A 55,977-nucleotide genomic window follows, 5' to 3' on the forward strand; every position below is an offset into this window, starting at 1 on the left:
AGAAAGCCATCCTTGGCCGCTGGTTGTCGATGCCGATGAAGGTCCTGCTGCTGGACGAACCCACCCGGGGTATCGACATCGGCGCCAAGTCGGAGATCTACCAGATCATCCATAACCTGGCGGCCAGCGGCATAGCGGTGATCGTGGTGTCCAGCGACCTGATGGAGGTGATGGGCATCTCCGACCGCATACTGGTGATGAGTGAGGGCGCCTTGACCGGTGAGTTGCCCCGCGCCCAAGCGGATGAAGCGCGCCTGCTGCAACTGGCGCTACCACAGTCGCGGGCTTGAACAAGAACAAGAGGGTTTGGCTATGTCTGAGGTAAAAACTGCAAAGGGTTTCTGGCCGGGTTTCAATCAGCGCAAATTTCTCGATGACTGGGTGATGCTGCTGGCGGCACTGGGCATTTTTGTGCTCAGCGCGGTGTTCATCGATAACTTCCTCTCGCCGCTGAACATGCGCGGTCTGGGCCTGGCGATTTCGACTGTCGGTATTGCTGCGTGCACCATGTTGTTCTGCCTGGCCTCAGGGCACTTCGACTTGTCGGTAGGCTCGGTGATCGCCTGCGCCGGGGTGGTGGCGGGCATCGTGATGCGCGACACCGACAGCGTGGTACTCGGCGTGTCGGCGGCCTTGGCCATGGGCCTGGTGGTAGGGCTGATCAACGGCATCGTGATCGCCAAGCTGCGCATCAATGCGTTGATTGCCACCCTGGCGACCATGCAGATCGTGCGCGGCCTGGCCTACATCTTCTCCAACGGTAAGGCGGTGGGGGTGATGAATGAAGGGTTCTTCGTGTTCGGCAACGGCCAACTGCTGGGCGTGCCGGTGCCGATCATCATCACCGTCCTGTGCTTTGTGTTCTTTGGCTGGCTGCTCAATTACACCACCTATGGGCGCAACACCATGGCCATTGGCGGCAACCAGGAAGCCGCGTTGCTCGCCGGGGTCAATGTCGATCGCACCAAGATCATCATCTTTGCCGTGCACGGTTTGATCGGCGCCTTGGCCGGGGTGATCCTCGCGTCACGCATGACCTCGGGCCAGCCGATGATTGGCCAGGGTTTCGAGCTGACGGTGATTTCGGCGTGCGTGCTGGGCGGGGTGTCGTTGAGCGGCGGTATCGGCATGATCCGCCATGTGATTGCCGGGGTGTTGATTCTGGCGATCATCGAGAATGCGATGAACCTGAAGAACATCGATACCTTTTACCAATATGTGATTCGTGGCTCGATCCTGTTGCTGGCGGTGATAATCGACCGCATGAAACAACGCTAATGGTCGCCCTGTGAAGATCAAACTGTGGGAGCTGGCTTGCTGTGGCGAGCAAGCTTGCTTGCGCTGGGGTGCGAAGCGCCCCCAAAAGCCGGCTCCAGCTGCGCTGTCGAACGGGAGCAAGCTCCCTCGCCACAGCAAGCCAGCTCCCACTTTGGATCTCCTGTGTTCAGGAGGGCGGTATTTGCCATAATGCCCCCGCTTTCATACTTATAGGCCCGATATGCAGGAAAACGCCCACACCCCCGTCAAAGACGCCGCCCCCACCGGCACCCAGACCCTGTTGCGCGGCCTGGGCGTGGTGCAAGCGGTGGCGGCTGGTGCGCGGGATCTCAAGGAGATCGCCCGGCGCATCGGCACCACGCGCAGCACAACGCACCGCCTGGCCAGTTGCCTGGTGGACGAGCGTTACCTGCGCGTGGTGCCCCAGGTCGGTTATCTGCTGGGGCCCAAGCTGATCGAGTTGGGGTTCCAGGCCCGTGAAGAGTTGCCCTTGGTGAACCTGGCGGTGCCGTACCTGGATGAGTTGTCGGCGCTGACCGGCGACACCATTCACCTGGCGATTCGTGAGTACGACGAGGTGCTTTACCTGCACAAGAACCCCGGCCGCAATGGGCCGGAAATGCGCTCGCGGGTCGGCCATCGCATGCCGCTGGCGCGCACCGGTATCGGCAAGGCGTTGATGCTGGATGATTCGCCGCAGGAGTGGCAGCGCTTGTATGAGGCGAGCTTGCCGGCGGTGGGCAAGAGCCTGCAATGGCCGCAGCACCCGGAGCAATCCTGGGCGCAGTTCGAACAGCGCATGCATGAGTATGTCGAGGGTGGCTACGCGTTTGACCTCGAAGACAACGAGCCTTCGATCCGCTGCGTGGCCGCACCGGTGCGCGATGCCAGCGGGCGCATTGTCGCCGGCATCAGCATTGCCAGTACGGTGCCCTACATGCCGCTGGAGAAAATGGCCGAACTGATCCCTGTGATCAAACAGGTCGCAGCCCGGCTGTCAGCGGAGTTGGGCGCCAAGGCCTGATCAGGCTTTCAGGCTCGCCATGTCGATGACAAAGCGGTACTTCACATCACCGGCAATCATGCGCGCAAAAGCTTCGTTGATCTGGCGAATGTCGAGCATCTCGATGTCGCAGGTAATGCCATGCTCGGCGCAGAAATCCAGGACTTCCTGGGTTTCGGCAATGCCGCCGATCAGCGAGCCGGCCAAGACTTTACGCCCCAGCACCAGCTTGGCAGCGTTGACGGGTGGGTCCACCGGCTCGATCAGGCCTACCAGGATATGCACGCCGTCAAAGCGCAGCACATCGAGGTAGGGGTTCAGGTCGTGCTGCACCGGGATGGTGTCCAGCAGGAAATCGAAGTGCCCGGCAGCAGCTTTCATTTGCTCGGCATCAGTGGACACGATCACATGGTCGGCGCCCTGGCGACGGCCTTCCTCGGCCTTGCTGGCCGAGCGCGTGAACAACGTGACTTCGGCGCCCATGGCTTTGGCGAATTTGATGCCCATGTGGCCCAGGCCACCCATGCCGAGGATCCCGACTTTATCGCCGGCTTTCACGCCGTAGTGCTTGAGGGGCGAGTAGGTGGTGATGCCTGCGCACAGGATCGGCGCAGCGCTGGCCAGGTCGAGTTTGGCCGGGATCTTCACCACAAAGTGTTCACTGACCACGATGCTGTCGGAGTAGCCACCCATGGTGTTGCTGCCATCCACGCGGTCTGGCGTGGCATAGGTCATGGTCGGGCCTTCGAGGCAGTATTGCTCAAGGTCTGATTGGCAGGCTTCGCAGTGACGGCACGAGTCGACCATGCAGCCTACGCCCACCAGGTCACCGACTTTATGCGCAGTGACGTTGGCGCCGACGGCGGTGACTTTGCCGACAATTTCGTGGCCCGGCATCAGCGGGTACACGGCGATGCCCCATTCGTTGCGAGCCTGGTGGATATCGGAGTGGCACACGCCGCAGTAAAGGATCTCGATGGCCACGTCATCGACGCGCGGGCTGCGGCGTTCAAATGACATCGGGGCGAGGGGCGTGGTGGCCGACTGGGCGGCGTAACCGATGGCGGTGTACATAGTAAACCTCACAAAAGCTTGGACTGCAGAGGCGGCGAATTCTGCGCGCAGGCCTTTGGCGCGAACATGGCAAATGCTCCGAGTCTCATGCCTATTCGTCCGGCAGTGCCAGAGCTTTGGATATATTGGCCGCCAGACCTGCGATGATGGTGTCATCCCTCATCCGCGAAGTTTTTTGCCATGCTGTTGACCCGCCATTTGGACGCCAATGCCACGCTGGTTTCCTTGATCGAAGGGCTCACGCCCCGCGATGGTTTTTCCCCGACTCACCTGCCGGGCGTGCAGGTGCTGCGCGCCAGTTGCGATGTGGCGCGTGGGCCGCAGATCTATGAGCCAAGCCTGATGTTCGTGGCCCAGGGCAGCAAGGTCGCCTACCTCGGCCCGCGCACGTTGGAGTATGGCGCCGGGCATTACCTGATCCAGGCGATGCCGGTGCCGTTCGAATGCGAGACCTTTGCCATGGCCCCCGAGGCGCCGTTGTATGGCGTGACGGTGGGCATCGATCGGGTGGTATTGGGCGAGTTGGTGATTGCCATGGGCATGCAAGCCGGGCCGCCGCCGACCGCGCAGACTTTGGAGTCGATGAGTTCGGTGGTGCTGGACGATACGATGCGCGGCTGCGTCGAGCGGTTGTTGCAATGCCTGCACGATCCGCTGGAAAGCCGGATCATGGGGCCTGCGCGGGTGCGCGAATTGTTGTTCACCGCCTTGCGTGGGCCTCAGGCCGATGTGCTGCGTGCGCTGGTGGAACAACAGGGGCAGTTTTCGCGCATCGCCACCTCATTGAATCACCTGCATGCCCATTACGCCGAGCCGCTGAATATCGAGACGTTGGCCGGGTATGCGCACATGAGTGCGTCGACCTTTCATGAGCATTTCAAACGCTGCACCTTGTTATCGCCGGTGCAGTACCTCAAGCGCCTGCGGCTATTGAAGGCCCAGCAGTTGCTGCTGGTGGAAGGCATGAGCGTGGCGCAGGCGGCGCACAAGGTGGGGTACCAGAGCACGTCGCAGTTCAGTCGGGAGTACAAGCGCTATTTCCTGCGCAACCCGGGGGAAGAGCGGGCCGCCTGACACTACGAGGTTATTGTGGGAGCTGGCTTGCCTGCGATAACGGTGGGTCAGCTATACATTTGGCACCTGAAGACCGCCATCGCAGGCAAGCCAGCTCCCACATATTGATCGATGTCGCCCACAAAAAAGGCTCCCATTTCGGGTAATGCCAGTCAGTTAAGAGCTAGAGCAGACAACCAGTGACTTGTGGCGAGGGAGCTTGCTCCCGCTGGACTGCGTAGCAGTCCCATTTTTGGGGCCGCTTCGCGCCCCAGCGGGAGCAAGCTCCCTCGCCACAGTTACCGATTCTGTCTTAACTGACTGGCATTACCCATTTCGGGAGCCTTTTCTGGTTAAGCGAACGACTTACATATTCGGGTAAGTCGGCCCGCCCGCGCCTTCCGGCGTCACCCAGGTGATGTTCTGCGAGGGGTCCTTGATGTCACAGGTCTTGCAGTGCACGCAGTTCTGGGCGTTGATCTGGAAGCGTTTCTCGCCGTCTTCCTTGGTCACCACTTCATACACGCCTGCCGGGCAGTAGCGCTGCGCCGGTTCATCATAGAGCGGCAGGTTGGTGCCGATCGGGATGCTTGGGTCTTTGAGCTTCAAGTGGCACGGCTGCTCTTCTTCATGGTTGGTGCCGGAGATGAACACCGAGCTCAGTTTGTCGAAGCTCAGCTTGCCGTCGGGTTTGGGGTAGTCGATCTTCTGGCTGTCTTTGGCCAGCTTCAGGCAGGCGTAGTCCGGCTTGGTGTCGTGCAGGGTGAAAGGGATCTTGCCGCCGAAAATGTTCTGGTCGAGCCAGTTGAAACCGCCGCCGATGATTGCGCCGAACTTGTGCACGGCCGGGCCGAAATTACGGCTGGCGAACAGTTCTTCATACAGCCAGCTGGCTTTGAAGCTGTCGACATATGTGGTCAGCTCATCACCGCCCTCGGATTCGGCAAACAGGCGGTCAGCCACGGCGTCGGCGGCGAGCATGCCGGACTTCATCGCGGTGTGACTGCCTTTGATCTTGGCGAAGTTCAGGGTGCCCAGATCGCAACCGATCAGCGCGCCGCCCTTGAAGACCATCTTCGGCAGCGAATTCAGGCCACCTTTGCAGATCGCGCGGGCGCCGTAGCTGACCCGCTTGCCGCCTTCCAGGTACTGGGCCAGCACCGGGTGGTGCTTGAGGCGCTGGAATTCATCGAACGGCGACAGGAAGGTATTGCTGTAGGACAGGTCGACGATCAGCCCGACCACGACTTGATTGTTTTCCAGGTGATAAAGGAACGAGCCACCGGTGTTCTCTTTACCCATGATGTCCAGCGGCCAACCGGCGGTGTGCACCACCAGGCCCGGCTGGTGCTTGGCTGGGTCGATTTCCCAGATTTCCTTCAGGCCAATGCCGTAGTGCTGGGCGTCGGCGTCGCTGTCCAGGTTGAAGCGCTGGATCAGTTGCTTGCCGATGTGGCCACGGCAACCTTCGGCGAACAGCGTGTACTTGCCACGCAGCTCCATGCCCGGGGTGTACAGGCCGTCTTTTGGCTTGCCTTCACGGTCGACGCCGAGGTCGCCGGTGATGATGCCGCGTACCACGCCGTTCTCGTCGAACAGCGCTTCCTGGGCGGCGAAGCCTGGGTAGATTTCCACGCCGAGGTTCTCGGCCTGCTGGGCCAGCCAGCGGCACAGGTTGCCCAGGGAAATGATGTAGTTGCCTTCGTTGTGCATGGTCTTGGGCACAAAGAAGTCGGGCACCTTGGTGGAGGCTTCCGGGCTGCGCAGTACATAGATGTCATCGCGCACCACGGGCGTGTTGAGCGGAGCGCCGAGTGCTTTCCAGTCCGGGAACAGCTCGTTCAGGGCACGTGGTTCAAACACGGCACCGGAGAGGATATGGGCGCCGACTTCGGAGCCTTTCTCGACCACGCAGACGCTGATTTCCTTACCGGCTTCGGCGGCCTTCTGCTTCAGTCGGCAGGCGGCAGACAGGCCAGCCGGGCCAGCGCCGACGATGACCACGTCGAATTCCATGTATTCGCGTTCCACAGGCTATCTCCTACTCAAGGCTCAACAGGCTTTTTTTTCTAATGGGTGGAGGTTCGGTGTGGTTCTGCGCGAAGGCAGCACCCACCTGTCTCTCTAGGTGGCGCATTATATATAGACCACTGACAGCGTCCAATACAAACGTTTGTTTGAATCGCCTGCAGCCTAGATAAATCAAAGCAACGGGGCTTATGACTGACCATTTTGCCGTATTGACCAGAATAGGCGTTCCGGTCAAGATACGGTCGGTTTTGCGCTTCCCGTAGGCAGACTGCAGGTTTCAAGAGCACGTCCAAAGACAGGCCGAAGGCAATGAAGGTGATGCGCACCCAAACGTTGGAGCGCAGTTTACACGCCACGATAAAGAATGACCTCTCAGTCACCACTGACGAACGGTCGTCATTTCCCGTGTGCAAGGCCACTGCCGAGGTCTTTGGAGGTGCCCTTGTGTGCCGATGAGCATCAACCGCCAGGTTCGCCTAGGCGACTTTCTTTTCACCGGAGAGTAACGAGGAATCCATGAAGGTTCTTGTAGCTGTCAAACGCGTTGTCGATTACAACGTGAAAGTTCGCGTCAAGGCGGACAATTCCGGCGTCGACCTTGCTAACGTCAAGATGTCGATGAACCCTTTCTGCGAAATCGCTGTGGAAGAAGCCGTACGCCTGAAAGAGAAAGGCGTGGCGACGGAAATCGTCGTGGTGTCCATCGGGCCGACCACTGCCCAAGAGCAGTTGCGTACCGCTTTGGCCCTGGGCGCCGACCGCGCCATTCTGGTGGAGTCCGCTGAAGAGCTGACCTCCCTGGCCGTTGCCAAGCTGCTCAAGGCCGTTGTCGACAAGGAGCAGCCACAACTGGTGATCCTGGGCAAACAAGCCATCGACAGCGACAACAACCAGACTGGCCAGATGTTGGCTGCACTGACCGGTTACGGCCAGGGCACCTTCGCTTCGAAAGTCGAAGTGAGCGGCGACAGCGTTGCGGTCACCCGTGAAATCGACGGCGGCGCGCAGACGGTTTCCCTGAAACTGCCGGCCATCGTCACCACCGACCTGCGTTTGAACGAGCCGCGTTATGCGTCCCTGCCAAACATCATGAAAGCCAAGAAGAAGCCTCTGGAGACGCTGACTCCGGACGCTTTGGGCGTTTCCACCGCCTCTACCAACAAGACCGTCAAAGTCGAAGCGCCGGCTGCACGCAGCGCGGGCATCAAGGTCAAGTCGGTGGCTGAACTGGTCGAGAAACTGAAAAACGAAGCGAAGGTGATCTGATCATGACTATCCTCGTAATCGCCGAACACGATAACAAGGTGCTGGCCCCGGCCACCCTGAACACCGTGGCCGCTGCCGCCAAAATCGGTGGTGACATCCACGTCCTGGTAGCAGGGCAGGGCGCCGGCGCTGTGGCTGAAGCCGCTGCGAAAATCGCGGGCGTGAGCAAAGTCCTGAACGCTGACAATGCCGCTTACGCGCATCAGCTGCCGGAAAACGTTGCACCGCTGGTCGCCGAGCTTGGCGCTGGCTACAGCCACATCCTGGCCGCCGCTACCTCCAACGGCAAAAACATCCTGCCACGCGTTGCCGCGCAGCTGGATGTTGACCAGATCTCCGAGATCATCTCGGTAGAAAGCGCCGACACCTTCAAGCGCCCGATCTACGCCGGTAACGCCATCGCTACCGTGCAGTCCAACGCCTCGGTCAAGGTCATCACCGTACGCGCCACGGGTTTCGACCCGGTTGCTGCCGAAGGTGGCTCGGCTGCCGTTGAAGCCGTCTCCGCTGCCCACGACGCTGGCACTTCCAGCTTCGTCGGCGAAGAGCTGGCCAAGTCGGACCGTCCTGAACTGACTGCTGCCAAAATCGTCGTTTCCGGCGGGCGTGGCATGCAGAACGGTGACAACTTCAAACACCTGTACGCCCTGGCCGACAAGCTGGGCGCTGCGGTCGGCGCTTCCCGCGCAGCCGTTGACGCAGGTTTCGTACCCAACGACATGCAGGTCGGCCAGACCGGCAAGATCGTTGCGCCACAGCTGTACATCGCCGTCGGTATCTCCGGCGCGATCCAGCACTTGGCCGGTATGAAAGACTCCAAAGTGATCGTTGCGATCAACAAGGACGAAGAAGCTCCGATCTTCCAGGTTGCCGATTATGGCCTGGTGGCGGACTTGTTCGAAGCCGTACCTGAATTGGAGAAGCTGGTCTAATCCAGCCGCTTCACTTATAAAGAGCCCGGTCTTATGACCGGGCTTTTTTATTCCCTGTAGGAGCGAGCTCGCTCGCGAAAAAACCACAGGCGCCGCATTTATTCAGAACGCACGCGTTATCGTTGACGTTTTTCGCGAGCACTTTAGGAAGGAACATGCCATGGCGCTGCGCCCCTGGACTGTACTGTTGGGCCTTACGCTGCTGCCGAGCCTGACGCTCGCCGCCGGCAAGTGCGAGCGCCTGGTGATCACCGGCAGCCCGGACGCACCGCCTTTACTCTGGCGCGACCCCCAGGACCCTACGCACCTGATCGGCGCGACCGCTGACGTGCTGCAACAAGTGGGCAAGGAGCTCGGGCTGAAAATCGACCTGCTCTACGGCGGCAAACGCTCCCTGGCCCTTGATGAAGCACGCAGCGGGCGCATGGACATTCTCGCCGACGCACCGCTGAACCTGGGTGAACTGGACCACTTCGACTACATCCATCCGGCGCTGATGCAGACCGACTACCTGGTATGGACGCGCAAGGATTCAGCCGTGGTCTATTCCACCGCCGCCGATTTGCACGGCCACAAAGGCGCAGTCTCGGAACGTGCGCGTTTGAGCGCGGAGTTCGAAACCTTCGCCAGCCAGCAACTCAACCTGCAACGCCTGCCCAATTTGACGCCGGCTTTGCAGAAACTGTTGCTCGGTGAGGTGGACTACGTGCTGGCTGGGCGCTATTCCGGCATGGCCATGGCCCAGACCCTGGGCATGAGTAATGACCTGGTGGCCCATGAGGTGCCTGTCGATCAGCCTGGCCTGTACCTGGCGATTTCCCACAACTCGGCCTGCAATGATCCTTGGCTTCGCGGACAGCTGACGAAAAAGATGACAGAATTGCCCGCCTCCGGTGCCGCTCAAGCCGCGCTGCAGCGCAATCTGGAGCGTTGGAAAGCGCAACTGCAACAACCTGTCGGCACCCCAACAAAGTAGGGATTTACAGTGATTTTTCGAGCTCTTTTCGCGGCCCTTGCCGTTGTCGCGCTGGCGGGATGCGCAACCGATCCTGCGCCGATCGAACAAATGCGCCTGACCCAGCAAGCCTTGGAACAAGCCACCGCGGTCGGGGCCAACACCGATGAATCCCCCGAACTGAAGCTGGCCGAAGAAAAATTCGCCCGGGCCAAGGGCAACATGGCCGACCAATCTTACAAGCGAGCGCGGATGCGCGCCGAGCAGGCTGAGCTGGACGCACGCCTGGCCGAAGCCAAAGTGCTGACCGGCAAGAGCCAGGAACAATTGAACGTGCTCAATACCCGTATCACTCGCCTGCGTAAGCAGCTGCAGTTGGGAGAAGCACAATGAGCCCGATGATCCGTGGCCTGAGCTGTGTACTGCTGCTGGGCAGCGTGGCCTTGGGCGGCTGTGCGAGCCAACCCACGAGCGAGCAGGCGTTGCAGCAGGCCGGCGATGACTTTCAAAAGGTCAAGGAAGACGCCAACGTGCTGCGCTTCGCGCCCAAGGACGTGATCCGCGCCGGAGAGTCCCTGGCCCGCGCCGATCGCCTGTCCAGCTACTGGGGCAGCGGCTCCGATGTGGTGCATTACGCCTACCTGAGCCAGCGGTACAGCGCCATCGCCCGAGAGCACACCCAGCAGGGCCTGAATGCCGAGCGCGGCACCCAACTGGAGTTGGAACGTCAGCGCCTGCAACTGGCCTTGCGCGAAAACAAGCTGGCCAGCGTGCAACAGCAGGGCAAGTGGGTTGAAGCGCAAATCGCCAGCCTCACCACCCAGACCGACCGTGGCCTGGTGATGACCCTGGGCGACGTACTGTTCGACACCGGCGAAGCGGAGCTGCAGAACTCGGCCAACCGCACGGTGCTCAAGATCGTGCAATTCCTGCAACTGAACCCCAAGCGTCGGGTGCGCATCGAGGGTTACACCGACAACACCGGTGGCGAGCAGGAAAACCTGAAACTGTCCCGCGACCGGGCTCAATCGGTGGCCGACCTGTTGATGGACCTGGGTATCGATGACAAGCGCATCGAAGTCGAAGGTTATGGCGACCAATACCCGGTGGAAGCCAATGCCTCCGAGCGTGGCCGCGCGCAGAACCGTCGGGTGGAAATTGTGTTCTCTGACGAGAAGGGCCAATTGGGCGCAGCGCGCTAATAGCTGACGCAGATCCAAATTGTGGGAGCGGGCTTGCTCGCGAATGCGGTGGCTCAGTACTGGATGTGCTGACTGACACACTGCCTTCGCGATCAAGCCCGCTCCCACATTTCGTTTCGGCGATGCCCACCCCAGCTCCCCCGGCAGTTTTTACTGTCACTCCTGCCCACGCTCGACTATTGTGGCAACTGTCCCCGTACACTTCTAAACTGTGCCGGTATGTATGTTTCACACAAAAATAAAATGCCCGTGAAATCGAGTGCTGCGTCATGACCAATCTGTTGCTTTACCAACGTATTGCCCAGCAACTGGCTGAGGACATCCGCCGCGGTGTCTACCAACCGGGGGAGCGCGTGCCGTCGGTACGCAAGATGAGTTCCCAGCTCAATGTGAGCCATGCCACGGTGCTGCAGGCCTACGCCAACCTGGAAGACCAGGGGCTGATTCGGGCGCGGCCGCAGTCGGGCTACTACGTGCACCAGACGCCAGCACTCACGGCGCCTACGCCTGATATCGCACGGGTCGAGCGCCCAGGTTTGGTCACCCGTAGCAGTATCATCCAGCAGGTGCTGGTCGAGTCGCGCCGTGAAGGGGTTTTTCCCCTGGGGGCGGCGGTGCCGAGTGTCGACTACCTGCCGGTGCGGGCATTGCATCAGCAATTGGCCAAGGTCACGCGTTTCCAGAGCCCACGGGCGTTCAGCTACATGTTCAGCCCTGGCTTTGAACCCCTGCGGCGCCAGGTGGCGATCCGCATGCGCGATGCCGGGGTGGTAGTGGACCCTTCCGAAGTGGTGATCACCCACGGCTGTGTCGATGCCTTGCAAATGTCGTTGCGCGTGCTGACGCGCCCTGGCGACCTGATCGCGGCTGAATCACCGACCTATTACGGCTTGCTGCAATTGGCTGATCTGCTGGGCCTCAAGGTGATCGAGATCCCCAGTGACCCTGCCACGGGCATGAGCCTGGAAGCCCTGCAACTGGCCGCCAACCAATGGTCGATCAAAGCGCTGGTGCTGACCACGCGCTTGAGTAACCCGCTGGGCGGCACCATGCCAGAGGAGCGGCAGAAACAGTTGCTGCGCCTGGCGTCGGACTTCGATATCCAGATTGTCGAAGATGATATTTACGGCGAGTTGATGTTCGAACTCGGCCGCACCAAAGCCCTCAAGGCTTACGACCGCCTCGACCGGGTGATCTATTGCTCAAGCTTTTCCAAGACCTTGTCCCCAGGCGTGCGCATTGGCTGGATGATTGCCGGCAAATACCAGCAGGAAATCCAGCGCCTGCAGATGTTCAGCACGCACTCGGCATGCAGCGTCACCCAGATGGGCGTCGCGGCTTATCTGGAAAACGGTGGCTACGACCGTCATTTGCGCTACATCCGCCAGGAATACCGCAAGAACCTCAGCGCCTTCCAATTGGCGGTGCAGCAGTATTTCCCCGAGGGCACCCAGATGACCCGCCCGACCGGCGGCTTTATCCTGTGGGTCAGTTTGCCGGGGCGGGTCAATACTCAGGAACTGCATGTGCGTGCCCTGCAACAAGGCATCAGCATTGCGCCAGGGCTGATTTTCAGTAATACCGAACAGTTCAACCACTGTATTCGCCTCAATTGCGGCACGCCGTGGAACCGCGAGGCGGAGAGGGCGTTGATGACCCTGGGAATGCTTGCCAGCCAGCTGTGCCAAGAGGCCGCAGCGGGTTTTTGAGGCGAGCAAAGGGGACAAGACTGATCTGTGCCCTTGTCATGCCGCGCACAACAAGCGAGCATATGGCCTTCTGCCGTTAATGCTGTTGGCGATATGACTTCTATTTTTCGCGTTACGTTGATGCTTGGTCTGCTGAGCCTGTGCAATGCCGGTAGCGTGCTGGCTGCAGCACCGGTGGCTGAAGGCAAGCCTGTTGTCGGTGCCGAGCAAAAGACCTCAGCCAAGCAGCCAACGCCTGCGAAAAAATCCCCTGCCGCGCAAAAGAAAGCCGCTTCGACCAAAAAGCGTGCACCCGTGGCGAGCAAGTCCAAGTCGGCCCATGAGGTCGCCCAGACCAAACTGCCACCGGCACAGTTGGACCTGTCCCTGCCTTCCGACATGGTCAGGCACTTGCAACCCATCGGCACCATGCCCAAGCCCAAGAGCGTGCCTCTATTGCCGCCGATGTTTGGTGAAAAGCCCACCGACAACAGTGCGTTCCAGATCAACGGCCGCTTGCTCAGCAATGAGATGAAGCTGCAACTGCGTAACGAAGAGCGCCGTGATGTAGAAGGCGCTGCGCTGGATTTCGAATTCAAGCAATAAACTTTCGGGCCACAGGTGACCCAGGTTGCCGACCATCTGTCGCAGACTGGTCGGTCATTTTTGTTTTGTGCGAAAAACCCCTGTTGAGCCATTTTAAAACGGCTGTTTAAGGGCGTACTCTAGCCCGGCCATCCCTATTGAGTCGTCGAGGACCTGCTGGTCATGAAATGCCGTGAAGGCTGTGGCGCCTGCTGCATTGCCCCCTCCATCAGTTCGCCACTACCCGGAATGCCCCAGGGCAAACCCGCTGGCGTCCGTTGCGTGCACCTGTCGGTGGAACAATTGTGCCAGTTGTTCGGTCAACCGCAGCGGCCCGCCGTGTGCAGTGATTTCAAGGCCGATATTGAGGTGTGCGGCAACGACCAGGCCGATGCCATCCGGCTGATCGGCTGGTGGGAGCAGATGACGGCGGCTTGATGGGCTTTACTATCGGAACTTCAACAATAAGGAATACAACGATGGGTTCGCTGAAACGAGTGGCTGTGCTGTGCGGTTTTACGCTGTTGTTTGCGGCCACCGCCCAGGCTGAGGATTGGCAAGTCGCCAAGGACGAAGACGGTATCAAGGTGTCCCTGAGCGAGATTGCCGGTTCCAAGTACAAGGCCTATCGCGGCGTGACCGTGATCAAGGCGCCTTTGGCCAAGGTCCAGGCGCTGCAGGAAGATGTGGTCGGTGCTTGCGCATGGATCCATGAATGCAAATCCCAGAAACTCGTCGACAAGAAAGGCGACGAGGCCTGGACCTACACCCAGTTCAAGGCCCCGTTCCCTGTGACGGACCGCGACTCGTACATCCACGTCACCACCACCAAAGCCGCTGACGGCACCGTCACGCGCAAGCTGGAAGGCGTGCCGACCTACAAGCCTGAAGCAAAAGGCTACGTGCGGGTCGCCCAGGTGGAGGGTTTCTGGAAACTGGTGCCAAAGGGCGATAACCAGACCGAAGTCACCTACCAGGTACACACCGAGCCAGGCGGCAGCGTGCCGTCGTGGCTGGCCAACAAGTTTGTGGTGGACGCGCCGTTTAACACCTTGAAAGCCTTGAAAGAACACGCTGAAAAATAAGTGCAGTTGATCCGGTGCCTCCGGCCTTGAGTGGAACGTTTGGCGAGCCCTCACGGTCCAGATAGAAGTAAGCCCACCTATGGGTTTTATCGAGGAGGCACCGATGCCGAAGTGGAATGTTTCTTTCATCAACGACCGCGGCGAGCCGGTAGTCGAGCAATTCGACTGCGAGCATGAGCCGACGCTGGAAGAAGCCGCACAAATGGTGCGCGTGCGTGTGTCGCCGGTGTTGGAGAAGCTGGACCTTAACGATCTTGCCGACCGTGTCCCCGACCCCACGGTCAAGAGCCTGCATGATCAGAATGGTATCAAGGACCTCAAGGTCGAACCCGCGGCCTGAACATTTTCTATAGACCCTTCAAGCCCCTCTGGTGGCGGTGACAGCTTCACGCTACTCTGCAATCGAGATCAGCGAATGAATCGCTAAGGTCTGGTCTTGTCAGCTACATGCTTGTTTTCCTGCGGTGATGTTATGCCGTGGTGCCCGCGCCAGCAGGGCGCGGGGCTTCAGGAAGCACGGAAAGTCTATCCATCGGTGTGAGGAGGACGTTTCATGAGCACAGCCTATCAAGAAGACATCAGCACCAACGTACTGCGCCGCATGAAAGAAGGCGGCTTTGATTTCTCGCGCTTTCACCCCATCGAGTTCTACGCCATTTTCCCGGATGAGGAACGGGCGCGCAGGGCTGCGGGTCGATTTCGTGGGGAGTCCCTCAACGCCCAGGTCAGCGCGCGCGACGATGGCGCCTGGTACCTGGAACTGAGCAAAATCATGTTCGCAACCTACGACGGCATAGGAGACTTCGAGCAAGACTTTGAAGCGGTGGTCGAGCCCCTGGGAGGGATCATCGAAGGATGGGGCGTCAAGCAGGAGGTGCGTGGGTTACCCATGTAGTTGGTATTTATGAGCAGCACAGCGTGTCGGCTGACCTTTGGGTCGGCCGATTTTGTTTGGGCTACCGTCGCAACGGAAACTGCCGTTTCAGGCGCAAAAAAAAGCCACCCGAATAGGGTGGCGGAAAGGGAAGACCGAGGAGTCATCAGTACACGAGTCAATACGTTACTGAATGTGCAAAGGGTTTGGCTGTAGGACACGTCCTGTTCAACCGATGTGGGCGATTATCCGCATGTGCAGGCGGGCAGTGAAATCAACTCTGACTATGCTGTTGATAGCCAAACACCGCATTGCAACGGAGCGTACGGCGTGGCCCAGGCAATTGCGCGCACCAGGACGGTGCGGCAAATCCCCTCGGATTATGCAACTGTTTGATTATCAAGTGTTTATGCCGCTGGCACGGGCCTTGCGAAGGTTCTTGCGTCCGGGTGACAAGGAGTACGGCATGATCCGCACTTATTACGATGAAATGTACGATGGGGCAGGGCAGGTTCGCCCCCATTATCGCGAGTTCGCCCGTTGGTTGGCCGACACCCCTGCCGAACTGCTGGCCCAGCGCAGGCGTGAAGCCGATTTGCTGTTCCACCGCGCCGGCATCACCTTCACCCTCTACGGGGACGAACAAGGCACCGAGCGCCTGATCCCCTTCGATACCATCCCCCGCAGCATTCCGGCGAGTGAATGGCGGGTTGTCGAACGCGGTTGCATCCAGCGGGTCAAGGCGCTGAACCTGTTCCTCACCGACCTGTACCACGACCAACGCATCATCAAGGCCGGCATCATCCCCGCCGAGCAGGTATTGGCCAACGAGCAATACCAACTGGCAATGCAGGGCCTGGACTTGCATCGCGATATCTATTCGCACATCTCCGGGGTGGACCTCGTACGCGATGGCGACGGCACGTACTACGTGCTCGAAGACAACCTGCGCACGCCCAGCGGTGTCAGCTACATGCTCGAAGACCGCAAGATGATGATGCGTCTGTTCCCCGAGCTGTTCGCGGCCCAGCGCATCGCGCCCATCGACCATTACCCCAACCTGCTGCTCGACACCCTGAAAAGCGCCAGCCCCCTGGATAACCCCAGTGTGGTAGTACTGACGCCCGGGCGTTTCAACAGCGCATTCTTCGAACATGCCTTCCTGGCTCGGGAAATGGGTGTGGAGTTGGTGGAAGGCGCGGATTTGTTCGTGCGCGATGACCGTGTGTTCATGCGCACCACCGATGGACCCAAGGCTGTCGATGTGATCTACCGTCGCCTCGATGATGCATTTCTAGATCCCTTGGCATTCAACCCCGACTCGATGCTTGGTGTACCCGGCTTGCTCGCTGCCTACCGTTGCGGCAATGTGGTGCTGGCCAACGCCATTGGCACCGGAGTCGCGGACGACAAATCGGTTTATCCGTTCGTCACCGAGATGATCCGCTTCTACCTCGATGAAGAGCCGATCCTGCAGAACGTTCCGACTTTTCAATGCCGTAAGCCTGACGAGTTGTCCCACGTGCTGGCCAACCTGCCCGACCTGGTGGTCAAGGAAACCCAGGGCTCCGGTGGTTACGGCATGCTGGTTGGCCCGGCGTCTACGACCGCAGAAATCGAAGCGTTCCGGGCGCGTATCAAGGCCAAGCCACACGCCTATATCGCGCAGCCGACCCTGTGCTTGTCCACCTGCCCGACCTTTGTCGAAAACGGCATCGCCCCGCGCCATATCGACCTGCGCCCCTTCGTGTTGTCCGGCAAGGACACCCGCGTGGTGCCGGGTGGCCTGACCCGTGTGGCGCTGCGCGAAGGCTCGCTGGTGGTCAACTCGTCCCAGGGCGGCGGAACCAAAGACACCTGGGTGGTCGAGGACTGATGCCATGTTGAGTAGAACTGCCTCGGATTTGTACTGGATGTCACGTTACCTGGAGCGTGCCGAAAACCTCGCACGCATGCTCGATGTCAGCTATTCGCTGTCGCTGATGCCCCAGGACGGGCGCGGCGATGGCCTGCACGAATTGGCCATGCCGCTGTTGATCACCGGCACTCTGGACGATTACCACGAGCGCCATGGCCCATTGCACGCTGAACGCTTGCTGCACTTTTTTGCCTTGGACGCGGCCAACCCGGCGAGCATCTACAGCTGTCTGGGTGCGGCGCGGGCCAGCGCCCATGCGGTACGTGGGCGGATCACCGCCGACATGTGGGAAAACATCAACGCCACCTGGCTGGACATTCGCGATATCGCCCAGCAGGGGCTCAGCCATTACGGCATGAGCCGGTTTTGTGAGTGGGTCAAGGAGCGTTCCCATCTGTTTCGGGGCGCCACGTACGGCACCATCATGCGCAACGATGCCTTCCGCTTTATCCGCCTGGGCACTTTTATTGAGCGTGCCGATAACACCCTGCGCCTGCTGGATGCCCGCTACGAAATGGCCGGCGAACAGGCGGCGGCGGTCAGCGATGGTACGGCTCACGCTTATTACCAATGGAGTGCGTTGCTGCGCGCTCTGTCGTCGTTCGAGGCGTACACCGAGATTTATCGCGATGCGCCGGGCGCTCGGCAAGTGGCCGAACTGCTGCTCTTACGCGCGGATGTGCCGCGTTCGCTGCGTGCTTGCAGCGAAGAGATCGACCAGATCCTCGCGAGCCTGCCAGGCCTCAATGGTCGCCCGGCCCAGCGCCTGGCCGCCGAGATGGATGCGCGCCTGCGCTTTACGGCCATCGACGAAATCCTCGAGGAAGGCCTGCATGCCTGGCTGACCGACTTTATCCCCTTGGTCCGCCAGTTGGGCGACGCCATCTACAGTTCCTACCTGGAGGCGGCATGAGACTCTCCATCAGCCACGACACCACCTACCACTACGAAGACCAGGTGCGCGCCAGCATCCAGTACCTGCGCCTGACCCCCCATGACAGCGAGCGCCAGCACGTGCTGAGCTGGCAACTCGACCTGCCGCGCCCGGTGCGGGCGCAGGTGGACCCCTTCGGCAACATATTGCATGTGCTCACGTTGGACGAACCCCATGACGCCATCATCATTGGCGCTCGGGGCGTGGTGGAGATCGATGAATGGCGCGAGGCCGAACACGAAAGCCAGTCTGCCTTTCCGTTCCTGCGCTCCACGCGCCTCACCGAGCCCGACGACGCCCTGCGCGGGTTTGCCGAGCAAAACTGCCATCAGCGTCGCGACCGCACGGCGCTTATCGACTTGATGCAGGCGCTGAACCACACCATGGTCTACACCCCCGGCGCGACTGACGTCGATACCTGCGCCGCCCAAGCCTTCGCAGGGGCCGCTGGGGTGTGCCAGGACCATACCCATGCGTTCCTGGCCTGCGCACGTAGCCTGGGGATCCCGGCGCGGTATGTGTCGGGGTATTTGTACACCGAAGACAGCGCGCACCTGGCCAGTCATGCCTGGGCCGAAGCCTGGCTGGATGACGCCTGGTACAGCTTTGACGTGACCAACCAACTGGCGCGGCCGGAGCGGCACTTGAAGCTGGCCGTCGGCCTGGACTACCTCGACGCCTGCCCGGTACGCGGCATGCGCCGTGGCGGTGGGCATGAGCAGATGCACGCCAAGGTATTCGTGGCGCCGCAGCAATGACCGATAACTGTCGGAGCAAGCTTGCTTGATCGTTCGCACGCTCTGCGTGGGAATGCAGCCCAGGACGCTCCGCGTCCCATGGCGTGACGCAGAGCATCACAAGAGGCGTTCCCACGCAGAGCGTGGGAACGCTCGACGGTGCTCTCAGGCTTTTCGCGAGCAAGCTCGCCCCTACAGCTTGCGGCCCGCCATATGCCGCAGATACCCCACCAGCAAGTCCAACTCATTGTCTGGCAATACACTGGCTGTAAACGCCGGCATCTTCGCCTGTGGCCAATGCCTCAGGCTTTGCGGGTCGCGGATGTAACGCTTGAGAAAATCGCCGCTGAAATACTCGGTGGGGTTGTAGGGCACATTCAAGTCCGGCCCCATCTGGGCATCACCGCCGCCATTGAGGCGATGGCACGCCAGGCAGTTCTTCTGGAACAACGCGAAGCCTTGGTTGATCGGGTCGTTCGCCGCCAGCTTAGGGTCGGGCAATAACGCCGGGAAACGCTCGCCAACCGTCTGCAACTGTTTGAACCTGGAGACCTGGAACGGCCACTGTTCCGGGCTGATACGTCCGGCTTGAGGGTTGGTCCAGACCAGATAGAACGGTCCGGCGCTGGGCTTGCCCTGTGCCAGTGGTGGCCATGGATGGGCCGGGTCTTCCACGGCCAGCCAGGCGCGGGCGCCGTTTTTTTCCAGCAACGGCGCGGCGGCAAGTTCGGCGGCAAAACCATCAAGGGCAACGGCTTGCAGGTGGTTCGCAGATTTAAGGCCCGGCAAGAGCACCGCGAGGGGCACCGCACGATAGGTCATGTTGCGCTTGTAGGACACATCATCAACGATCTGCACCGTCTGAGCGTCGGGATGCTTGAGCAGCTCGGCGGTCTCCCAGGTTTTGTGGGTGTGGTCCAACTCGATGGTCAACTGTGCCGCCGCCGCAGGCAGGCTCAGCAGCAGGGCAAAAAGGGCGAGGATCGGTTTCAAGGCACAGGCCCGTTGCGAGAGAGTGAGGGCGCACACGATAACGGAAAACGGCAGGTAAAAAGACAGCCCCTGCAACAGGAGCGCTAAGCGCAATGTCCTGGCAGGTGCTGCCAAAAGCTGCAGGACTGGTGCGGTGTGTGCACGGAAGCTGGGAGTGTCACCCAATAACCTTGGTTAAATTGGGCAAGATCAGAATCAAGGTGGTGGCGAACAGGATAAGTCCCGCCTGACGTACTTTCGATTGTTTGAACATGGCTGACTGCCTTTTCTTTTGTTGTTATTCCTGAGCGTCAAATGCGTGCCGTTGAAGTCAGTATCGCGAGGTGACGTTGCACTTTTCTTACAGCTGCTCCAGCAAAACCCGGCAGCAGCGTCTTACAGATTCAACCTTAGAGCGCCCGTTCTTTCTGGCTTAGACTCATTTCATATCAGCTAAGAAGTATTTGCGCTAAAAACGGCATGAGGCTTATTGCCATCTTGGCGCCAGCCCTAGGGCTAGACGGCTAAAACGATTAATCAGGCATTTCCCGTAGGTACCTACCGTTCGTCCGAGCGAGGGGGTCAAAAGCAATGAGCGCATCCGTCATTGAAACCGTGTCAATCGGGCCTAAGGTAGGGCACACACCCATAGCGGTTCGAGGATGTCATGACCCAAGCTTTGATCTTTGATGCGATACGCACGCCCCGGGGAAAAGGCAAGGCCGACGGTGCCCTGCACAGCGTCAAGCCGGTAAACCTGGTGGCCGGCTTGCTCACGGCGCTGGCGCAGCGCAGCGACCTCGACACCCGCCAAGTGGATGACATCGTCCTTGGCTGCGTCACCCCCGTGGGCGACCAGGGCGCCGATATCGCCAAGACCGCCGCGCTGGTGGCCGACTGGGATGTCAGTGTTGCCGGTGTACAGGTCAATCGCTTCTGCGCGTCGGGCCTGGAGGCGGTGAACCTGGGGGCGATGAAGGTGCGTTCCGGCTTCGAAGACCTGGTGGTTGTTGGCGGCGTCGAGTCCATGTCCCGCGTGCCCATGGGCAGCGATGGCGGCGCCTGGGTGCTCGACCCGCAAACCAATATGCACAGCCACTTCACGCCCCAAGGCATTGGCGCCGACCTGATCGCCACCCTGGAAGGCTTCACACGCCAGGATGTCGACACCTTTGCCCTACAGTCCCAGCAGAAAGCCGCCAGGGCGCGGGCAGACGGTTCCTTCAATAAGTCGCTGATCGCGGTGCACGACCAGAACGGCATTGTGCTGCTGGACCATGACGAATTTATCCGCGGCGACTCAACCCTCGAAGGCTTGGGCAAGCTCAAGCCGAGCTTCGAAATGATGGGCCAGATGGGCTTCGACGCCACCGCGTTGCGGGTCTATAGCCACGTGGAGCGCATCCACCATGTGCACACGCCGGGCAACAGTTCCGGCATTGTGGATGGCGCCGCGCTGATGCTGATCGGTTCCGAGGCCAAAGGCCGTGAACTGGGCCTGCAACCGCGGGCGCGTATTGTCGCCACGGCGGTGACCAGCACCGACCCGACCATCATGCTCACCGGCCCCGCGCCGGCCACTCGCAAAGCACTGGCCAAAGCCGGCCTGCGGGTTGAAGACATCGACCTGTTCGAAGTCAACGAAGCCTTTGCTTCGGTCGTACTCAAGTTCATCAAGGACATGGGCATCGACACCGCACGGGTCAATGTCAACGGCGGCTCCATCGCCATGGGCCATCCCTTGGGCGCCACCGGCTGCGCGATTCTCGGCACCTTGCTCGACGAGCTCGAGGTGCGCCAGCAACGCTACGGCCTGGCCACCTTGTGTGTCGGCGGTGGCATGGGGATCGCCACCATTATCGAACGTCTCTGAGCCTAAGGAATTTGTCATGACCGATGCCATTCGTTACGAAAAAGGCCAGGACCAGATCGTGGTACTGAGCCTGGACATGCCCGGCCAGAGCGCCAACACCATGAACGCCGCCTACCGTGAAGCCATGGCGGCCACCCTCGCGCGCCTGGAAGCGGAAAAGGACGAGATCGCCGGGGTGGTGATCACCTCGGCCAAGAAAACCTTTTTTGCCGGGGGCGACCTCAATGAGCTGGTCAAGGTCGATAAAGCCCATGCCAAGTCGTTCTACGACAGTGTCTTGGTATTGAAAACGCAATTACGCCGCCTGGAAACCCTCGGCAAACCGGTGGTGGCCGCGATCAATGGCGCGGCCTTGGGCGGTGGTTGGGAAATTTGCCTGGCCTGCCATCACCGGGTCGCGCTGGACGACAAGTCCGTGCAGTTGGGTTTGCCGGAAGTCACCCTTGGCCTGTTGCCCGGGGGCGGCGGCGTGGTGCGCATGGTGCGCATGCTTGGCCTGGAAAAAGCCTTGCCGTATTTGCTCGAAGGCAAAAAGGTGCGGCCCGCCCAGGCCCTGCAAGCGGGTTTGATTGATGAGTTGGCAGCGGATCGCGAGGCATTGCTGGCCCAAGCCCGTGCCTGGATTCTGGCTAATCCGCAGGCCAGGCAACCCTGGGACACCAAGGGCTACGCGATTCCCGGCGGCACGCCATCCCACCCTAAAGTCGCGCAGATGCTCGCCATTGCGCCGTCGATTTTGCGTAGCAAGACCCAGGGCTGCTTCCCCGCGCCGGAGAAAATCCTCTGTGCTGCAGTCGAGGGCGCCCAAGTGGACTTCGACACCGCACACCTGATCGAAACCCGTTACTTCACCGAACTGGTGACCGGGCAAGTAGCGAAGAACATGATCGGCACCTTCTGGTTCCAGCTCAACCAAATCAACGCCGGCAGCTCGCGACCGCAGGGTTTTGCGCCTTATGTAACGCGCAAAGTCGGCGTGCTCGGCGCCGGGATGATGGGCGCGGGCATCGCCTATGTCAGTGCCTGTGCGGGGATCGAGGTGGCGCTCAAAGACATCACCCTGACCGCCGCCGAAAAAGGCAAAGCCCATTCAGCCGCATTGCTGGACAAGAAAGTCAGCCGTGGGCAATTGACCGCCGAACAGCGCGAAACCACCCTGGCGCGCATTCATCCTACGCAGGATGACGCCGACCTGGCCGGCTGCGACCTGATCATCGAGGCCGTATTTGAAGACCGCGCACTCAAGGCCAAGGTCTCGGCCGCAGCGCAAAGCGTGGTGGGGGCCGACGCGGTGATCGCCTCCAACACCTCCACCTTGCCCATCAGCGGTCTGGCCACGGCGGTGCCTGATCAAGCCAGGTTCATCGGCCTGCACTTCTTCAGCCCCGTGGACAAGATGCCCTTGGTGGAAATCATCAAGGGGGCGCGCACCAGCGACGAAACCCTGGCCCGAGGTTTTGACTTCGTACTGCAAATCAAGAAAACCCCGATTGTGGTCAACGACAGTCGCGGTTTCTTTACCTCGCGGGTATTCGGCACCTTTACCAACGAAGGCATCGCCATGCTCGGCGAAGGCGTGGCGGCGCCGATGATCGAGACCGAAGCGCGCAAGGCCGGCATGCCAGTGGGGCCGCTGGCGGTGTCCGATGAAGTGTCCCTCAGCCTGATGAGCCATATCCGACAGCAAACGGCCAAGGACCTGCAGGCCGAAGGCAAGGCTATGCCGAACCATCCGGCGACGGCGGTGATTGATCTGTTGGTGAACGAATACAAGCGCACGGGCAAGGCGGCCGGCGGTGGTTTTTACGACTATCCCGCTGGCGGCCAGAAGCACCTGTGGCCTGAGCTGAAAAACCGGTTCGAACAGCCCGGCAAGCAAATCTCCCCCCAGGATGTGCGTGACCGCTTGCTGTTTATCCAAGCCATCGAAACCGTGCGCTGTGTGGAGGAGGGCGTGTTGATGTCCACGGCGGATGCCAACGTTGGTTCAATCTTCGGCATCGGTTTTGCCGCTTGGAGTGGCGGCGCGTTGCAGTTTATCAACCAGTACGGGCTGAACGACTTCATCGCCCGCACCCGCTACCTCGCCGAGGAGTACGGGGAGCGCTTCTCGCCACCGGCGTTATTACTGGAAAAAGCCGCAAAAGGCGCGCTGTTTTAGACGTTCCACTGTAGGAGCGAGCTTGCTCGCGAAGAACGCACAGGCAACGCTTTTATCCAGGCTACCTGCGTTATCGTTGACGTTTTTCGCGAGCAAGCTCGCTCCTACAGGGAGTGTGGGCGGCCATTGAGGGCTTGCTTTGGGGAGGTATTTCAAGGCAGGCTCTGGGGTGTGCAATATTCCCATCGCCGTGTCAGGTATTTTTTATGTCGCTACGCGTCTGCATCTTGGAAACCGATATTCTGCGTCCCGCTTTGATCGATGAGTACCAAGGCTATGGGCAGATGTTCAAACGCCTGTTCTCCAAGCAACCGATTGCCGCCGAGTTTGTCGTCTACAACGTGGTGCAGGGCGAATACCCGCCGGATGACGAAGTGTTTGACGCGTACCTGATCACCGGCAGCAAGGCCGATTCCTTTGGTACCGACCCCTGGATCCAGACGCTCAAGACCTACCTGCTCACGCGTTATGAGCGCGGCGACAAGCTGCTGGGCGTGTGCTTCGGCCATCAGTTACTCGCGCTGCTGCTGGGCGGCAAGGCCGAACGGGCCAGTCAGGGCTGGGGGATGGGCACCCACGCCTACAAGCTGGATGCGAAGACGCCATGGATGAGTCCTGAGGTGCCGGAACTGACGCTATTGATCAGCCACCAGGATCAAGTCACCACTTTGCCGGAAAACGCCACCGTGATCGCCTCCAGCGAATTCTGCCCGTTTGCCGCGTATCACATTGGCGACCAGGTGCTGTGCTTCCAGGGCCATCCGGAGTTTGTTCACGACTATTCCCGTGAGTTGCTGGAAATACTTCAGACAACCCTGGGTGAAAAGGTCTACAGCAACGGCGTGGCCAGCCTGGAGCGCGACCATCACGGCGTGACCGTGGCGGAGTGGATGATGCGCTTTGTGGCGCACCAGCCTGAAGCCAAGGCTTAAAGCCAGCCCGAACGCTTGAAGCTGGCCCATAAACCGGTACAGCCCAAGGTAATAAAACCGAGCACCCCAAAATAGCCGTAGTGCCATTGCAGCTCGGGCATGTTCTGGAAGTTCATCCCGTAAATCCCCGCCACCGCCGTGGGGAACGCCAGGATCGCCGCCCACGCGGCGAACTTGCGCTGCACCACGCTCTGGCGCGAAGCCTCCAGCAACACACCGATCTCGATGGTCTGGCTGGCAATGTCGCGCAGGGTGGTGAGGTCTTCCATTTGCCGCGTCACGTGGATTTGCACGTCACGAAAATACGGGCGCATGTTCTTGTCGATAAACGGGAAGCTGAGCTTCTGCAACTCCTGGCTGATCTCCACCATCGGCGCCACGTGCCGCTTGAGCCGCAACACATCGCGGCGCAGGCCGTGGAGGTGCTGGATATCGCGCTCGTTGAGCGAACTGCACAGTACGTTACGCTCCAGCTCATCGATTTCGGCGTGGATCGCCTCGCTCACCGGCTGATAGTTTTCGGTGACAAAATCCAGCAGCGCATAGAGTACGAAATCTTCCCCATGCTCCAGCAACAACGGTCGCGCCTCACAACGCTGGCGCACAAAACCGTAGGACGCCGAGTGGCCGTTGCGTGCGGTGATGATGTAGCCGTTGCCGGCAAAGATATGGGTTTCGATAAACTCCAGCTTGCCGTTCTCGCGCACCGGTGAGTAGGTGACGATAAACAGCGCGTCGCCGAAAGTTTCCAGCTTCGGGCGGCTGTGTTTTTCCATGGCGTCTTCAATCGCCAGCTCGTGCAGGTTGAACTGGCGTTGCAGGTTGTTCAGTTCCTGGGCGCTGGGTTCTTCCAGGCCGATCCACACAAAGTGCCCAGGTTTGGCGGCCCAGGCCGCGCCTTCATCGAGAGTGATATCCGAGACTTTCTTACCGGCGCTGTAGACGGCAGCCGCAACAACTCTACCCATGGTGCTGATCACTTCTTATCAAGAGGACAGATGTTGGGCAGCTTAGCCTGAATGGCGTTCCGTTGTTGCTGGCTGATATCACTGATCGTTCCCACGCTCTGCGTGGGAATGCCGCCCGTGACGCTCCGCGTCACCCTAAGCGTGCGCCTACGCGCGTTGCAGTTCGCGGTCCATCTGTGCAATGCATTCATCCATCTGCGTCTGACACGTCAGCAGCAACTGAGGGATGTCATCCACCGTCAACCCACAGGTAGTAATCGGCGGCAACGAGCGTATCAGCACACTGCCGCTGTCCCAACGATTGAGCTTCATCTGCGTCACGTAATTGCTGACACACACCTGCACGATAGGCACACCGGCCGCAATCGCCATATGGAACGCGCCTTTCTTGAACGGCAACAACCCTTTGCCCAGGTTGCGCGTACCTTCCGGGAACACCCAGATTGACGTGTCCTCATGCTGCAAGGTATGCGTGGTCGTCAGCATCGCACGCCGGGCCTTGTGCGCATTGCCGCGGTCGATCAGCACATTGCCCGCCAGCCAGAACAACTGGCCGAACAGTGGTACCCATTTCAGGCTTTTCTTGGCGATGCAGACCGTGCGGTGGGGCACTACATTGCCGAACACAAACAAATCGTAATTGGACTGATGGTTGGCGATCACCACGCAGGTACCGGGCTTGTCGCGCAGCGAGTCGACGTCGGTCTTCACGTTCAAGCCCAAGATCCGCATGGCCGGCAACGCATAGAGGCGAGCGCAGAGACGGCTGTTGTCCGGGTTGAACGGCCGGCACACACCGACCAGCACACCCAGCACGCCAGCGATCATAAAATGCAGGCTCATCAACAACATACGCAACAGAAAAAGCATCGACACGGCCCATCGGGACAAAAGGTGGCGCAGTGTACGGATGTGCACTGTATTCGGCAATTGCCCCTACAGACGTAGGAGATAGCCGATGTTTAAGCGCATGTTTCCACATGGGCCGATAACGGCTAGCTAGAGCGGCTACGGACGTTTCACATTTATAGGTAAGAAAAAGCCCGACTCAAGGTCGGGCTCAGGCACAGCAGGTGTAGGACTTAGCTCAGGCTATGGCCCTGATCCTGGATGATTGCATCGTCCAGGGCTTCGAGCAGCGCGCGGCGTACTTTCAACTTGGTGTGCTTGTGCGCGTTCATATTGATCTTCTTCAGCTGCCGCGCTGCTTCCAGTGCGGCGGCGTGCAGTTCTTCGGGTGCCACCACCTTGTCGAGGAAACCGGCGTGCAAGGCGCCTTGCGGATCAAACATCTCGGCATTGATCACCGAACGCTGAAACGCCGACTTACGCAGGCGATCCCGCGCCAACTCGATACCGGCATGGTGCATGGTCATGCCAATCGCCACTTCATTCAGACCAATGCTGAACGGGCCTTCGACGCCAATCCGATAATCGGCCGACAACAACAGGAACGCGCCTTTGGCCACCGCATGGCCAGGGCAGGCCACGATCACCGGGAACGGATGCGCCAACATCCGCCGCGCCAGGGTCGAACCCGAGGTCACCAGGCTGATTGCCTCTTTAGGGCCAGCGGTCATCACCTTCAAATCATAACCACCCGACAAAATCCCCGGTGTGCCCGTGATGATCACCACTGCCCGATCCTTCTCGGCCTGATCCAGCGCCGCATTAAACTCACTGATCACCGCCGGAGAAATGGCATTCACCTTGCCGTTGCTCAGGGTCAGGGTCGCGATACCGTCTTCGAAGTGGTAGGCAATCAACTCACTCATGACGCGGTTCCTTGTAGGGCTTGTTATAGAGATAGATGAGCAGACGTTACTCACCACGCCCGCGCGGGTAAAGCGCCGTGACTGACTACCCAGTCAGGCTTTTCCTGCATCCCCAAGGGTAGACGCCCCGGAGCAGGGCGCAGCAAGCGCTCCAGACGCGTGCCGCCGATGCCTGAGAATGGCACAATCACCACCCCTTGCCGGACGGTGAATGGCATAACGGTCTAACCGCATGAAAATTCTGAAAAAAACCTTTGCCATCAGAAAGGCTTTCGACTACATTAGCGCGCCTCGACAGACTGAACTGGTTTGACGAGATACGGTGAAGTGTCCGAGTGGCTTAAGGAGCACGCCTGGAAAGTGTGTATACAAGAAATTGTATCGAGAGTTCGAATCTCTCCTTCACCGCCAAATTCGATGTAAACAAAACCCCTGGTTTCGAAAGAAACCAGGGGTTTTGTGATTTCTGGGGTTTGAAAAGTACAACTTTTATCAGCTCAGTTGTCTGGCCTTTCAGTCTGCGGCCCCATGACGTCACGCCCTATGCCTAAGCCCGACCTCAATGCCTATGCCGATGATGCACATCCGGAAAATGCGCATGGCTATGCCTCATCACTCCATGTGCGTGCACATGACTATGAGGCACCTTCGAGTCCCACTCAAACCCATGCTCATGCTGATGATGCTCATCATGCACATGCCAGTGTCCATGTTCCGTTGCCTCATGCAGATGCTCATGGGCATGCCGCTCCGTCAGGTGCAGCCACACGCCTACGGCCATCAGTGCCGAGGCAATCCAGAACGCCACGGTCACCGACTCGCCAAATACCAGCAACGCCACTGCGGCACCGAGAAAGGGTGCCGTGGAGAAGTAAGCGCCGGTGCGCGCGCTGCCCAGCCCGCGGAGGGCCAGCACGAACATCACCAGGCTGATGCCATAGCCGAGGAAACCTACCAGTAGAATCGGCGCCAGTTGCGCCACGCCCGGAATCTGCGCCCCCAGGTAAAGCGCCAGGCTGCAATTCACCAACCCCGCAATCAAGCCCTTGGCCCCAGCGATAAAGAGCGCGTCAGACGCCGACACCTTGCGCGTCAGGTTGTTATCAATGCCCCAGCACAAACACGCCAGCGCAACGGCGAGCGGTCCGGTCCAGTCCTGATGGCTGCTGTCAGCACCGGACCACGACAACACCACGCCGCCCAACACAATGGCGAGCATGCCGAGGACGATGCGTCGGTCGGCGTTTTCGCGGAACACGACCCAGGCGATCACGGCGGTCAGTACCGACTCAAGGTTGAGCATCAGGGAGGCGCTGGCGCTGGTGGTGCGGGTCAGGCCGAACATCAGTGCAACGGGGCCGAGGAGGCCGCCGAAGGCGATGGCGCCAAGTAGCCAGGGCCATTCCGATGGGGTTAGCCCGGTAGGTTTCCAGCCGCGATCACGGATCAAGCGCACACCGGCTAGGCCAATGCCGCTGCCGAGGTAGAGCAGGCCGGCGAGCAGGATGGGCGAGAGGCCCAGGCCAAGACTTTTGGCGAGCGGGGTGCTGGCGCCGAACAGGGCGGCGGCCGCGAGGGCGTAAATGATGCTGAGGTTCATGGGCCATCCTCGAAAGTCAGGCCCATGATACGTCGCTTGCCGGGGTCAGCGCCCTGGCAATTTCGTACTTTATTGCGCGGTTTTCAGCTTGATCACATCACCGGAGATTTTGGTGGTGTAACCGTTCAATACCCAAGCCCAGAACCACTTTTCCTGCACTTGTGTGTTGATCAACGCGTCGCCGCCCTTGGCCTTGATGGCTGCATCCTGGGCGCGTACGAAGCGGTTGTTCTGGCCGATGGGGATGACGCCCAGCAGCATGATGCCGGTGGCGCTGGCTTCGCTGTGGCCGAGGACGGTGTATTGGCTGGCGTCGTATTGCTGGGTTTTCATGGCGGTGCCGGTGCAACCTGCCAGGGTGAAACCAAGTACGGCTGCTGCAACGACTTTACTGACGTATTTCACTTATAACTCCATAAATTCAATCTCGAGATTCAATTCTCGGGGGGGCGACACTCTAAGCGCTCAGTTGGCAGATTGAAATCAATCAGCGAGGCTGGGTCGCAGTCTGGCGGGTACTGCGCGGTGATCCCATTGCAGCCTGGTTGGGGCTCGACAGCGCCCACATTTATTCTTCGGCGTGTCAGAGATGCAGCCACGCCAGGCCACCCAACATCACCGCCACCCCGCCGGCGGTGTACGACATGCGTTTGAGCCATTCCTTGCGCGTGAGCAGGGTAATCGCCGCCAATGAAATCGCGATCTGAATCGCCGTCATCGCCTGGGCCCAGCGATGGTGCTGGTGCAGCGCTTCCTCGGATTTGTGGTCCCAGTCCCGTGAAGTGGCCTCAAGCGTTTCGGCCTGTTTACGCACTTCTTCCTTCTGGCGCTTGTAGCGCTCGATCTCCGCCTGGTAATGCGCCGCATCCACGCCGGGAATATGGCTGGCCAGTTCTGCCAGGTTCTGGCGGCTGGATTTGGCCTGGTAGTAGTTCCACTGGTTAGCGGCTTCGGTCTTGATGATGGCGGCGTTGTTCTTGTCCATCGCAGCTTCACTTTCGCTGGAGCCGGCCTAATAGCTGAGCATGGCACCGACGGTCGCCATGATCGCGGTCATCACGGCGATACGACTGGCAAAGCTATCGCCGCGGCCGTGAGCATGCTCGGTGGTGTGTTCAAGGTGTTTTTCGTGGGGGCTGGGAACTTCGAAGGCTTCGGACATGGGGCGACCGCGAACGGATTGAGGTGCGCTGATTGTTCACCAGCGCAGCTGTCTCAAGCCTGTACGTAACGCTGCAAACCTGCCACCAGTGCATCGAATGTCACCCGGCAGCGTGGGCTGTTGCGCAGGTCTTCGTGCATGCTGACCCAAGTGTCCATTTTAAACGCGAAGCCGTCAGGCAGCACTCGGCGCAGACGTGGGTCGCGCTGGGCCAGTTGTACCTGGCACCCACCGATGCCGGCACCGGCGCGGATCATTGCCAGTTGCGCCAGGTCGCTGTCGCTACTGATGGCGAAGGCGTTGCGCTCAAAACCCTTGATTGCCAGGCTGCGGATAAATGCAGTGGCTTGATCAAAGCCGATGACGGAGTGGCCGGCCAGGTCGTGCATGTGTTGGGGGATGCCGTGTTGCTGCAGGTAATCGTCACGGGCATGCAGGCCGACTTCGATCAGGCCGATACGCCGCGCCAGCAGCTGCTCCTGGCTGGGGCGCACCATGCGCACGGCAATGTCGGCTTCCAGCTGCAGCAGGTCGCTCAAGCGGTTGGTCAGCACCAGTTCCACCTTCAGGTGCGGGTGTTCCTGGCGCAATTGCGTGATGATCGGCGGCAGTACCTCTACACCCACCACTTCACTGGCCGATACTCGTACCACGCCGCGCACCTCATCGCCTTGGGACGAGGCGGCGCGTTCAAGGGCGGCGGCGGTACGCGCCATGGTTTCTGCATGCGCCCGCAGTGTGTGAGCGACCGTAGTGGGTAATAAGCCTGAGGGCGAGCGGGTGAACAACACGACGCCCAGCGCCGTTTCCAGCGCGGCGATGTGCCGCCCTACCGTGGGTTGGGTGATGCCGAGCTGCCGTGCGGCCCCCGACAGCGATCCTTCCTTGAGTACACCGAGAAATGACCGGTAAAGCTCCCAACCGATATTAGTAGCCATACATAAATGTATAGCGGCTCGATACTCTTGGGCAATTCCTCTATAGCTGTTCCGCATCCAACATACCCTCATCAACCAACAGTGGGAGAGGGTGATGAGCAAGGTTCTGGTTTTGGGTGCAACCGGTGGCATTGGTGGCGAAGTGGCGCGGCAGTTGAGCGCGGCGGGCTGGGAGGTGCGGGCGTTGACTCGGGATCTGATCAAGGCTCGCAGCCAAAATCCTGTTTTTACGTGGCTAAAAGGCGATGCCCTGAATCGCGACGACGTGATCGCGGCCGCCCGGGGCTGCGCGGTAATCGTGCACGGCGTCAATCCGCCGGGTTATCGCAAATGGGCCGAGTGGGTGTTGCCGATGATCGACAACTCGATTGCGGCGGCCATCTGCGAAGGCGCGACAGTCGTGCTGCCCGGCACGGTCTACAACTTCGGGCCGGATGCATTCCCTGTGCTGCACGAAGACTCACCCCAGCACCCGCTGACTCGCAAGGGCGCGATCCGTGTGCAGATGGAGCAGCGCTTGCGAGCCGCTTCCACTCAGGGCGCCCGGGTGGTGATTGTGCGCGCTGGGGATTTTTTCGGCGCCAGGGTGGCCAATAACTGGTTTGCCCAAGGCTTGGTCAAACCCGGCAAACCGGTGCACACCATCCGCTACCCAGGCGATTACGGCGTGGCCCATCAATGGGCTTATCTGCCGGACGTAGCGCGTACAATGCTTGAGTTGATTGAGCGTCGTGCCAGTCTTGGCGCCTTCGCCTGCTTTCATATGGCTGGGTACATGGATGCGGACGGTACGCAGATGGCTAAGACGATCCAGCGTGTGGTGCTGCGCAGGACGGGCCAGCAACCCAGGGTCGGCGCGTTTCCCTGGTGGTTGTTGAACTGGGCGGCGCCTTTTGTCGTCACCGTGCGTGAGATGCAGGAGATGCGCTACCTGTGGCAAACACCGTTGCGCCTGGATAACCAGCGCCTGCTCGCGACGCTCGGCCATGAGCCCCACACACCGCTGGAACAGGCGGTGGAGGCCACCCTGGTTGGCCTGGGTTGCCTGCCTACTTGCGTTTGATCAGGCGTGCATACACGGCGAGGTTGACCACCACCACCACGGCCCCCAGCACTAATTGAGTATTCGCAGTCAGCCCGGCTGGGTAGATCATCGTCAGAATGTAATGCTCGATAAACCCACCGCCATAACCATCCTGCCCGGCCAAGTGGCGAAACAGGTTTTCCCAACGGGTGAGTGGGCAGGGCAGGTGCAGCACCTCCACCGCGATGCCCCAGGCAACGGCGGGCAGGTGCAGCCACATTACCCTGGGCCACTTCAGGGTGAGCAGGCCGCCGAACAGCACGAACAGGATAAAGGCCAGGTGGAACAGCACGAGGCCGTCGGCGGCTAGGCGGTAGAGCATGTTTGAGCTCGATGTGAGGTGAAGGGGTACGTGAATTTCTGCAGCGCGCCGTTATAGCTCCAGTTGACTGGCATTGATACCGAACGCTTTGGCTATCTTTTCCCGCGTGGTGCGGCGGGGTTTGCTGACCGCTTCCTGCTGGGCAAATGCCGATTGTGAAATACCCAGGCGTTTGGCGACTTCTTCCTGGGTCAGGCTCAGATGCTCGCGCCACGCGCGAATAGGTGTTGCGCCATCCACCAGGCGGCTGACTACCGCATGGGGTATCAGGTTTGGATCGTTTTGCTGCGCCACATAGTGTTCATAGGGAATCACCACATAGGCTGGCTCGCCCTGCGTATTGTGGATGATCTGTACGGCAGTAGGTTCGCTCGTCACGTTTTTTAACCTCTTGGATGCTGACGACCTGGATGCTGCCGTCCCAGTCGAAAAGGACCCGGTAATGACCTACCCGCAAGCGATAGCTGTGAGGATGGTTAACCAGCGCCTTGACGTTGATTGCATCGGGCATGTGTTCAAGAGCGGACACGGCATCGCGTACCTGTTGCTGATGATACGAATGCAACCGAAGCAATTGTTTGACGGCTTTTCGCGTCCATTGGATTGAATTCATGGGAGGTTAATAAGTCTTTTATAAGGTTTGCAATCGGTATTTTCAGATCCGCGTCAACGGGTCATGACGTTTTCCTTTCAAACCCTAGACGGCCGCCGTCAGCGCCGACGGGTAAAACTGTTGCGTGGTATGAATCAACGGAAGGCCCACGAAGGTTGCTTGCAGGCAATGAGGGCCGTTATTGTGCTGAATCCTTTTAGTCCTCGCCCCAAGGTTGTGTTGTGATGAATGCACCGCGTACCGCTGTCCCGATCAAAGCCGTGATTTTCGATATGGACGGGTTGTTGCTGGATACCGAAGGCATCTACACCGAAGTCACGCAGATCATTGCCGAACGCTATGGCCGTACCTACGACTGGGGCATCAAGCAGCACATCATCGGGCGGGGTGCCCAGGATTTGGCCGATTACGTGGTCAAGGCGCTGGACCTGCCGATCACGCCCGCCGAGTTTCTGGAAATACGCGAACCGCTGATGAGCGAGCGCTTTCCCAAGGCCTTGGGCATGCCCGGTGCCGAGGCGTTGGTGCGGCACTTGAAGGCGCACAATATTCCGATTGCGGTGGGCACCAGTTCATCGCGTAACTCGTTTGGCCACAAGACCACCCTGCACCGTGAATGGTTTGGCCTGTTCGACACCATCGTCACCGCCGATGACCCGGAAGTCGGCGCCGCCAAGCCAGCGCCGGATATCTTCCTCACCGCCGCGCGCCGGTTGGGTGTAGCGCCTGAGGATTGCCTGGTGTTCGAAGACTCGCCGTTCGGCGTGACGGCGGCGAAGGCTGCGCACATGACCGCTATTGCGGTGCCCGATGAGGCGATGGCTGACAGCAAGTACCAGCATGCTGACCAGATTATTCGCAAGCTCGCCGACTTTGATTTGGCCGCCTACGGCTTGCCCCCCATGGCCTGACCCCGCGCGGTCAAAAATGTGGGAGCTGGCTTGCCTGCGAAAGCGGTAGTGCAGTGACAGATGTCGCACTGACACACAGCCATCGCGGGCAAGCCCGCTCCCACATTTGGTGTGCGGTTTTGCAAAATCAGGCGCTGAACCCACCGTCGATGGTCAGGCTGGCGCCCGTGATATAGCCGGCTTCCGGCCCGGCCAGATAGGCCACAAAACTGGCAATCTCCTCCACATGCCCATACCGTCCCACCGCCATCAACCCGATCAGACTTTCGGCAAAATCACTGCTCGCCGGGTTCATGTCGGTGTCCACCGGCCCAGGCTGCACGTTGTTGATGGTGATGCCCCGTGGCCCCAGGTCCCGCGCCAATCCCTTGGTCAACCCCACCAGCGCCGCCTTGCTCATGGCGTAGGGCCCGCCACCGCCAAAGGGCATGCGTTCGGCGTTGGTGCTGCCGATATTGATCACGCGGCCACCTTCGCCCATGTGCTTGGCGGCTTCCTGGGTGGCGATAAACACGCTGCGCACATTGATCGCCAAGGTCTGGTCGAAGTCTTCCAGCTTGAATTCGTCCAGCGGCGCGATGGCCAGCACGCCAGCGTTATTCACCAGGATATCCAGGCGTCCAAACGCCTCGACCGTGGCGTTGACCGCCGCGCGAATCGCCGTGGCATCGGCGCTGTCGGCGTGAATCGCCAGAGCCTGACCCCCTGCGCCGATCACCTCGTTCTGCAGTGTTTCAGCCTTGGCGGCCGAGCTGACGTAGGTAAAGGCAACCGCTGCCCCCTGGGCGGCGAGGCGCTTGACGATGGCGGCGCCGATACCGCGGGAACCGCCTTGAATCAAGGCGACTTTGCCGGCGAGGTTATGTGTGTTCATGTCGATCTCCGAGGTAGTTGATGGAGCGAGTATCGACCTCACCCGCGCAGCTCGGTAGCCCGTGGTTGCTATAGTCTGTGTAAACCAAAAGTTTAGAGTGGGGCGATATGGAAAGCTTTGGCAGTATCGAATGCTTTGTGCGCAGCGCCGAGGGTGGCAGCTTTGCCGAGGCTGCTCGGCACCTGAGCCTGACCCCGGCTGCGGTGGGTAAAAGCGTTGCCAAGTTGGAGGCGCGCCTCGGTGTGCGGCTGTTCCAGCGCAGCACTCGGCGTCTGGCGCTGACCGAAGCCGGCAAGATGTTCCTGGCGGAAGTCAGCGGCAGCCTCACCACCATTCAGAATGCGGTCGCCAACCTGGCCAGTGCCGAAGGGCGGCCGGTGGGCACGCTCAAGGTCAGCATGGGGCCAGTGTTCGGTAACCGGTACGTGGTGCCGTTGCTGGGCGAATTTATGCGGCGCTATCCGGATATCAGCCCGGACTGGCATTTCGATAACCGCCAGGTCGACCTGATCGGGCAAGGCTTCGATGCGGCCATTGGCGGCGGGTTTGAGCTGCCCCAAGGCGTGGTGGCGCGCAAGTTGACCCCGGCGCACCGGGTGCTGGTGGCGTCGCCGGATTACCTGGCGCGGTGCTCGCTGGTGCTGGCGCCCGATGACCTGTCCCACTGCCTTGGCATCTTGATCCGCTCGCCGCAGACAGGCCGTGTGCGTTCATGGCAACTGACCCATCGTGAGCGCGAGCACAGCCCTTTAGTGCTGAAACCGGCGATGACCATGAGCGACTCCGAAGCCGCTTGCTGCGCTAGTGCCCAGGGCCTTGGCATCGCGCTGGTGAGCATGCCGATGGCGGTGCCGTTCCTGGACAGCGGTGCGTTGGTGCGAGTGTTACCCGATTGGTATGTGGACGACGGCAATATTTCCATCTACTACGCCGAGCATAAATTGCTGCCGGGCAAGACGCGGGCGTTTGTGGATTTCATTATTGAGCAGTTCGCTGAGCAGAAACTGGCTCAACGGTTCAGTGCTATCTGAGCAGGGCCTTGTATCGAGTCGTGGCCATCGCGGGCAAGCCCGGCTCCCACAGTGATCGCAATCCAATGTGGGAGCCGGGCTTGCCCGCGATGCAGGCGCATCGGTCTACCGCCCGAACTTGCCCGGCCAGCCGATGACCTTCTTCGGCCGCGGTGTCGCATAAGTTCTGACCTTCGAGGTCGACAACCCCAACCGCACCAACGACTCGGCCACCATCACCGCCGCCGTCACCCCGTCCACCACCGGCACCCCGGTGCGCTGGCGAATCTGCTCGTCCAGCCCGGCCATGCCGCCGCAGCCCAGGCAGATCACTTCGGCCTTGTCGTCGCGAATGGCCAGTTCGGCCTGGTGCACGATGGCTTCCATGGCGCCCAGCGGGTCTTCTTCCAGCTCCAGCACCGCCATGCCGCTGGCACGCACCGAAGCGCAACGCTGGTAGAGGCCGGCGAGTTTCAGCCGGTCTTCAATCAGCGGCACCGTGCGGTCCAGGGTGGTCACCACCGAGTAGGCGTGCCCCAGGAACATCGCGGTGCTGGCCGCCGCTTCGGTGATATCCACCACCGGCACGTTGAGCAATTCCTGCAACCCTTCACGGCCATGCTCGCCATAACCGGCCTGGATCACCGCATCAAAGGGCTGGTCGTAGGCCATTACCCGATCCATCACGGCGATGGCTGCCAGATAACTTTCAAAGTTGCCTTCCACCGATTCTGCGCCGAAGTACGGGGTGAGCCCGACAATCTCGGTGCCCGGTGAAGCCACGGCCCGTGCTTGCTGGGCAATGGTGTCGGTGATGGATTCGGTGGTGTTGACGTTGACCACGAGGATACGCATGGAAAGTCCTTGTTTAATGACTGACGTTATCGACGGCAATGCTTTCGCCGCTGACATCGGCGTAGTGCGGTTGACGCTTGGCAATCAGCAGGTACAGCAACCCGGCAATGCCGGCGCCAAACAACCAGGAAAACGGCGAGACGCTGGCAAACCCCGGCAACAGCGCCAGCAGGATGGCGATCACTGCCGCCGGAATGAACGCCGCCACCGCACGCATATTCACCCCACGGCTGTAGTAATAAATGCCTTGGGGGTCTTCGCTGTACAACTGCGGCACATCCACCTGGCTTTTACGGATCAGCCAGTAATCGACCATGATCACCCCGTACAACGGCCCCAGCAGCGCGCCGAGGCCAGAGAGGAAGTACACGATCACCAACGGGCTGTTGTAGAGGTTCCACGGCAGGATCAGCACGGCAACGAAGGCGCTGATCAGCCCGGCGCGCCGGAAGTTCAGGTACTTGGGCGCCAGGTTGCTCAGTACAAAGGCCGGGGCGACGAAATTGGCCATGATGTTCACCGCCACGGTGACGATCAGGAAGGCCAGGCAGCCGAGCACGAGAAAGAAGGTGTTGGGGATCGCCGCGATGATTTCGGTCGGGCTTTCGATCACGCGGCCATTGAGCTGGAACTGCCCGCCGCACAGCAGCACGGTAATCGCGGCGAACACCAGGATATTGACCGGCAGGCCCCAGAAGTTTCCGACCTGGATGGTCTTGCGGCACGGCGATGAACGCGCGAAGTCGCAGAAATTGAGGATCAGGGTGCCGTAGATGGCCAGCCACAGCGCGCCGCCGGCAAAGATATTGCGCCACATCTCGCCGCCACTCAGGGGCTCGCGGATCGACCAGGCGATCTGCCCGTTCGCCTGGAAGTACATCCAGCCGGCCAGTGCGGCCACGGTCAGCAGTATCACCGGCCCGGCGAAGCCTTCATAGCGACGTACCATTTCCATGCCGTAGGCGAGGATCACCAACTGCACCAGCCAGATCGCCACAAAACACGCCCAGCCCAGGGTCGACAGCCCGAGAATCGAGTCGTGGTCATAATCGGCAAACCCTGGATGAATGGCGGTCAGCAGCACGCGGAAAACTACCGAGGCCAGGTAGGTCTGGATCCCAAACCAGGCAATCGCAATTACCGCCCGAATCAACGCCGGAATCTGCGCCCCATGAATGCCAAAACTGATGCGGCTGATAACCGGAAACGGCACACCGGTCTTCTGCCCCATGTAGCCCGACAAGTTCATGAAGAAGTACACCAGCGCCGCGCCGATCCCCAGGGACAGCAATATTTGCCAGCCGCCCAGGCCCAGGGCATAGAGCCCAATGGCGAATGAATAGTTGGCGATGTTGTGCACGTCATTGGTCCACAGCGCAAAGATGCTATAGCGCCCCCAGCGTCGGCCTTCGACCTTGGTGGGCGCCAGGTCCTTGTTGTGCAGGCGCGGGCTGAGTACCAGCGGGCCGGGGCCTGTGGCTGCAGGATTCAGGGGGGAGGAGGGCAGATCCAGTGCGAGGGTGTTCGAGAGACTTGTACGCATTCCGGCAGGCTCCAGCGCATCTGCAGCAAAGCGGCGGATGGCAAAGTGTATGTAGGTTTTGTATTGATTGTATACAAAGCGCACTTCTGCCTAAGCCATATGCGTGCCAATTCTCGATATATGAAAATCTTGGCTAATTTCGTTTTTATATAGGTCGCGAATAACTTACTGAATTACGGGCACTATAAGTTGACCGTTTGAACAGGTATTTATTTTTTCATTAATTGCAGGGTTATTTATATGCAGCGCCATTGGCGCAGGGAGATGTTACGTTTTGGTGCGTTGCACATTAAGTTGCACACAAAAATGGCACCTATGGTTACAAGGTTGTGTACAGGTTTACCCGGCCCCAAAGCAAATATCGCGTTATGTAGGAGCGAGCTTGCTCGCGAAAAACGTCAACGATAACGCGGGCTTCCTGAATAAACGCGGCGTCCGTGAGTTTTTCGCGAGCAAGCTCGCTCCTACAGAGGCGGTGGCATCGGAGGCTCAAGCCTTGCTGATGATATTCCCCGCATGTAGCCCGCATTCCTTCTGCGTGGCTTCTTCCCACCACCAGCGGCCTTCGCGCTCATGCTGGCGGGGCAGTACCGGCCGGGTGCAGGGCTCGCAGCCGATGCTGATGAAGCCGCGCTCATGCAGGCTGTTGTACGGCAGCTCCAGCATGCGGATGTAGCCCCAGACCTCTTCGCTGGTCATCTGCGCCAGCGGGTTGAACTTGTACAGGGTGCGTTCCGGTGTGGAGAACGCCGTGTCGATTTCCAGCGCCGCCACCTGGCTGCGAGTGCCGGGGCTCTGGTCGCGGCGCTGGCCGGTGGCCCAGGCGCTGACACCGGCGAGTTTGCGGCGCAGCGGTTCGATCTTGCGGATGCCGCAGCATTCGCCATGGCCGTCCTTATAGAAGCTGAACAGGCCTTTCTCTTTGACGAAGGGCTCCAGCTTGCTCGGGTCTGGCGAGATCAGCTCGATGTCGATCTTGTAGAACTCACGCACCTGCTCGATAAACCGGTAGGTCTCCGGATGCAGGCGGCCGGTGTCGAGGCTGAACACCTTGACGTTCTTGTTCAGCTTCCAGGCCATGTCCACAAGGACCACATCCTCGGCACCGCTGAAGGAAATCCACAAGTCATCGCCGAACTGGCTGAACGCCAGCTTGAGAATGTCCTGGGCAGACTTGTTGGCATAAGTCGTGGCGAGTTCAACGACGTCGAAGGCTTGGTTCATCAGGACGGTTCCTACAGGTCAGTGGCGCTGAGCGCTCTCTAGGAGGGCGATGGTATCAAAAACTGTCCCGCGTTGCGGCGGCGGGCGTGAGTCGCTAGAGTTCGGCAGTCCTTTTGCTCGCTCAACTAACAATATCTAACAGGAGTGTCGTGTGGAAATTGCCTGCCTTGACCTGGAAGGGGTACTGGTTCCGGAAATCTGGATCGCCTTTGCCGAGAAAACCGGCATTGAGTCCCTGCGGGCCACCACCCGTGACATCCCCGACTACGACGTGCTGATGCAACAGCGCCTGCGCATCCTCGACGAGCATGGGCTCAAGCTGGCCGATATCCAGGCCGTTATCGCCACGCTCAAGCCGCTGGACGGCGCCATTGAGTTCGTCAATTGGCTGCGCGAGCGCTTCCAGGTGGTGATCCTGTCCGACACCTTCTATGAGTTCTCCCAGCCGCTGATGCGTCAGCTGGGTTTCCCGACCTTGCTTTGCCACCGCTTGATCACCGATGAAAACGATCGGGTGGTGAGCTACCAACTGCGCCAGAAAGACCCCAAGCGCCAATCGGTGCTGGCATTCAAGACCCTCTACTACCGCGTGATCGCTGCCGGTGATTCCTACAACGACACCAGCATGCTGGGTGAAGCTGACCGTGGGATTCTGTTCCATGCGCCGGACAATGTGATTCGCGAATTCCCGCAGTTCCCGGCGGTGCATACGTTTGAAGACCTGAAGAAAGAGTTTATCAAGGCGTCGAATCGGCAGTTGAGCCTGTAAGTTATGCGGCGCGGCTGATTGCCCCATCGCAGGCAAGCCAGCTCCCACCTTTGACCATGTAACGTCAAACGACGCGGTCAACTGTGGGAGTCGGGCTTGCCTGCGATGGCGTCGGCGCCGTCACACCTTACCCTCGGCCAGCAAGCGCTCATAAGGAATACGCAAGCCTTCATGCAGACGCTTGATCATCGACAGGCTCAGCTTGCGCTTGTGGTTCAGCACCTCTGACACCCGCCCACTGGTGCCGATAAACGGCTCCAGATCGCGGGCGGTCATGCCCAATTGCTCCATGCGAAACTTGATAGCCTCTACCGGATCCGAAGGGGGCATGGGGTAATGCTCGGCTTCGTACTTCTCGATGAGGACTGCCAGGATTTCCAGCTCATCACCTTCAGGCGAGCCGGGTGGTGCTCCCCATACCTGCTCGACTCGTACGAGTGCCGCAGTCAGGTCTTCCTGGGAGTGAATAGGTTTGATGTTCATCACGCAGTCTCCGCGTTGATCTGGTCGTACTGAGCGTGGGTCCCCACGAACCGTATAAACCCTAGTTGTCGCTGGTAGTCGATCGCCATGATCACTCGATACTTGTTGCCGCCAACGTTGAACACGACCCTGCCACCCTTAAGAATGCTCGCTGTTCTGAGTTCGGCCTTGAGTGCTTGCGGTGTTGGATAATTGGCCTTTTCCATGTGCCGATACAACTCGACCAGCGGTGTTCTGGCGTCGCTATAAGCTGAATGGCTTTCCCAGAATATTCGTAGGGTAGATAGAGCGATTATCCGCATCGCTTCAACCTCCCGTTTTGGGAGATCATAGGTGCGATTGCGTGGATAGGCAAACTCGGAAATATTTCCAGACGAGGAGGTAGTCGCTTCATGTGATCCTTCACAGGTGGCGGGTGGACGGTCGCTCCGGACGCTATCTGCAAGCGTCTATCCCGTCCACAGCGGTTCTGATTCAGGCTTTTTCTATCGCATGGCGTTCTACTCGAACGCTAGGAAGGGGCTGTGCCCTACAGATTTTCCAACGTTTGTAACAACACACGCACCTTCGTCAGCGACTCCTGATACTCCGCCTGCCACTCTGAATCCGACACAATCCCGCCGCCACCCCAGCAACACACCTGCCCATCCTTGACCAGCAAGCTGCGAATCGCGATGGAGCTGTCCATTTCGCCGCGCACGTCCAGGTACACCAGCGAGCCGCAATACAACCCGCGGCGGGTGGGCTCCAGCTCATCGATGATCTGCATGGCGCGAATCTTCGGCGCGCCGGTAATGGAGCCGCCAGGGAAGCTGCCGGCGATCAGGTCGAGGGCGTCTTTGTCGTCGGCCAATATGCCAGTGACACTGCTCACCAAGTGGTGCACGTTGGGGTAGCTTTCCAGGCTGAACAGTTCCGGCACGTTCACCGAGCCGATTCGGCAACTGCGGCCGAGGTCGTTGCGCAGCAGGTCAACGATCATCAGGTTTTCTGCGCGGTCCTTGGGGCTGGCGAGCAGCTCAGCGGCGTTGGCAGCGTCCTCTTCCGGTGTTAAACCGCGAGGGCGGGTGCCCTTGATCGGGCGGGTTTCGACCTGGCCTTCGCTGATGCGCACGAAGCGCTCCGGCGACAGGCTCAGCACCGCGCCGTCATCGGGCAAACTCTGGAACCCGGAAAACGGCGTCGGGCAGGCTTCGCGCAGCGCGCAGTAGGCTGCCCATGGATCGCCGATGCACGGCGCACGAAAGCGTTGGGCAAAGTTGACCTGGTAGCAGTCGCCGGCCTGGATGTAATCCTGGATACGCAGGATGGCCTGCTGGTACGCATCCACGCTGAGGTCCGGCGCCATGGTGCCCTGGAGCTTGAAGGTGGTGGGGGTGTCACCTGTTGCATGACTGAACAGGGCGATCAGACGTTGCCGCTCGCTATCGGCCAGCACCGGGTGAAACACCAGTTGGCTGGTGTGCGCCAGGTGATCGCTAACCAGTGCCCAGGCATACAGCCCCAGGCGCGCATCCGGCAGATGCAGGTCGTCCACGGCCAGGCGCGAGACCTGTTCCAAGTGCCGGCCGAAGTCATAGCTCAAGTAACCGATCAAACCGCCGGCAAATGGCAATTCAACGCCAGCAGGCAGGGCCGCCTCACCCAACTGCGCCAGGTTCTCGCGCAGGCGTTGCAGGAAATCGCTGCCGCGTTCATCCGGCCCAACCGTCAAGGTCGCTTCGGGCCAGGCGCTGAGCAGGTCATAACGCCCCCGCTCGGCAGCCGGGCGGCCGCTGTCGAGCAGCACCGCGCCAGGCGCATGGCGAATAGCCGCAAAGTACTCGGCGGGGTTGGCCCGGTAGGGTAAGGGGTAAACGGAGCAGGTCGACATGCGAGGGTGAATCAGCCAGTGGCGGGGGGGAGGGGATTGTAGTCCTCTGTAGGACTTGCTCCTAGAGGGGATGTCGGTGATAGCTCGATAGAGGGTATAGGCTGAGAGGCAAATGGCTTGTCAGAAAGCTATCGCAGGCAAACCAGCTCCCACCTATCGAGCCCGGGCTTGCCTGCGATGCGCTGCTTAGCCTTCAACCGGCGGAATATGCCCGAACATCTCCTGCACGAACTTCACCCGTTCCTCGGGGGTTTCTGTCACCCCGGCTGCCTTGAGCTCTTCAAGCCGTGCCTCCACCGCATGGGTGCGCAAAGTCAGGCCGCAATCGTTGGCAATCTGGATGTTCAGCCCAGGCCGAGCGTTCAGCTCAAGGATCAATGGGCCTTTTTCCTGGTCCAGCACCATGTCCACGCCGATATAACCCAGCCCGCACAGCTCATAGCAGCCGGCGGCGAGCTTCATGAAACCGTCCCAGTTGGGCAGTTGCACGCCATCCACCGCGTTGGTGGTGTCGGGGTGCTTGGTGATGATGTTGTTCAGCCAGGTGCCGCGCAGGGTCAGGCCGGTGGCCAGGTCTACACCCACGCCGATCGCGCCCTGGTGCAGGTTGGCCTTGCCTCCGGACTGGCGGGTGGGTAAGCGCAGCATCGCCATCACCGGGTAGCCCATCAGCACGATGATGCGGATGTCCGGCACGCCTTCATAGCTGATGCTCTTGAAGATCTGGTCGGGCACCACGCGGTACTCGATCAACGCGCGGTCGCGGTGGCCGCCGAGGGAGTACAGGCCGGTGAGGATGCTGGAAATCTGGTGCTCGATCTCCTCATGGCTGATGATTTTTCCGGACACCGTGCGGTAGCGCCCTTCAAACCGGTCGGCCACCACCAGGATGCCGTCGCCGCCAGCACCCTGGGCGGGCTTGATCACGAAGTCGCTGCGCCCGCCGATGATCTCGTCGAGCTTGTCGATTTCCTTCTCGGTGGAGATCACCCCGTACATTTCCGGTACATGGATGCCGGCGGCAAGGGCCCGTTCCTTGGTGATGATCTTGTCATCCACGATGGGGTACAGGCTGCGCTTGTTGTACTTGAGCACGTAGTCGGCATTACGCCGGTTAATGCCCATGATCCCCCGCGCTTCCAGGGCCTTCCAGGTCTTCCAGAAGCCAAACATCAAGAATCAGCCTTCAGGAACGCCTTGAAACGCACCAGCTCGGTGAGGCGATAGCCGCGGTAGCGACCCATGGCCAGCATGAAGCCCACCAGAATCAACAGGATCGCCGGGAAGGTGAACACGAAGTAGACCAACTCCGGCACGCTCATGATCAGGTGCGCCAGGGACGCAGCGAACAGCGTGCCAATCGCCACTTTCAGCGCATGGTTGGCGCCACGCTCCTCCCAGGTGATCGAGAGGCGTTCGATGGTCATGGTCAGGATCACCATCGGGAACAGCGCCACCGACAAGCCGCGTTCCAGCCCCAGCTTGTGGCTGAACAGGCTGATGGCGGCAATCAGCACCACCACGAAGGTCAGCACCACCGACAGCCTCGGCAGCATCTGCAGTTTAAGGTGTTCAAGGTACGACCGGAGCGACAGGCCCAGTGCCGTGATGATCGTGAACAGCACAATCCCGAAGCCCAACTGGGTCTCGCGGAATGCCAGGGCGATCAGTACGGGGGTGAAGGTGCCCAGGGTCTGCAGGCCGATGAGGTTGCGCAGGATCAAGATCACCAGCACGCCTATCGGGATCATCACCATGATCATGAAGGTCTGCTGGGTTTGCAGCGGCAGGCCGTACAGCGAGTATTCGAGGAAGTTGGCGTCGGTGTTTTCGTCCGTCAGCTTGGCCAGGCGGATGGCGTTCATCTCGCTGTTGTTCAGGCTGAAGGTCACCATGGCTTTCTTGCCGCCATCGACGGTGATCAGGTTTTCATCGCCGGTCCACCACAGCAGGCGGTCGGCGGGCAGGCCCTGTTCGCCAGTCTCCGGGTTGAAGTACAGCCAGTCGTTGCCGTTGAAACTGCGCAGCCACAGTTCCGGGGTTTGCGGCTGGTCGGCCACCAGGCGGATGGTGTGGACTTTCTCTACCGGCACGTGGGCGATGGACAGCAGCAGTTCGACGATCTTGGCTTTGTGCGGCGTCGAGGGGTCGCCGGCCAGCAGCAACTTCACATTGTCGTCGTTGAGGTTGTTGGTGCGCTTGATGGCTTCACTGATAAAGGTCTCGACGTCGGCCGAGTGCTGGCGGATCGGGGCCAGCAAGGCTTCGGCGGCGATCTTCTCGGGGCCTTCCACGGCGATGCTGTCGCGGAAGGTCGGGCCTTTGATCTTGACCTTTTCGCCGCTGTAGCGCTTGGTCAGCACCAGGCGGTAATAGAGGGTCTGGTTGCCCTTGGCCCGACGCGCCGACCAGGTGACCTTGCGGTTGCCGTCGATGCGGTTGACGCTCACCCCGTAGTTGTTCGAGATAAAGCTCTCATTGAGGCTGACGAAGTCGCGGCTCAAGGGCGGCACGAACATCTGGATCTTGACCGGGTCTTTCGGGTTGGCGACGAACTCGACCTTGGCGTCGATGTTCCACAAGTCGTCGGTGGCATCTTCGGTGACGGGAATTCCCAGCACGAAGATCTGATAGGCGGTGACCGAAATGCCCAGCACCACCAGCAAGGTGATCAGGATTTTCAGGTGCAGGGTCAAAGAGCGCATTCGGTTTACTCGGCGGTATTAAGCGTCGGCGGCGCAGGCGGGTTTGCCTGCTGCATATTTAAGACTGGGGTCGACCAGCGCATCAAAGCGTTTCAAGGCTTCGGAGCCAATCAGCAGCGGGTATTGGAATGCGCTGCGGTCAGTCAAGTTCACTTCGATGCTGCGTAAAGCACTGCCCATGCAGATATCCAGCGCAATCACTGGGCGGGCGGTGTAGTTCTTGTCCTCATCGGGGTCGTAGTCGCCGGCGCGGCGCTTGATCTTGCTGACACGCGCCAGGGGCAGTTCGATGGGGTGGGAATGGGCGGTGTCGATGGCCAGGTAGAAGCGTACCCAGGATTCGCCATTGCGCTTGAAGCGCTTGATATCGCGGGCACTCAACGAGGCGGTCTTGGCGCCGGTGTCGAGTTTGGCCGCCACTTCCAGGTCGATACCCGCAAGCTTGGCGTATTCATTCAGGCCGTACACGGTCTTCTCGGCGCCAGCGCCAAGGCTCGGTATGCACAGCAGGCACATCACTAGTAGGTAAGGCTTGAGTCTCATAAATCCTGAGGCAGGGCAGTGCACTGTTCATTTCATGGGGACTGGCATTGCTGCGCAATCTCGGGTGCGCCCTTTCATCATTTGATGTCAGGCAAAAGCGGCGGGCATTCTAACATGATGCTTTTTTGGCGCCAGCGCTGGCAGGCGGCCATGCCTTGGCAAGCGAATGAGGGGGTTATTAGACGATTGTCGACAATGTGTATTTATTCTTTGACTGTGAGAGGCTTATTGGCTAGTTTTTGCGGCATTGATTTTAAAGGTGTCGACAATATGCTGGAGCAACTGGAAAAACCATCGGTGGCACCAGACGATTCCCAGACCATGTCGGAGAACGTCTTCCGGCGTATCCAGGCCGCCATCGTCAAAGGCGAAATCGCCCCCGGCAGCAAGATTTCCGAGCCGGAGCTGGCGCGCACCTACGGCATCAGTCGCGGCCCGCTGCGCGAAGCGATCCATCGCCTGGAAGGTCAGCGCCTGCTGGTGCGGGTGCCTCATGTCGGCGCACGCGTGGTGTCTTTGAGTCATGCCGAGCTGGTCGAACTGTATGAGATTCGCGAGTCCCTGGAAGGCATGGCCTGTCGCCTGGCCGCCGAGCGCATGACTGACGCAGAGATCGAGGAGCTGCGCCAGGTGTTGCACACCCACGAACGGGATGCGGCGTTCCAGGCCGGTGTCGGCTATTACCAGCAGGAAGGCGACTTCGATTTTCACTACCGCATCATTCAAGGTGCCGGTAACCGCACCCTCACCCAAATGCTCTGCGGCGAGCTGTATCAACTGGTGCGCATGTACCGCATCCAGTTCTCCGCCACCCCCAATCGTCCACGCCAGGCCTTTGCCGAGCATCACCGCATTCTGGACGCGATTGCCGATCGCGACGGTGAACTGGCCGAACTGTTGATGCGCCGGCATATCGGCGCCTCCAAACGCAACATTGCCCGTCACTTCCCGGACGGTGCGCCTTCATCACGAGGTGAGTCATGAGTTCCAAAAACAACAGCACTCCCGGCCAGCGTTTCCGTGACGCCGTCGCCAGTGAACAGCCCTTGCAAGTGGTGGGCGCCATCAACGCCAACCATGCGCTGTTGGCCAAGCGCGCCGGCTTCAAGGCGATTTATCTGTCAGGTGGCGGTGTAGCCGCCGGCTCCCTCGGCGTGCCGGACCTGGGTATCACCGGCCTGGATGACGTGCTCACCGACGTGCGCCGCATTACCGACGTGTGCGACCTGCCGCTGCTGGTGGACGTGGACACCGGTTTCGGCTCCTCGGCGTTCAACGTGGCGCGTACCGTCAAGTCGATGATCAAGTTCGGTGCCGCCGCCATCCATATCGAAGACCAGGTGGGCGCCAAGCGCTGCGGTCATCGCCCCAACAAAGAAATCGTGTCCCAGCAGGAAATGGTCGACCGCATCAAGGCCGCCGTGGATGCGCGTACCGATGACAGCTTCGTGATCATGGCGCGCACCGACGCCCTGGCAGTCGAGGGCCTGGAGTCCGCCCTGGAGCGTGCAGCCGCGTGCATCGAGGCCGGTGCCGACATGGTGTTTCCGGAAGCCATCACCGAACTGGAGATGTACAAGCTGTTCGCCTCCCGCGTGAAGGCGCCGATCCTGGCGAACATCACCGAGTTCGGCGCGACACCGCTGTACACCACCGAACAGTTGAAATCTGCGGATGTTTCCATTGTGCTGTACCCGCTCTCGGCCTTCCGTGCCATGAACAAGGCCGCCGAGAATGTCTACACCGCGATTCGTCGCGACGGTACCCAGCAGAACGTGATCGACACCATGCAAACGCGCATGGAGCTTTATGATCGCATCGACTACCACACCTTCGAGCAGAAGCTCGACGCGCTGTTCGCCGCGAAAAAGTAATTGCACTGTAGGAGCGAGCTTGCTCGCGAAGATCGCCAACGATAACGCGAGAAACCTGGAGAAACGCGATGCCCTTGCGTTTTTCGCGAGCAAGCTCGCTCCTACAGGGTGTGAGCTGGACGGCTCCCTGAATAATTACAAAATTGGAGAAGAACCATGGCTGAAGCAAAAGTATTGAGTGGTGCTGGTCTGCGTGGCCAGGTCGCCGGGCAGACTGCACTGTCCACCGTGGGCCAGGCCGGCGCCGGCCTGACCTACCGTGGCTACGACGTACGCGAACTGGCCGCTGACGCCCAGTTTGAAGAAGTCGCCTACCTGCTGCTGTACGGTGAATTGCCAACCCAGGCAGAACTGGCCGCGTACAGCAACAAGCTGAGCAAACTGCGTGACTTGCCCCAGGCCCTGAAAGAAGTGCTCGAACGCATCCCCGCCGACGCCCATCCGATGGACGTGATGCGCACCGGGTGCTCGTTCCTGGGCAATATCGAGCCGGAGAAAGATTTCAGCGTGCAGCGCGATGTCACCGACCGCCTGCTCGCCGCGTTCCCGGCGATCATGTGCTACTGGTATCGCTTCAGCCACGACGGCCAGCGCATCGACTGCGTGACCGACGAGCCGAGCATCGGTGGCCACTTCCTGCACCTGCTGCATGGCAAGAAACCGAGCGAACTGCACGTCAAAGTGATGAACGTGTCGCTGATCCTCTACGCTGAACACGAATTCAACGCTTCGACCTTCACCGCACGGGTGTGTGCATCGACGTTGTCCGACCTGTATTCCTGCGTCACCGCTGCCATCGGCTCCCTGCGCGGCCCGCTGCACGGCGGTGCCAACGAAGCGGCGATGGAAATGATCGAGCGTTTCTCCTCGGCCCCGGAAGCGGTTGAAGGCACCCTTGGCATGTTGGCGCGCAAAGACAAGATCATGGGCTTTGGCCACGCGATCTATAAAGACAGCGATCCGCGCAATGAGGTGATCAAGGGCTGGTCGAAAAAACTCGCTGACGAAGTGGGCGACACCGTGTTGTTCCCGGTCTCCGAAGCCATCGACAAGACCATGTGGGAACAGAAGAAGCTGTTTCCCAACGCCGATTTCTACCATGCCTCGGCGTACCACTTCATGGGCATCCCGACCAAGTTGTTCACGCCGATCTTCGTATGCTCGCGCCTGACCGGCTGGGCTGCGCATGTGTTCGAGCAGCGCGCCAACAACCGCATCATCCGTCCAAGCGCCGAGTACACCGGCGTTGAGCAGCGCAAGTTCGTGCCAATCGAACGTCGCTGAATGGGATGGGCTGTGGCCGCTGGCTCATGTGCTTGTTTGTGGGAGCTGGCTTGCCTGCGATGGCATCACTGTGGTGTGACAGGTACACCGAGGTGATGCCATCGCAGGCAAGCCAGCTCCCACAGGAAACAAAGCCAGTGTCGACAGCTCACCTTTCGAACTTACCGTGACCGAGTCCTGACGATGAACACTGAATTTCGCAAACCGCTCCCCGGCAGCCGCCTGGATTTCTTCGACGCCCGTGCGGCTGTTGAGGCAATCACCCCCGGCGCCTACGCCACGCTGCCCTACACCTCGCGCGTGCTCGCCGAGAACCTGGTGCGCCGTTGCGACCCGGCCACCCTCGACGCGTCCCTGAGCCAACTGATCGAGCGCAAGCGCGACCTCGACTTCCCGTGGTTCCCGGCCCGCGTGGTGTGCCATGACATCCTCGGCCAGACCGCTCTTGTCGACCTCGCCGGCCTGCGCGATGCCATCGCCCAGCAAGGCGGCGACCCGGCGCAGGTCAACCCGGTGGTGCCCACCCAACTGATCGTCGACCACTCCCTGGCCGTCGAGGCCGGTGGTTTTGACCCGCAAGCCTTCGAAAAAAACCGCGCCATTGAAGACCGTCGCAACGAAGACCGTTTCCACTTCATCGAGTGGACCAAAAAGGCCTTCAAGAACGTTGATGTGATCCCGCCGGGCAACGGCATCATGCACCAGATCAATCTGGAGAAAATGTCCCCGGTGATTCAAGTGCGTGACGGTGTGGCCTTCCCGGATACCTGTGTCGGCACCGACAGCCATACGCCTCACGTAGACGCCCTGGGTGTGATCGCCATCGGCGTCGGTGGCCTGGAAGCCGAGAGCGTGATGCTCGGCCGCGCGTCGTGGATGCGCCTGCCGGAAAGCGTTGGCGTGGAATTGACCGGCAAGCTGCAACCGGGCATCACCGCCACCGATATGGTGCTGGCGCTCACCGAATTCCTGCGCCAGCAAAAGGTGGTCGGCGCCTGGCTGGAGTTCTTCGGCGAAGGGGCTTCGGCACTGACCTTGGGTGACCGTGCCACCATCTCCAACATGGCCCCGGAGTACGGCGCCACCGCCGCGATGTTCTACATCGACGCGCAAACCATTGCCTACCTCAAACTCACCGGTCGCGAAGACGAACAAGTCGCCCTGGTCGAGCAATATGCACGCCACACTGGCCTGTGGGCAGACGACCTGAAAGGCGCGCAGTACGAGCGCAGCCTGAGCTTCGACCTCTCCAGCGTCGTGCGCAACATGGCCGGCCCGAGCAACCCCCATGCCCGCCTGGCCACCCGCGACCTGGCGTCAAAAGGCATTGCCGGCCAATGGGATGACGTGCCGGGGCAAATGCCCGACGGCGCAGTGATCATCGCCGCCATCACCAGTTGCACCAACACCAGCAACCCGCGCAACGTGATCGCCGCCGGCCTGTTGGCACGCAACGCCAACAAGCTTGGGCTGACCCGCAAGCCGTGGGTCAAGTCGTCCCTGGCGCCGGGCTCGAAAACCGTGGCCATGTACCTGGAAGAAGCCGGACTGGGCCATGAACTGGAAAAACTCGGCTTTGGCGTGGTGGCCTTTGCCTGCACCACCTGCAACGGCATGTCCGGCGCGCTCGACCCGGTGATCCAGCAAGAGATCATCGACCGCGACCTGTACGCCACCGCAGTGTTGTCGGGTAACCGCAACTTTGACGGGCGCATTCACCCTTACGCCAAGCAAGCGTTCCTGGCGTCGCCGCCGCTGGTGGTGGCCTATGCGATTGCCGGTACCATCCGTTTCGACATCGAAAAGGACGTGCTCGGCCTGGACGCCGACGGCAAGGAAATCCGCCTGCAAGACATCTGGCCGAGCGATGAAGAGATCGACGCGGTGGTCAAGGCTTCGGTGAAACCCGAGCAATTCCGTGCGGTGTATATCCCGATGTTCGCCATCCACGAAGACACCGGCCCCAAGGTCACGCCGCTGTACGACTGGCGCCCACAAAGCACCTATATCCGCCGCCCGCCATATTGGGAAGGCGCGCTGGCCGGTGCACGGCCGCTCAAGGGCATGCGCCCATTGGCGGTGCTGCCGGATAACATCACCACTGACCACTTGTCGCCGTCCAACGCGATCATGCCGGACAGCGCCGCCGGTGAATACCTGGCGAAAATGGGCTTGCCGGAAGTCGACTTCAACTCCTACGCGACCCACAGGGGCGACCATTTGACGGCGCAGCGCGCCACCTTCGCCAACCCGAAACTGTTCAACGAAATGGTGCAGGAAAACGGCAAGGTCAAGCAGGGCTCTCTTGCGCGTATCGAGCCGGAAGGCAAGGTCACGCGGATGTGGGAAGCGATTGAAACCTACATGGAACGCAAACAGCCGTTGATCATCATCGCGGGCGCCGACTATGGCCAGGGCTCGTCCCGTGACTGGGCGGCCAAGGGCGTACGCCTGGCCGGTGTGGAAGCGATTGCCGCCGAAGGCTTCGAGCGCATCCACCGCACCAACCTGGTGGGCATGGGCGTGTTGCCCCTGGAGTTCCTGCCAGGCACCGACCGCCACACCCTGCAAATCGACGGCAGTGAAACCTATGACGTGGTCGGCGAGCGCACCCCGCGTGCGCAACTGACCTTGGTGATCAACCGCAAGAATGGCGAACGTGTCGAGGTGCCAGTGACCTGCCGCCTGGACACCGCCGAAGAAGTGTCGATCTACGAGGCCGGTGGCGTGTTGCAACGTTTCGCCCAGGACTTCCTGGAATCAAAGGCGACCGCCTGAAGAGGATAACCATGGCACACGTAGCGCAAATCAAGATCCCCGCCACCTACATGCGTGGCGGCACCAGCAAGGGCGTGTTCTTCAGCCTCCAGGACCTGCCCGCAGCGGCGCAGGTGCCGGGCCCTGCACGCGACGCCTTGTTGCTGCGGGTGATCGGCAGCCCCGACCCCTATGACAAGCAGATCGACGGCATGGGTGGGGCTACGTCGAGCACCAGCAAGACCGTGATCCTGGCCAAAAGCAGCCGCGCCGATCACGACGTGGATTACCTGTTTGGCCAGGTCTCCATCGACAAGCCATTTGTCGATTGGAGCGGCAACTGCGGCAACCTGTCGGCAGCGGTGGGTTCGTTCGCCATCAGTGCCGGCCTGGTCGATGCGGCCCGCGTGCCCCATAACGGCGTGGCCGTGGTGCGGGTGTGGCAGGCCAATATCGGCAAGACCATCATCGCGCACGTGCCGATCACTGACGGCGCGGTGCAGGAAACCGGCGACTTTGAACTGGACGGCGTGACCTTCCCGGCCGCCGAAGTGCAGTTGGAATTCATGGACCCGGCGGCGGAAGAAGAGGGCGGTGGTGGTTCGATGTTCCCCACCGGTAACCTCGTCGACGACCTGGAGGTACCCGGCGTCGGTACCTTCAAGGCCACGTTGATCAACGCCGGTATCCCGACGATTTTCATCAACGCCCAAGACCTGGGCTACACCGGTACCGAGCTGCAAGGCGCGATCAACAGCGACCCCAAGGCCCTGGCGATGTTCGAGACCGTGCGGGCGTATGGCGCGTTGCGCATGGGCCTGATCCAACACCTGGACGAAGCCGCCCAGCGCCAGCACACGCCCAAGGTGGCATTCGTGGCCAAACCTGCCGATTACGTGGCCTCCAGCGGCAAGGCGATCCAGGCCGGCGATGTGGACCTGCTGGTGCGCGCCTTGTCGATGGGCAAACTGCACCACGCGATGATGGGCACCGCGGCGGTGGCGATTGGCACCGCCGCGGCGATTTCCGGCACCTTGGTCAACCTGGCGGCGGGCGGCGTAGAGCGCAATGCCGTGCGCTTCGGGCACCCGTCCGGCACCTTGCGTGTGGGGGCCGAGGCCAGCCAGGTGGACGGTGAATGGGTGGTGAAAAAAGCCATTATGAGCCGCAGTGCGCGGGTGTTGATGGAAGGCTACGTGCGCATCCCCGGCGACGCCTTTTAGCTTGATCGTTCCCACGCTCCGCTTGGGAACGCTGCCTGGGACGCTCTGCGTCCTGCTGTGACGCAGAGCGTCACGGGATGCATTCCCACGCGGAGCGTGGGAACGATCAAATCAACCTTGACCTTGAGGAACAACCCCACCTTTTAGGAGAACTGCCATGAGCGCCAACGTCGACCAGAACAACCGCCCCGACTACGACCCGGTTTTGCAGGGCATCGCCGACTACGTCCTCAACTACCGAATCGACTCCCAGGACGCCCTGGACACCGCCCGCAACTGCCTGATGGACACCCTCGGCTGTGGCCTGCTGGCCCTGCGCTTCCCCGAGTGCACCAAGCACCTGGGGCCGATGGTCGAGGGTACCGTGGTGCCGTTCGGTGCACGGGTGCCGGGCACTTCGTTTCGCCTGGACCCGGTCAAGGCCGCCTGGGATATCGGTTGCATCGTGCGCTGGCTCGACTACAACGACACCTGGCTTGCCGCCGAATGGGGCCACCCTTCAGACAATCTTGGCGGCATCCTCGCCGTGGCCGATCACCTGTCGCAAAAGCGCCTGGCCAATGGCGACGCGCCGCTGACCGTGCGTGCAGTGCTGGAAGCGATGATCATGGCTCACGAAATCCAAGGCGTGATTGCCTTGGAAAACTCCTTCAACCGGGTAGGCCTCGACCATGTGTTGCTGGTGAAAGTCGCTACCACGGCGGTCACCGCCAAGCTGATGGGCGCCAACCGCGAGCAGTTGCTATCGGCGTTGTCCCACGCTTTTGTCGATGGCCAGGCGCTGCGCACCTATCGTCATGCACCGAATGCCGGCTCGCGCAAATCCTGGGCGGCGGGCGATGCGTCGAGCCGCGGCGTGCGCCTGGCAGACATCGCCCTGCGTGGCGAAATGGGCATCCCCGGCGTGTTGAGTGCGCCGCAGTGGGGCTTCTATGACGTGCTGTTCAGCCACACCAACAAGGACCTGGCGCTCAAGCCCGAGGACAAGCGAGCTTTCAGCCTGCCCCAAGCCTACGGCACCTATGTGATGGAAAACGTGCTGTTCAAGATCAGCTTTCCGGCCGAGTTTCACGCGCAAACCGCCTGTGAAGCGGCAGTCGCCCTGCACCCGCAGGTCAAGCATCGCCTGCATGAAATCGACCGCATCGTGATCACTACCCACGAGTCGGCGATTCGCATTATTTCCAAGGTCGGCCCATTGGCCAACGCCGCTGATCGCGACCACTGCCTGCAATACATGACCGCCGTGCCCTTGGCGTTCGGCAATCTGGTGGCCGAGCAGTATGAAGATGATTTCCACGCGGCCCACCCGATCATTGATCAGCTGCGCGACAAGATGGTCATCGTCGAAGACCCGCGCTACAGCCGCGAATACCTGGAGGCCGACAAGCGCTCCATTGCCAATGCGGTGCAGGTGTTTTTCACGGATGGCACCTGCACCGAGCAGGTGGTGGTGGAGTACCCGATTGGCCATCGCCGCCGTCGGGTGGACGGCATTCCACTGCTGGAAGACAAGTTCAAGGCCAACCTGGCCACGCGGTTCACCGCGCAACGCAGCGCCGAAATCTTTGCGTTGTGCAAGGATCAGGCACGGCTTGAGGCTACTCCAGTCAACCGTTTCATGGACCTGCTCACTATCTGAAAAACAGCACAGTCACTGTAGGAGCGAGCTTGCTCGCGAAAAACGTCAACGATGCCGCGTGCTTCCTGAGTAAGCGCGGCGCCTATGGGTTTTTCGCGAGCAAGCTCGCTCCTACAGAGGCAATGACGCAGGCTCAAGCGTGTCCAAACCGCAGTATCACCCGGCGGTTGTGCTTGCTCTTTTTCTCGATCTTCTCGCAGAACACCCGACCGATTTCCTCGGTATTGAGCACATGGGTACCGCCGCAGGGCTGGATATCGATGCCGGGGATTTCAATCACCCGTACCGAACCGGAGACCACCGGCGGCGCAACCGCCTGAGTGCGGGTGATCTGCAGCAGGGTCGCGTACTCGGTGGCAGGCATCGACAGCGTTTTCACCGCGTGGGCCTGCTCGATCAGGGCGTTGAGGTCACGGGTGAGGCCGTCTTTGTCCAGGGTCATCTCCGGCAGGTCGAAATCCAGTCGGCCTTTATCCGCACTGATGCTGCAACCGGTCACGGGCGCGTCGATGAGGGAGCACAGCAAGTGCAGGCAAGTGTGCATCTTCATGTGCTGGTAGCGCCGCTCCCAATCCAGCCCGGCGTCGACCTGGACGCCAGCGGCCAACTGTTCGGGGCAGTGATCCACCTGGTGCCAGATGATCGAGCGCAACACCGGATCGCGCACGGTGCCTGTCACCTCGACCCGTGTGCCATCGGCCAGGGTGAAGTGGCCGGTATCGCCTGGTTGCCCACCGCCGGTGGGGTAGAACAGGGTGTGCTCCAGGGCGATACCTTGTTCGCTGACGGCAATCACCCGGGCGCTGAAGGCGTTCTGGTAGGGCGCGCTGTCAAACAGCGCCAGGGTTTCCATGGTATGCACGGACATGTTCAACCTCCGACGATCAATGGGGTGGCTTGCAAGAGGTGGCGCACCAGTGCGCTCAAGCCAGGGGGAGAGAGCAGGGTGATTTCAAATTCCGGCCCGCACACCTTCAGGTTCAGCGGCAGGCGTGGCAGTTGCTCGTCGTTGTCGAGGCGACGCAGGCGAAACTGCAGGTGGTGCCGCTCTTTCACCGTGGGTTCGAGCATCAGCCCTTGCAGCGGATGAAAGTCGGCGTCCAGCACGGTGACCTTGTGGCCGGCACTCACTTCGCCCACCACGTGCAAGCGCTCATCCAGGGCAAAGGCGCCGAGGTAGTTGCTGTGGTCCGATTCATCGTTTTTCTGCAGTTGGATCTGGTTGACCACCTTGACCTTGGTGCCTGCCGGCACGTCCTGGGTAATCACGCAGGAGGGGCTGATAAACACGTTATCGCCGATCGAAACATAGCCCAGCACCCGGGCGCCGGCGCCGACTTCGACGTTGTTGCCCAGGCGCGGGTGGCGTTTGCCGTCCGGGTTGTTGGCAAT

At 60.4% G+C, this 55,977-nt stretch carries 54 protein-coding genes, 1 tRNA gene and 4 pseudogenes (1 of these 59 only partly in view); 33 read left to right on the top strand and 26 right to left on the bottom strand.

The window, feature by feature from the left end; translation table 11 throughout:
* From HBO10_RS11860 to HBO10_RS11870, 3 genes and pseudogenes are all read left to right on the top strand, one after another.
* Positions 1-290: pseudogene (locus HBO10_RS11860) on the top strand (sugar ABC transporter ATP-binding protein); the annotation flags it as partial.
* A gap of 22 nt (positions 291-312) precedes the next feature.
* Positions 313-1,278, top strand: a complete 966-nt coding sequence (gene araH, locus HBO10_RS11865; protein ID WP_034126745.1) for an L-arabinose ABC transporter permease AraH — start codon at positions 313-315, stop codon at positions 1,276-1,278.
* Positions 1,279-1,498: 220 nt separating this feature from the next.
* Positions 1,499-2,302, top strand: coding sequence for an IclR family transcriptional regulator (locus HBO10_RS11870; protein WP_034126746.1), 804 nt, complete (start codon positions 1,499-1,501; stop codon positions 2,300-2,302).
* Here HBO10_RS11870 and HBO10_RS11875 read toward each other — a convergent pair whose 3' ends face one another.
* Entirely contained in the window at positions 2,303-3,355 is a 1,053-nt protein-coding gene (locus HBO10_RS11875; RefSeq protein WP_034126747.1) for an NAD(P)-dependent alcohol dehydrogenase, read from the bottom strand.
* A 180-nt stretch (positions 3,356-3,535) separates the two neighbouring features.
* Between HBO10_RS11875 and HBO10_RS11880 the strand changes: the two genes are divergently transcribed.
* Entirely contained in the window at positions 3,536-4,429 is an 894-nt protein-coding gene (locus HBO10_RS11880) for an AraC family transcriptional regulator (RefSeq protein WP_034126748.1), read from the top strand.
* 345 nt (positions 4,430-4,774) lie between these two features.
* Here HBO10_RS11880 and HBO10_RS11885 read toward each other — a convergent pair whose 3' ends face one another.
* On the bottom strand, positions 4,775-6,439 hold the full coding sequence (locus HBO10_RS11885) for an electron transfer flavoprotein-ubiquinone oxidoreductase (protein ID WP_034126749.1): 1,665 nt from the start codon (positions 6,437-6,439) through the stop codon (positions 4,775-4,777).
* A 516-nt stretch (positions 6,440-6,955) separates the two neighbouring features.
* Between HBO10_RS11885 and HBO10_RS11890 the strand changes: the two genes are divergently transcribed.
* The 14 genes from HBO10_RS11890 (at position 6,956) to HBO10_RS11955 (ending at position 18,636) form a co-directional block, all read left to right on the top strand.
* Complete coding sequence (locus HBO10_RS11890) at positions 6,956-7,705, top strand: electron transfer flavoprotein subunit beta/FixA family protein (RefSeq protein ID WP_014719538.1); 750 nt, start codon at positions 6,956-6,958, stop codon at positions 7,703-7,705.
* A gap of 2 nt (positions 7,706-7,707) precedes the next feature.
* Positions 7,708-8,637 (top strand): FAD-binding protein, encoded by a 930-nt coding sequence (locus HBO10_RS11895; protein WP_034120769.1) that lies wholly within the window; start codon positions 7,708-7,710, stop codon positions 8,635-8,637.
* 160 nt (positions 8,638-8,797) lie between these two features.
* On the top strand, positions 8,798-9,613 hold the full coding sequence (locus tag HBO10_RS11900) for a transporter substrate-binding domain-containing protein (RefSeq protein WP_034126750.1): 816 nt from the start codon (positions 8,798-8,800) through the stop codon (positions 9,611-9,613).
* A 9-nt stretch (positions 9,614-9,622) separates the two neighbouring features.
* The gene (locus tag HBO10_RS11905) at positions 9,623-9,985 is read left to right on the top strand and encodes a DUF4398 domain-containing protein (protein ID WP_003193475.1); all 363 of its coding nucleotides are present in this window, start codon (positions 9,623-9,625) and stop codon (positions 9,983-9,985) included.
* Complete coding sequence (locus HBO10_RS11910) at positions 9,982-10,794, top strand: OmpA family protein (RefSeq protein WP_034126751.1); 813 nt, start codon at positions 9,982-9,984, stop codon at positions 10,792-10,794. The genes HBO10_RS11905 and HBO10_RS11910 overlap by 4 nt, the downstream gene beginning before the upstream one ends.
* A 269-nt stretch (positions 10,795-11,063) precedes the next feature.
* Positions 11,064-12,503: a PLP-dependent aminotransferase family protein gene (locus HBO10_RS11915; protein ID WP_003193472.1), complete on the top strand. Its 1,440-nt coding sequence runs from the start codon at positions 11,064-11,066 to the stop codon at positions 12,501-12,503.
* A gap of 93 nt (positions 12,504-12,596) precedes the next feature.
* Positions 12,597-13,088 (top strand): hypothetical protein, encoded by a 492-nt coding sequence (locus tag HBO10_RS11920; RefSeq protein WP_034126752.1) that lies wholly within the window; start codon positions 12,597-12,599, stop codon positions 13,086-13,088.
* 162 nt (positions 13,089-13,250) lie between these two features.
* Positions 13,251-13,505, top strand: a complete 255-nt coding sequence (locus tag HBO10_RS11925; protein WP_034126753.1) for a YkgJ family cysteine cluster protein — start codon at positions 13,251-13,253, stop codon at positions 13,503-13,505.
* 41 nt (positions 13,506-13,546) lie between these two features.
* Positions 13,547-14,152, top strand: a complete 606-nt coding sequence (locus tag HBO10_RS11930) for an START domain-containing protein (RefSeq protein ID WP_034126754.1) — start codon at positions 13,547-13,549, stop codon at positions 14,150-14,152.
* Between the two features lie 79 nt (positions 14,153-14,231).
* Positions 14,232-14,492 carry a hypothetical protein gene (locus HBO10_RS11935; protein ID WP_034126755.1) on the top strand — a complete coding sequence of 87 codons (261 nt, stop codon included), beginning with the start codon at positions 14,232-14,234 and terminating at the stop codon, positions 14,490-14,492.
* A gap of 213 nt (positions 14,493-14,705) precedes the next feature.
* A complete protein-coding gene (locus HBO10_RS11940) occupies positions 14,706-15,047 on the top strand; it encodes a ribonuclease E inhibitor RraB (RefSeq protein WP_003193463.1) in 342 nt (113 codons plus the stop codon).
* A 445-nt stretch (positions 15,048-15,492) separates the two neighbouring features.
* Complete coding sequence (locus tag HBO10_RS11945) at positions 15,493-16,902, top strand: circularly permuted type 2 ATP-grasp protein (RefSeq protein ID WP_034127039.1); 1,410 nt, start codon at positions 15,493-15,495, stop codon at positions 16,900-16,902.
* Between the two features lie 4 nt (positions 16,903-16,906).
* A complete protein-coding gene (locus HBO10_RS11950) occupies positions 16,907-17,857 on the top strand; it encodes an alpha-E domain-containing protein (RefSeq protein ID WP_034126756.1) in 951 nt (316 codons plus the stop codon).
* Positions 17,854-18,636, top strand: a complete 783-nt coding sequence (locus tag HBO10_RS11955; RefSeq protein WP_034126757.1) for a transglutaminase family protein — start codon at positions 17,854-17,856, stop codon at positions 18,634-18,636. The genes HBO10_RS11950 and HBO10_RS11955 overlap by 4 nt, the downstream gene beginning before the upstream one ends.
* A 171-nt stretch (positions 18,637-18,807) precedes the next feature.
* Here HBO10_RS11955 and HBO10_RS11960 read toward each other — a convergent pair whose 3' ends face one another.
* Positions 18,808-19,608, bottom strand: a complete 801-nt coding sequence (locus HBO10_RS11960) for a cytochrome c (protein ID WP_034127040.1) — start codon at positions 19,606-19,608, stop codon at positions 18,808-18,810.
* 646 nt (positions 19,609-20,254) lie between these two features.
* Between HBO10_RS11960 and HBO10_RS11965 the strand changes: the two genes are divergently transcribed.
* The 3 genes from HBO10_RS11965 to HBO10_RS11975 all read left to right on the top strand — a co-directional run bounded on the left by HBO10_RS11965 (position 20,255) and on the right by HBO10_RS11975 (position 24,553).
* The gene (locus tag HBO10_RS11965; protein ID WP_034126758.1) at positions 20,255-21,460 is read left to right on the top strand and encodes an acetyl-CoA C-acetyltransferase; all 1,206 of its coding nucleotides are present in this window, start codon (positions 20,255-20,257) and stop codon (positions 21,458-21,460) included.
* A gap of 16 nt (positions 21,461-21,476) precedes the next feature.
* Entirely contained in the window at positions 21,477-23,621 is a 2,145-nt protein-coding gene (locus tag HBO10_RS11970) for a 3-hydroxyacyl-CoA dehydrogenase NAD-binding domain-containing protein (RefSeq protein WP_169921997.1), read from the top strand.
* A gap of 206 nt (positions 23,622-23,827) precedes the next feature.
* Positions 23,828-24,553: an amidotransferase gene (locus HBO10_RS11975; protein ID WP_034126760.1), complete on the top strand. Its 726-nt coding sequence runs from the start codon at positions 23,828-23,830 to the stop codon at positions 24,551-24,553.
* Here HBO10_RS11975 and HBO10_RS11980 read toward each other — a convergent pair.
* The 4 genes from HBO10_RS11980 to HBO10_RS11995 all read right to left on the bottom strand — a co-directional run bounded on the left by HBO10_RS11980 (position 24,550) and on the right by HBO10_RS11995 (position 27,514).
* The gene (locus HBO10_RS11980; protein ID WP_034127041.1) at positions 24,550-25,521 is read right to left on the bottom strand and encodes a magnesium and cobalt transport protein CorA; all 972 of its coding nucleotides are present in this window, start codon (positions 25,519-25,521) and stop codon (positions 24,550-24,552) included. The two genes, HBO10_RS11975 and HBO10_RS11980, sit on opposite strands and share 4 nt — an antisense overlap.
* Positions 25,522-25,668: 147 nt before the next feature.
* The gene (locus HBO10_RS11985; RefSeq protein ID WP_034126761.1) at positions 25,669-26,391 is read right to left on the bottom strand and encodes a 1-acylglycerol-3-phosphate O-acyltransferase; all 723 of its coding nucleotides are present in this window, start codon (positions 26,389-26,391) and stop codon (positions 25,669-25,671) included.
* A gap of 212 nt (positions 26,392-26,603) precedes the next feature.
* Positions 26,604-27,296 carry a crotonase/enoyl-CoA hydratase family protein gene (locus tag HBO10_RS11990; protein WP_034126762.1) on the bottom strand — a complete coding sequence of 231 codons (693 nt, stop codon included), beginning with the start codon at positions 27,294-27,296 and terminating at the stop codon, positions 26,604-26,606.
* Positions 27,297-27,346: 50 nt separating this feature from the next.
* Positions 27,347-27,514 carry a hypothetical protein gene (locus HBO10_RS11995; protein ID WP_155290843.1) on the bottom strand — a complete coding sequence of 56 codons (168 nt, stop codon included), beginning with the start codon at positions 27,512-27,514 and terminating at the stop codon, positions 27,347-27,349.
* Between the two features lie 103 nt (positions 27,515-27,617).
* Here HBO10_RS11995 and HBO10_RS12000 point away from each other — a divergent pair.
* Positions 27,618-27,707 (top strand) — tRNA-Ser (locus HBO10_RS12000).
* Positions 27,708-27,855: 148 nt separating this feature from the next.
* Here HBO10_RS12000 and HBO10_RS12005 read toward each other — a convergent pair.
* The 4 genes and pseudogenes from HBO10_RS12005 to HBO10_RS12020 form a co-directional block, all read right to left on the bottom strand.
* The gene (locus tag HBO10_RS12005; RefSeq protein WP_034126763.1) at positions 27,856-28,896 is read right to left on the bottom strand and encodes a DMT family transporter; all 1,041 of its coding nucleotides are present in this window, start codon (positions 28,894-28,896) and stop codon (positions 27,856-27,858) included.
* A 69-nt stretch (positions 28,897-28,965) separates the two neighbouring features.
* Entirely contained in the window at positions 28,966-29,301 is a 336-nt protein-coding gene (locus HBO10_RS12010; RefSeq protein WP_003193349.1) for a hypothetical protein, read from the bottom strand.
* Positions 29,302-29,479: 178 nt separating this feature from the next.
* Positions 29,480-30,058, bottom strand: a pseudogene (locus HBO10_RS12015) (DUF4337 domain-containing protein).
* Between the two features lie 53 nt (positions 30,059-30,111).
* The gene (locus HBO10_RS12020) at positions 30,112-30,996 is read right to left on the bottom strand and encodes a LysR family transcriptional regulator (RefSeq protein ID WP_034126764.1); all 885 of its coding nucleotides are present in this window, start codon (positions 30,994-30,996) and stop codon (positions 30,112-30,114) included.
* A gap of 94 nt (positions 30,997-31,090) precedes the next feature.
* Here HBO10_RS12020 and HBO10_RS12025 point away from each other — a divergent pair, with 94 nt between their 5' ends.
* On the top strand, positions 31,091-32,059 hold the full coding sequence (locus tag HBO10_RS12025) for an NAD-dependent epimerase/dehydratase family protein (protein WP_014719514.1): 969 nt from the start codon (positions 31,091-31,093) through the stop codon (positions 32,057-32,059).
* Here the strand turns inward: HBO10_RS12025 and HBO10_RS12030 are convergent.
* The 3 genes and pseudogenes from HBO10_RS12030 to HBO10_RS12040 all read right to left on the bottom strand — a co-directional run.
* Positions 32,046-32,402, bottom strand: a complete 357-nt coding sequence (locus HBO10_RS12030) for a DUF2784 domain-containing protein (RefSeq protein WP_014719513.1) — start codon at positions 32,400-32,402, stop codon at positions 32,046-32,048. The two genes, HBO10_RS12025 and HBO10_RS12030, sit on opposite strands and share 14 nt — an antisense overlap.
* Before the next feature lie 51 nt (positions 32,403-32,453).
* Entirely contained in the window at positions 32,454-32,780 is a 327-nt protein-coding gene (locus HBO10_RS12035) for a helix-turn-helix transcriptional regulator (RefSeq protein WP_014719512.1), read from the bottom strand.
* Positions 32,764-33,015, bottom strand: a pseudogene (locus HBO10_RS12040) (type II toxin-antitoxin system RelE/ParE family toxin); the annotation flags it as partial. The pseudogene HBO10_RS12040 and the gene HBO10_RS12035, both read right to left, overlap by 17 nt.
* 224 nt (positions 33,016-33,239) lie before the next feature.
* On the opposite strand from HBO10_RS12040, the gene HBO10_RS12045 reads away from it, so the two are divergent.
* On the top strand, positions 33,240-33,926 hold the full coding sequence (locus HBO10_RS12045) for an HAD-IA family hydrolase (RefSeq protein WP_019820575.1): 687 nt from the start codon (positions 33,240-33,242) through the stop codon (positions 33,924-33,926).
* A 127-nt stretch (positions 33,927-34,053) separates the two neighbouring features.
* On the opposite strand, the gene HBO10_RS12050 is transcribed toward HBO10_RS12045, so the two are convergent.
* Positions 34,054-34,800 carry a 3-oxoacyl-ACP reductase family protein gene (locus HBO10_RS12050; RefSeq protein ID WP_034126765.1) on the bottom strand — a complete coding sequence of 249 codons (747 nt, stop codon included), beginning with the start codon at positions 34,798-34,800 and terminating at the stop codon, positions 34,054-34,056.
* A gap of 107 nt (positions 34,801-34,907) precedes the next feature.
* On the opposite strand from HBO10_RS12050, the gene HBO10_RS12055 reads away from it, so the two are divergent.
* Entirely contained in the window at positions 34,908-35,831 is a 924-nt protein-coding gene (locus tag HBO10_RS12055) for a LysR family transcriptional regulator (protein ID WP_034126766.1), read from the top strand.
* A gap of 105 nt (positions 35,832-35,936) precedes the next feature.
* On the opposite strand, the gene HBO10_RS12060 is transcribed toward HBO10_RS12055, so the two are convergent.
* From HBO10_RS12060 to HBO10_RS12070, 3 genes are all read right to left on the bottom strand, one after another.
* Positions 35,937-36,665: an aspartate/glutamate racemase family protein gene (locus HBO10_RS12060; protein WP_034126767.1), complete on the bottom strand. Its 729-nt coding sequence runs from the start codon at positions 36,663-36,665 to the stop codon at positions 35,937-35,939.
* Between the two features lie 13 nt (positions 36,666-36,678).
* On the bottom strand, positions 36,679-38,208 hold the full coding sequence (locus tag HBO10_RS12065; protein ID WP_032895779.1) for an NCS1 family nucleobase:cation symporter-1: 1,530 nt from the start codon (positions 38,206-38,208) through the stop codon (positions 36,679-36,681).
* 489 nt (positions 38,209-38,697) lie between these two features.
* Positions 38,698-39,432: a phosphoadenylyl-sulfate reductase gene (locus HBO10_RS12070; RefSeq protein ID WP_014719506.1), complete on the bottom strand. Its 735-nt coding sequence runs from the start codon at positions 39,430-39,432 to the stop codon at positions 38,698-38,700.
* A 151-nt stretch (positions 39,433-39,583) separates the two neighbouring features.
* Here HBO10_RS12070 and thrH point away from each other — a divergent pair, with 151 nt between their 5' ends.
* Complete coding sequence (thrH, locus tag HBO10_RS12075) at positions 39,584-40,201, top strand: bifunctional phosphoserine phosphatase/homoserine phosphotransferase ThrH (protein WP_014719505.1); 618 nt, start codon at positions 39,584-39,586, stop codon at positions 40,199-40,201.
* 120 nt (positions 40,202-40,321) lie between these two features.
* Here thrH and HBO10_RS12080 read toward each other — a convergent pair whose 3' ends face one another.
* The 6 genes from HBO10_RS12080 to HBO10_RS12105 form a co-directional block, all read right to left on the bottom strand.
* Positions 40,322-40,684 (bottom strand): transcriptional regulator, encoded by a 363-nt coding sequence (locus HBO10_RS12080; RefSeq protein ID WP_034128345.1) that lies wholly within the window; start codon positions 40,682-40,684, stop codon positions 40,322-40,324.
* Positions 40,684-40,986, bottom strand: coding sequence for a type II toxin-antitoxin system HigB family toxin (locus tag HBO10_RS12085; RefSeq protein WP_034128346.1), 303 nt, complete (start codon positions 40,984-40,986; stop codon positions 40,684-40,686). Before HBO10_RS12085 ends, HBO10_RS12080 begins: the two co-directional genes overlap by 1 nt.
* A 227-nt stretch (positions 40,987-41,213) precedes the next feature.
* Positions 41,214-42,557 (bottom strand): aminodeoxychorismate synthase component I, encoded by a 1,344-nt coding sequence (gene pabB / locus HBO10_RS12090; protein WP_034128347.1) that lies wholly within the window; start codon positions 42,555-42,557, stop codon positions 41,214-41,216.
* A gap of 186 nt (positions 42,558-42,743) precedes the next feature.
* Positions 42,744-43,730, bottom strand: a complete 987-nt coding sequence (locus HBO10_RS12095; RefSeq protein ID WP_003193326.1) for an alpha-L-glutamate ligase-like protein — start codon at positions 43,728-43,730, stop codon at positions 42,744-42,746.
* Positions 43,730-45,262, bottom strand: a complete 1,533-nt coding sequence (locus HBO10_RS12100; RefSeq protein ID WP_003193324.1) for an inactive transglutaminase family protein — start codon at positions 45,260-45,262, stop codon at positions 43,730-43,732. The genes HBO10_RS12095 and HBO10_RS12100 overlap by 1 nt, the downstream gene beginning before the upstream one ends.
* 18 nt (positions 45,263-45,280) lie before the next feature.
* Positions 45,281-45,805, bottom strand: a complete 525-nt coding sequence (locus HBO10_RS12105; RefSeq protein WP_014719501.1) for an ATP-dependent zinc protease — start codon at positions 45,803-45,805, stop codon at positions 45,281-45,283.
* Positions 45,806-46,075: 270 nt separating this feature from the next.
* Between HBO10_RS12105 and HBO10_RS12110 the strand changes: the two genes are divergently transcribed.
* The 7 genes and pseudogenes from HBO10_RS12110 (at position 46,076) to prpD (ending at position 54,585) form a co-directional block, all read left to right on the top strand.
* Positions 46,076-46,789, top strand: a complete 714-nt coding sequence (locus HBO10_RS12110) for a GntR family transcriptional regulator (protein WP_014719500.1) — start codon at positions 46,076-46,078, stop codon at positions 46,787-46,789.
* The gene (gene prpB / locus HBO10_RS12115) at positions 46,786-47,679 is read left to right on the top strand and encodes a methylisocitrate lyase (RefSeq protein ID WP_034128348.1); all 894 of its coding nucleotides are present in this window, start codon (positions 46,786-46,788) and stop codon (positions 47,677-47,679) included. Before HBO10_RS12110 ends, prpB begins: the two co-directional genes overlap by 4 nt.
* Positions 47,680-47,698: 19 nt before the next feature.
* Positions 47,699-47,785, top strand: a pseudogene (locus tag HBO10_RS12120) (outer membrane lipoprotein carrier protein LolA); the annotation flags it as partial.
* A gap of 50 nt (positions 47,786-47,835) precedes the next feature.
* A complete protein-coding gene (gene prpC, locus HBO10_RS12125) occupies positions 47,836-48,963 on the top strand; it encodes a 2-methylcitrate synthase (RefSeq protein ID WP_034128349.1) in 1,128 nt (375 codons plus the stop codon).
* A 183-nt stretch (positions 48,964-49,146) separates the two neighbouring features.
* Positions 49,147-51,741 (top strand): Fe/S-dependent 2-methylisocitrate dehydratase AcnD, encoded by a 2,595-nt coding sequence (acnD, locus tag HBO10_RS12130; RefSeq protein ID WP_034128350.1) that lies wholly within the window; start codon positions 49,147-49,149, stop codon positions 51,739-51,741.
* A gap of 11 nt (positions 51,742-51,752) precedes the next feature.
* Positions 51,753-52,943: a 2-methylaconitate cis-trans isomerase PrpF gene (gene prpF, locus HBO10_RS12135; protein WP_034128351.1), complete on the top strand. Its 1,191-nt coding sequence runs from the start codon at positions 51,753-51,755 to the stop codon at positions 52,941-52,943.
* Positions 52,944-53,100: 157 nt separating this feature from the next.
* The gene (gene prpD / locus HBO10_RS12140) at positions 53,101-54,585 is read left to right on the top strand and encodes a 2-methylcitrate dehydratase (protein WP_034128352.1); all 1,485 of its coding nucleotides are present in this window, start codon (positions 53,101-53,103) and stop codon (positions 54,583-54,585) included.
* Between the two features lie 133 nt (positions 54,586-54,718).
* Here prpD and HBO10_RS12145 read toward each other — a convergent pair whose 3' ends face one another.
* Both HBO10_RS12145 and HBO10_RS12150 read right to left on the bottom strand, forming a co-directional pair.
* A complete protein-coding gene (locus tag HBO10_RS12145) occupies positions 54,719-55,453 on the bottom strand; it encodes an alanyl-tRNA editing protein (RefSeq protein ID WP_034128353.1) in 735 nt (244 codons plus the stop codon).
* 2 nt (positions 55,454-55,455) lie between these two features.
* A protein-coding gene (locus tag HBO10_RS12150; protein ID WP_034128354.1) for a serine O-acetyltransferase crosses the window boundary here: on the bottom strand, positions 55,456-55,977 show its 3' portion. It continues 471 nt past the right edge of the window; only the last 522 of its 993 coding nucleotides appear in the window; its start codon lies off the right edge, out of view; the stop codon is at positions 55,456-55,458.

Origin of the sequence: Pseudomonas sp. WS 5503, assembly GCF_012985385.1 — a bacterium.
GTDB classification, from domain to species: Bacteria; Pseudomonadota; Gammaproteobacteria; order Pseudomonadales; family Pseudomonadaceae; genus Aquipseudomonas; species Aquipseudomonas paracarnis.

What these genes read in the sequence shown, in the direction of transcription:
- HBO10_RS11920 (WP_034126752.1), top strand. Translation starts at nt 12,597, where the DNA reads ATGACTTCTATTTTTCGCGTTACGTTGATGCTTGGTCTGCTGAGCCTG.
- HBO10_RS11910 (WP_034126751.1), top strand. Translation starts at nt 9,982, where the DNA reads ATGAGCCCGATGATCCGTGGCCTGAGCTGTGTACTGCTGCTGGGCAGC.
- acnD (WP_034128350.1), top strand. Translation starts at nt 49,147, where the DNA reads ATGAACACTGAATTTCGCAAACCGCTCCCCGGCAGCCGCCTGGATTTC.
- HBO10_RS11975 (WP_034126760.1), top strand. Translation starts at nt 23,828, where the DNA reads ATGTCGCTACGCGTCTGCATCTTGGAAACCGATATTCTGCGTCCCGCT.
- HBO10_RS11900 (WP_034126750.1), top strand. Translation starts at nt 8,798, where the DNA reads ATGGCGCTGCGCCCCTGGACTGTACTGTTGGGCCTTACGCTGCTGCCG.
- prpD (WP_034128352.1), top strand. Translation starts at nt 53,101, where the DNA reads ATGAGCGCCAACGTCGACCAGAACAACCGCCCCGACTACGACCCGGTT.
- HBO10_RS11880 (WP_034126748.1), top strand. Translation starts at nt 3,536, where the DNA reads ATGCTGTTGACCCGCCATTTGGACGCCAATGCCACGCTGGTTTCCTTG.
- HBO10_RS12055 (WP_034126766.1), top strand. Translation starts at nt 34,908, where the DNA reads ATGGAAAGCTTTGGCAGTATCGAATGCTTTGTGCGCAGCGCCGAGGGT.
- HBO10_RS11980 (WP_034127041.1), bottom strand. Translation starts at nt 25,521, where the DNA reads ATGGGTAGAGTTGTTGCGGCTGCCGTCTACAGCGCCGGTAAGAAAGTC.
- HBO10_RS12105 (WP_014719501.1), bottom strand. Translation starts at nt 45,805, where the DNA reads ATGAGACTCAAGCCTTACCTACTAGTGATGTGCCTGCTGTGCATACCG.
- HBO10_RS12110 (WP_014719500.1), top strand. Translation starts at nt 46,076, where the DNA reads ATGCTGGAGCAACTGGAAAAACCATCGGTGGCACCAGACGATTCCCAG.
- HBO10_RS11955 (WP_034126757.1), top strand. Translation starts at nt 17,854, where the DNA reads ATGAGACTCTCCATCAGCCACGACACCACCTACCACTACGAAGACCAG.
- HBO10_RS11875 (WP_034126747.1), bottom strand. Translation starts at nt 3,355, where the DNA reads ATGTACACCGCCATCGGTTACGCCGCCCAGTCGGCCACCACGCCCCTC.
- HBO10_RS12085 (WP_034128346.1), bottom strand. Translation starts at nt 40,986, where the DNA reads ATGCGGATAATCGCTCTATCTACCCTACGAATATTCTGGGAAAGCCAT.
- HBO10_RS12030 (WP_014719513.1), bottom strand. Translation starts at nt 32,402, where the DNA reads ATGCTCTACCGCCTAGCCGCCGACGGCCTCGTGCTGTTCCACCTGGCC.
- HBO10_RS11995 (WP_155290843.1), bottom strand. Translation starts at nt 27,514, where the DNA reads ATGCCATTCACCGTCCGGCAAGGGGTGGTGATTGTGCCATTCTCAGGC.
- HBO10_RS11945 (WP_034127039.1), top strand. Translation starts at nt 15,493, where the DNA reads ATGATCCGCACTTATTACGATGAAATGTACGATGGGGCAGGGCAGGTT.
- HBO10_RS11940 (WP_003193463.1), top strand. Translation starts at nt 14,706, where the DNA reads ATGAGCACAGCCTATCAAGAAGACATCAGCACCAACGTACTGCGCCGC.
- HBO10_RS11870 (WP_034126746.1), top strand. Translation starts at nt 1,499, where the DNA reads ATGCAGGAAAACGCCCACACCCCCGTCAAAGACGCCGCCCCCACCGGC.
- prpF (WP_034128351.1), top strand. Translation starts at nt 51,753, where the DNA reads ATGGCACACGTAGCGCAAATCAAGATCCCCGCCACCTACATGCGTGGC.
- HBO10_RS12080 (WP_034128345.1), bottom strand. Translation starts at nt 40,684, where the DNA reads ATGAACATCAAACCTATTCACTCCCAGGAAGACCTGACTGCGGCACTC.
- prpB (WP_034128348.1), top strand. Translation starts at nt 46,786, where the DNA reads ATGAGTTCCAAAAACAACAGCACTCCCGGCCAGCGTTTCCGTGACGCC.
- HBO10_RS12005 (WP_034126763.1), bottom strand. Translation starts at nt 28,896, where the DNA reads ATGAACCTCAGCATCATTTACGCCCTCGCGGCCGCCGCCCTGTTCGGC.
- prpC (WP_034128349.1), top strand. Translation starts at nt 47,836, where the DNA reads ATGGCTGAAGCAAAAGTATTGAGTGGTGCTGGTCTGCGTGGCCAGGTC.
- HBO10_RS12020 (WP_034126764.1), bottom strand. Translation starts at nt 30,996, where the DNA reads ATGGCTACTAATATCGGTTGGGAGCTTTACCGGTCATTTCTCGGTGTA.
- HBO10_RS12065 (WP_032895779.1), bottom strand. Translation starts at nt 38,208, where the DNA reads ATGCGTACAAGTCTCTCGAACACCCTCGCACTGGATCTGCCCTCCTCC.
- HBO10_RS11990 (WP_034126762.1), bottom strand. Translation starts at nt 27,296, where the DNA reads ATGAGTGAGTTGATTGCCTACCACTTCGAAGACGGTATCGCGACCCTG.
- HBO10_RS12050 (WP_034126765.1), bottom strand. Translation starts at nt 34,800, where the DNA reads ATGAACACACATAACCTCGCCGGCAAAGTCGCCTTGATTCAAGGCGGT.
- HBO10_RS11895 (WP_034120769.1), top strand. Translation starts at nt 7,708, where the DNA reads ATGACTATCCTCGTAATCGCCGAACACGATAACAAGGTGCTGGCCCCG.
- HBO10_RS12100 (WP_003193324.1), bottom strand. Translation starts at nt 45,262, where the DNA reads ATGCGCTCTTTGACCCTGCACCTGAAAATCCTGATCACCTTGCTGGTG.
- HBO10_RS11890 (WP_014719538.1), top strand. Translation starts at nt 6,956, where the DNA reads ATGAAGGTTCTTGTAGCTGTCAAACGCGTTGTCGATTACAACGTGAAA.
- HBO10_RS11935 (WP_034126755.1), top strand. Translation starts at nt 14,232, where the DNA reads ATGGGTTTTATCGAGGAGGCACCGATGCCGAAGTGGAATGTTTCTTTC.
- araH (WP_034126745.1), top strand. Translation starts at nt 313, where the DNA reads ATGTCTGAGGTAAAAACTGCAAAGGGTTTCTGGCCGGGTTTCAATCAG.
- HBO10_RS11970 (WP_169921997.1), top strand. Translation starts at nt 21,477, where the DNA reads ATGACCGATGCCATTCGTTACGAAAAAGGCCAGGACCAGATCGTGGTA.
- HBO10_RS12095 (WP_003193326.1), bottom strand. Translation starts at nt 43,730, where the DNA reads ATGTTTGGCTTCTGGAAGACCTGGAAGGCCCTGGAAGCGCGGGGGATC.
- HBO10_RS11930 (WP_034126754.1), top strand. Translation starts at nt 13,547, where the DNA reads ATGGGTTCGCTGAAACGAGTGGCTGTGCTGTGCGGTTTTACGCTGTTG.
- HBO10_RS12060 (WP_034126767.1), bottom strand. Translation starts at nt 36,665, where the DNA reads ATGCGTATCCTCGTGGTCAACGTCAACACCACCGAATCCATCACCGAC.
- HBO10_RS11965 (WP_034126758.1), top strand. Translation starts at nt 20,255, where the DNA reads ATGACCCAAGCTTTGATCTTTGATGCGATACGCACGCCCCGGGGAAAA.
- HBO10_RS11925 (WP_034126753.1), top strand. Translation starts at nt 13,251, where the DNA reads ATGAAATGCCGTGAAGGCTGTGGCGCCTGCTGCATTGCCCCCTCCATC.
- HBO10_RS12145 (WP_034128353.1), bottom strand. Translation starts at nt 55,453, where the DNA reads ATGTCCGTGCATACCATGGAAACCCTGGCGCTGTTTGACAGCGCGCCC.
- HBO10_RS11950 (WP_034126756.1), top strand. Translation starts at nt 16,907, where the DNA reads ATGTTGAGTAGAACTGCCTCGGATTTGTACTGGATGTCACGTTACCTG.
- HBO10_RS12045 (WP_019820575.1), top strand. Translation starts at nt 33,240, where the DNA reads ATGAATGCACCGCGTACCGCTGTCCCGATCAAAGCCGTGATTTTCGAT.
- HBO10_RS11985 (WP_034126761.1), bottom strand. Translation starts at nt 26,391, where the DNA reads ATGCTTTTTCTGTTGCGTATGTTGTTGATGAGCCTGCATTTTATGATC.
- pabB (WP_034128347.1), bottom strand. Translation starts at nt 42,557, where the DNA reads ATGTCGACCTGCTCCGTTTACCCCTTACCCTACCGGGCCAACCCCGCC.
- HBO10_RS12025 (WP_014719514.1), top strand. Translation starts at nt 31,091, where the DNA reads ATGAGCAAGGTTCTGGTTTTGGGTGCAACCGGTGGCATTGGTGGCGAA.
- HBO10_RS12070 (WP_014719506.1), bottom strand. Translation starts at nt 39,432, where the DNA reads ATGAACCAAGCCTTCGACGTCGTTGAACTCGCCACGACTTATGCCAAC.
- HBO10_RS11915 (WP_003193472.1), top strand. Translation starts at nt 11,064, where the DNA reads ATGACCAATCTGTTGCTTTACCAACGTATTGCCCAGCAACTGGCTGAG.